Raw genomic sequence first — 52,380 nt, forward strand, 5'->3', positions numbered from 1 at the left:
TGCGGTTGTCCGTTCCGATCCGTCGACCCGGTCAGAAACATAAAACCGTTCCAATCACCCGATACCACTTTCATATTCATGCGAACAGAAGAAGTTCCGGAATACGGCTCTGCCGCTTCAAACATTGCGGCGGAACCGGAATTATTGTTCCCCATCCACGCTTTTTGGGTAAAACTGTTCTGTCCGTCGGCGAAATCTTTGTAAACATAATAAACATGATCTTGTGCAGCCAGCTGATTTTGAATATATGCTGCCGCCGAGTTGTTGCCGGATTCAAATCCGGGTGCGGAATGATTGGAATCATTGGGAAGAACAGAACCGGCCCCGTTGGAAATGTTACCGGCAGAAATATTGTCATCGGAATCAATACAGCCGGACAGCAAAAGAACGGCCGGCAATAAAAGAAGAATAAGCGGAAAGGCTTTTTTGAAAATTGTGTTCATCATGAAATCTCCTGTGATGTGTTAATTTTCGCCAAGTCAAAAAAGAGAACAGACTTCGGGTGCGTCAATGAAATCCGAAAAATTCGAAAAATCCGAAATTCATCGCAAAAGCCGTTTTTTATAAAATCAAGGATCAGTTTGCTTACAGATCAGTTGAATAACGCCTCCTCCTCTCAATTCCAAAAAGAGTTTGTCAAACGATCGGAAATAAGCTTGGAAAAAAGAGGACTTAAAAAGAAATAAGAAATAATCTTATTAAAAGAAATCTTTCATTATAAATTCTTAATAATAGAATTATATTAAAAAATAGAAAATACTCAAAAAATAGAAAATATTTGAAAAGAAAATACTTGAAGAGATAATTGAGAATATGAATTAAATTTTGAAAATAAGAAACAGGTCAAATTTTCAAAACACTTTTTTCAAAAAAGCGTCCACTTCTACGGATAAAATATCTGCAGGAACATCATCAACCGCCGTTTTGGCGTTTTTAACGTCCAATATTTGACGGAAAAACCGAGTCATTTCCGCATTTTTAGCATCGGTCACCGTCACAACCACCATGCCTTCGTCCGGCTGGCCGTAAAGAACGAGCGTTCCGGGTTTTGAAAAGGCAATCACCGGAATCGACGCCAAATCTTCTTCGCCGTCGACGCAAATCCGAATGTTTGAATCCGATAAAAGCGCTTCTTGAACCGCCAAAACCATTTCGTCTGAAATCGTTCCGGCCGGATTTTTGACGCGGATGTCGCAGTAATTGGAATGCGACGCCGGAGAAATGTGTTCCGGAACCGGCAGACGTTTTGTCAGGCGGTCGACCAAACATAATTTGGGAAAAATACCGGCGCTGATCAGATTATAAGTCGTCACGTCGCCGACGGAAACAACAGGCACATCATGACCGGCCGCGTCAGAGAGAAGCGGACGGATTTGATCGATGACTTCCGAGCCGTTTCCCGGATAAAGTGTGCCGTATGGGTTTTTCAAAAAAGGGCGTAACTCTTTCGGCAAATCGAAATACAAATTCAACTCATCGCACCTTCAATGCATATTTGTCTGCCAAGTCAACATTCATGCGCTTTGCGATTTCGGAGTTGCGCGGATCTAAAATGATCACAAGCCCCATCCATTCGTCCGCTAAGTCGCTTGAACCGCACATTTCACATGTGTCGCCGTTGACAATCAGCCGCATGCATTTTCTGCAAACTTTTTCTGCCATAATAAATCACCTGTTATTAATCATAAAATAAATTGAAAGATTTGAGAGAATCAATCAGTTGTTCTCTTTCTTTCCTTTTTTGCCTTTGCCGCCCTTGTCGTTGTCGCGATCTTCTTCAATCCATTGGATTTTGCCGAGCGCGGTCTGACGCATGGTCATACCGATCTTGCTTTCGCGCGGGTCGCGTTCGTTGATGCTGACCGCCACGATTCTGGCGCGCACGTGGTCGCCTTCGCCCAAAGCCTTTTTACCGACTTTGGCCACCAAGCGGCCGTTTTTGGCGTCATAGGACATAAATTCGTCCGTGATTTGACTGACGTGCAAAAGACCGTCCATCGGACCGATGCCGACGAAAACACCGAAGCTGACCGTTTCCAAAACTTCGCCTTCGATGACTTCCTGGTTTTCCGGCATAAACAGAATCGCTTTAAACGTCACGTCGTAATAAACCGCGCCGTCGCCGTAAAGAATGTGACCTTCACCGATTTCGTCCACACCGCAAACCGCGACAAGACAACCGATTTTTTTGTCGACCTTTCCTTCCAATTTTGTTTTTAATGCTTTCTTGACGTTTTCTTCCACATCTTCGCCAAGAAGGGTCGGATCAATACGGACGGTGTCAACGAGTGTCATTAATTTATACATAAATTTGTTCACCTTTCAAAAGCGCAAAGCCCTTAACATAAAATTCCAATAAATCAAGTTGAATGAATCGATAAAATTAATTTGAAAAATTGATGGTAAATGTGCATAAATAAATGAATTGATATAAAAGAGTTTTTGAATTTTATTTAAACTCCATGAAATTCATGATAAATGACATTATAATTTACTTTTGATCAATAAAATCCAATTTGCTGGACTGGCGCATGGAAATAACCCGGATTCCGGCCGCCATTAACCGCTTTCGTAATCCTGCGTCATTGGTCAGCACCGGAAGACGGTAGCCGGCCGCAATTTCCAAGATAATATCATCGACATGCGTTTTTCCGGAAACTGCGGGAAAATCGCACATGGCGATCGTGACGCATTGTGCGCCTGTCGCCATAGAAATCGCCACCCGCGCCGCCGCTTTGTCGGCGCCGGTTACTTTTTTGGAAATATGTTCCAGTTCCGCAACGACGACGTCCGGGACGATAAATTTTGAAAATCCGAGCCGCCTGAGTTCCGAAAAAATGTCGATTCCGAATTGAATCGGAACCATGAAACCGTTGGTGTCCAAAAGGACGCACGGTTTTTCCACGACCATTTTTTCAAAATCAGTCTTCAATAATACCGACACCGATTAAACGCCACCTGGAATCGATCCGCCGGCTGATGGCCACGTGCGCGCCTTTCTGCACGCAAACCGGGCGCTTCAACTTCACTTCGGCAACGTCTTTTCGAGCGCTGGTGACAACGCCGACGGTCGTCGCGGTGCCGATGTTGAGCATCAGCGGTTCGCTGGTTTTGATTTCATTAATTTCAGCTTCGTTGGTGACGCCGACAACCCGTTTCAGAAGGTCGAGCTTCATCAAAAATCCTTCGCGCGTCGGCGGGAGCGTGCCCGGCTTTCCGACGACTTGTCCGGTGAGCGAGTCGCCTTTCGTGAGCGACGGGTCCAGAAGGGTTCCGAGCGCCAAAAGACCGCCCGGCAAGGCTTTTTTCACTTTGGATTTGCCGGCGTGAATTTCGGTCACTTTGGTAAAAATCGGCTCCCAGCGGGTTGATCCGTCGGAAGTGATCTTAAGTCCCGGGCGGATTTCCACGTCGTCGCCTTCTTTAAAAGTGCCTTGCGTCAGCGTTCCGCCGATGACGCCGCCTTTGATATCGTTGTATGTAAAACCCGGACGGTTGATGTCAAACGAGCGGGCGATGAGCATTTGCGTTTCCTTGTCCATTTTGTGTTCCGGCACCGGAATACAGGTGTCAAGCGCTTGAATGAGCGCGTCGATGTTGATTTTTTGCTGGGCGGAAACGGGGATGATGGGCGCATTTTCCGCAACGGTTCCTTTGACGAATTCTTTGATTTCCTGATAGTGCTCAAGCACGCGGTCCCGGGAGACAAGGTCGATTTTGTTTTGAACAATAACGACATTCTTGATGCCGATGATGTTCAAGGCCATCAAGTGTTCCTTCGTTTGCGGCTGCGGACATTTTTCGTTGGCGGCAATGACAAGCATCGCGCCGTCCATGATCGCGGCGCCGGACAACATGGTCGCCATCAAAGTTTCGTGTCCCGGCGCGTCGACGAACGACACCGTTTTGATTTCTTCGGTTTTGGTGCCGCAGTGCGCACATTTTTTCTCGACCGTGTAACATTCCGGTTCGGCGCAGCTCGGACATTTTCTGAAAACAGTGTCGGCATAGCCGAGGCGGATTGAGATACCGCGTTTAATTTCTTCGCTGTGCGTGTCCGTCCACACACCGGATAAAGCCTTAACAAGTGTTGTTTTTCCATGGTCGACGTGTCCGACCATGCCGATATTTAAACTGGGTTGCGCCATGGTATTTCCCTCCGGCGAATAAAACGCCGAAATAAAAGATAAAATAATAATAAAATTGTGAAAAAATAAAGGTGATTGATATCAAAAAAGACTCAACCGATTGAAAACATGTTCGAATTCATTCCAATTCATGTTTCAAGTTCTCATTTTCCGTATGAAACGGCAATGCAATTTCATGTTTGAGTAGTAAGGGATTTTAAATTATATAATGATTCTTAAAGGTTATGGTAAATACGCCTGTTTTATTTGAAATTTGATTGAAAATTAAATATCAGATAAATTTTCAAGTCTGTTTGAATTTTTCCCGATTTTTGAGTTTTTTTCAAATAGATTTGAATTTTTCCAATTTTTTGAACTTTTTTCAAATGAACTTGAAAAAATTACAGGAATAAATTATACTTGAATTTCCAAACTGCTTTTTTAAATTTTAATTCCGGCTGTTGATTTGATTTTATTTTCAGAATAATAAACATTTTTAAAATAAATTAAAAATATTAGATGATTTATGAAAATTTTAAATATGTCTTCACATTATCTCTTTTTTAGAACATATTAAATTTTAAAGAGGAGATCAACATGAAGAAAATTAAAATATTTATCAGCAGCGTTCAATCCGAATTCAAAGACGAACGTCAAATGCTTTTCGAATATTTGACGTCCGATCCGCTTTTAGGAAAATACTTTGATCCGTTTATTTTTGAAAACGTTCCTGCCATGGATTTTTCGGCGGACCGTGTTTATTTTCAAGAAATTGAGGAAAGCGAGATTTACATCGGCCTCTTTGGAAAAGAATACGGAACCGTCAACGGTGAAATATCCCCAACCGAGCAGGAATTCAACCACGCCGGAAAAATGAGCAAAACACGATTGGTTTTTTTGACCCGTCACGCGGATTCCGAAAGAAATCCAAAAGAATTAAAATTCATCAAGAAGGCTGAAAAAAATGTTGTTTGGAAACAGTTTTCAACCGCAACGGAACTTAAGTTCTCCGTTTACGCATCGCTGGTTCGTTATTTGGAAGAGAAGGAATACATCCGAACGATGCCGTTTGATGTGTCTTTTAATTCGGCGGCAACGATTGATGATTTAGACATGGATAAAATTAAAAATTTTATTGATTTGGCCAACAAAAAACGAAGGCTTCCCGGATCAATTCAATCATCACCGGAAAATGTGTTGACGCACTTGAATTTGCTGCAAAACGGACGCATCACCAACGCGGCAATTTTGCTTTTTGGAAAGCAACCACAGCGATTTTTCCTGCCGTCCGAAGTTAAATGCGCCCATTTCCATGGAACTGAAATCAGAAAACCCATTCCATCCTATCAAGTTTACAAAGGCGACGTCTTTCAATTGGTTGACCAAGCGGTTGATTTCGTTTTATCTAAAATTAACGTTTTTGTCGGAACCCGCGACGAGAGCGTGCAAGTCCCCATTCTTTATGAATTGCCGGTGGCGGCGGTAACGGAAGCCATTGTCAACGCTATTGTTCACCGAGATTATACGGACAACGGAAGTATCCAGATCATGCTTTTTAAAGACCGGTTGGAGATTTGGAATCCCGGATATTTACCATACGGATTGACGCCGGAAAAACTGCGCGGTCCGCACCGCTCCATTCCGACAAATCCGCTGCTTGCCGAAGCGATGTACCTGTCCGGATATATTGAGAGAATGGGAACAGGAACCGGAGACATAATCCGCCTATGCCGGGAAGCAGACCTCCCGGAGCCGGAATTCATTCAAGAAACATATTTCCGAACAATCATCCGGCGCAACCAAAGTGAAGAAGAGGAACAAAATCAAGTCGGCTTTCAAACCGATTCTGCATCTTTGCAATCGGCAATCTTTCAAATAAATCCCCAATTTGCCCACCAAGTTACCCCCCCAACAATCCAACAAGTTACCCAACAAGTTACCCAACAAGTTACCCAACAAGCTACCCAACAAGCAACCCACCAAACAACCAAACAAAAAGATCAACAAAATACACATCGGATAAGAGATATTCAAACAAACAGAATTCAAAAAGAAGATTTAAAACACGTACAGAAAATTGTTCAAATTATGACTCAGAACTTGAAAAGAACAGAACTTCAAGATCTCATGAAACTAAAAGATAAAAACAATTTCATGTCAAAATATTTGAGCCCGGCAATGAAATTTGGATATATTGAAATGACATACCCCGCTAAACCGACTCACCCCAACCAGTGCTATCGGCTGACGGATAAAGGATTAAGGATGAAAAGAAAAATGAAATCGGATTTAAGGAAAAATAAGAATGAGCAGATGAAATAAATGGAAATATAGTGAGTGAAAACAAAAAGAGAACGAAAAAATTAAGAAAAATTAAATTCTAAAAAAAGAAAATTGTGACCTTAAGTCACAATCTTTTCTAATTTATCCGCTTCAAGCGCGCGTTTGACCTCATAAGCAATCCGGCGTCCGGTGCTCATCGGTTTTCTCCAAGTCGCATTGCCGTACGGGTGGCCAACCGACATGTGAACGTTGGTTCCGCCACCGACGCGGGGTGCCACGTCATAAATGTAGAAGTTCAAGTCTTTGTCGACACATGTTTGGAGACAGAACGGCCCGATGATGCCCGGATCATAGTGTTTTTTGCTGGCTTCGACGAATTTTTCCGCCATCTCAAAGACGTTTTCAAGCAAGGATTCACGCAGGGTGGCGGAGTTGTGGCCGCAAACCGTGTATTCCGGCGTGATTTGAGCGCCTTGGAGTTTCATTTGCTGAGGCGCCGGCAAGCGGGTGTGGCCGTCAAGGCTGGTTTCAAAGCGCCAGTCGATACCGAGGATTTCAATCGGGCTCATTTCTTCTTCAATCGGGGAGTAGAACATGTCGAAGTTGAAAACCGGACCGATGATGTAGCGCTCGATTCTCGCGCCTTTGAGTGCTTCTTCGGTGATGACGCCTTGTTTCAGGAGCGTGCTTGACTTTTCCACGTATTCGTCGTAACTGGCGGCTGTGAAAAAGCCGCGTTCGAGTGTTTTGACGGCGTGCGGCAACTTCACCATGACGAGCGCGTCGATATCTTCGGGATTGTCAATTTTTTCCGGGAACGGAAGACCTGCTTTTTCGAGGATCCAGTAATAGCTTTGGGATTCCGAGCGTTCTTCGCTGCGGAGCATGTTGCGGCTGCCGAGAATCGGGACTTTGAAATCGTCTTCAATCGCGTCGATGCTGCAGTAGGATGTAAAGGAACGGTTCGGGACCATGAGAACACTGTCGTCCAAAATCTTTTGCTGGTTTTGGGGCAAGAGGATTTCATTGAAATTATTGTAAATGACCGCCTCGTCCACGATGCCGCGCACCAAATTTCCTTGGGCGTCGCGCTGGGATTTGAAATATTTGGAATAAGTAAGTTCCCGTCCTTTTTTACAAAAGGCAACCGTCTTAAAATTTTCCTCGGCGGCGCCGTCGCAAACGTCTAAACCGGAGTGGGACGCAATCGTTCCGATTTTAACCTTTTCCGGATTGTTGTAATATTGGTCAACTGTTTCTTTAATTTGGCTCTTTGAAATCATAAGATGACTCCTGTTCGTCAGATGATGAAAAATAAAAATGAAAATAAAATTAAGAAAAAATGTTTGAGTTTGTAAATAAGGCTGAATTATAAAAAGGAATTGTTTGAAATGATTATTATTTAATCATCAAACAATCGGCATAATCATCCAACCGGTCATCAACTCAAATTCGATGTAAACAGAACATCCAAAAGCGTACCCGTAATATAAATTTCAATGACGGCGGCGACCAGCAAGAGCGGCAGCATGAAGAACAAATAACCCCAGCCGGCCGACAAGAAGTCTTTGGCCAGCGCGTCCCAAGTGATTTTGCCGATGATTTTTGAAAAAGTCCGAACGCCTAATCGAAAACCGACTGCTGTGGAGAGAATAATAATCGGAAGTTCAATAATACCGTGCGGAACGAGTCCGACCAGCAAGAAATCCAAACCGATCATCCGGATAGAGTATTCCGAAACCATGCCGATAATTGCACCGTTGAAAGCAATGGTGACGAGCGGAAACAAACCGAAAACAAAACCGAGCGCAACGGCTAAAACTGTCACGCGCGTATTATTCAGAAAAATATCAATCGTTTTCAGAAATGAATTTTCCGATTCAGACGCCATCGAATCGGATAAAAGTTTGATGAGTTCGTCCATTAATTCAGGACTGGCAGCTGAAAGAAGGTAGCCGGCCGCAAAACAAACCGCAAAAACGGCGGTCATCCAAAATGTGTAAATTTTGTGGTCGGATAAGAATTTGAACAATTTTGTTTTGTACCGTTTTCCAAGACCATGGGACGGATTTGGATTCGAATCCAAGTTTAAATTCAGGTCTGACGGACTTTGACCGGCAGACAGTCTGCCGGAATCAGAAAAAGACGGTTCAAAATGGAAATCACCGTCTGTGTAATCGCTGTTATTATGATGATCGTTGTTGCCGACCGTACCGTTATTATTATCAGCGCCAAAATCATTCGTTTTTTGAGTATCGTTATTTGAAATCATGACCAAACACCTAAAAATAAAGATCGTAAAGAGAAGTGGTTCTAAAGATAATTCGTTCGTTTTTGCAGAAGAGTTGACGCAGTCATTGCGTCAAAATTCGTTTTTGTAAATAAAACATTCCTATAAAAATATTTGTTTGAAATGTTTCTGATTTTGATTGCTTCGATTTGAATCAAAAATTAAAAAAATCAAACAAACAAAACGCTCAAGAGCGTTCCCGTGACATAAACTTCAACGACGGCCGCCAACAGCAGAAGCGGCAGAATAAAGTAAAAGAATCCCCAGCCGGCTTCCGACACTTCTTGGGCAAACAGTTTCCAAGTGACGTTTCGGCCGAAGAGTTTTGAAAAAACGACGGCGCCCAGACGGAAACCGACGCCTGCGGACAGAATGATCATCGGCAATTCAATGATACCGTGCGGAACGATGCCGACCAGCAAATAGGCAAAGCCGGCCGTTCGGGCAATGTATTCGGAAACGACGCCGACCATGATGCCGTTGGCCAGGATAATGAAGAGTGGGAAGAGTCCCAAAACGACGCCAAACGCAATGGCGAAGAGCGCAATTTGCGCGTTGTTGAAAAAGATTTGAATCATGAGCTGAAACGAACTGTCCGTGTCAACAGCGCCTAACGCGGTGGAAATCGTTTCCATCAGCTGGTCCGACAGTTCCGTGTTGGACGCGGAAACCATGTAACCGACCGCGAAGCAGAGAATAAAAACAACCGCCATCCACAACGTGTAAACTTTATGAACGGAAAGGAAAGAACGCAGATGTTTTTTGTATCCGGGCGTCTGCGTCGGAATCGGATCGCCCCAGGACGGATCTAAAATAACCGGTTCGGACCCCGTGTCTGTACTTGAATTTGTACCTGAATTCGTATTTTGTTCATACTCGGGATCTGTTCCGCGTTCCATGATTGACCTCCTGCGTTTTATATTTCATTTCATCGTTATTATCTTTATGATTTGGACGCGCCGCCCGCGCGCGTTACAGCGGCACGTTTTGCCGCTGCAAACAAAAACGGGCACATCGTTTTATTTTGACTTTTTTCTTTGGTTTGCCTGTCCGGTTAAATGCCGAAGAAGACGCGCAGCGAATTGCGGATCGCCGGCCCAAGTCCAAGAATAATGATCACGAACTTGATCGCATTTTTGATCGTTTCAATCTGATCTTTGTCTTCGCCCTGGGATTCGGTTTCAAGACCCTTGTCCAAAATCCAAACCACAATCATGAAGATCGCAATTTTGAGCGGGTACATGACCAAAGCCGAGCCGGTCAAATCGATTAAAAACGACGGCAGGACGTGTTTTTCATAGTAGCCGAAAACTTCAATGCCGATGACGGTTGACGTGGCGTCCATCAAATGCGCGAGCAGGATCGTCAGGTTGAATTTATCGGAATAGATTTTGCTGCCGAGTTTTTTGGCGACGAGTCCGAAAACGGTGGTGATTGCCAGACCGACGCCGACGACGGCAAACGGAACCCACCAGTGGACGACGTCATTGACGGCGAACAAAACGATGAAAACCGCTGCGACGAACAGGCAGCCGAGACCGGCGTACACGAAATAAAATGATTTGACGATTTTAAACTTCTGAAGGAGAAGCGACACGAATAAACAGAGCGCTGTGACCAAGAAGGCGAAGAAATAAATGTTGGGCGTAATCAAAACATAACTGAACGGCGGCTGAATGACGCCGGAATCGCCGACCACACGCAAAGACGCGCCGGCCACCACGAACGGCAAGGTCGCGCCCAGAGAATATTTGTCGACGGCGATGTTCATTTTCCGCAGGGAATAAATGATAAAGTAAACCGCGATTCCTAAAATAACCGCCCATGTGAGCGTGTTAAAGACGTTGTAGCCGGAATCATAAATCACCGGGTTGATGTAATTGGTGTAAATGAATTCCGTTAATGTTTCCGTAAATGACATGTTATCCCAAGCTGAAAATGATTAAAAGGATTAGCAAACAAAATCAAAGAGAATTAAACTTATAGAAACATGACGGCATTAATACTATAAAACGATACACAATACAACAAAAATGATAAAAGAGAGACAACAAAAACGATAAAAAGGAAGCAACATCAAGCAAAAATAGGCTGAAATGACAACATGTTTTATATTTAGTCGCTCATATTGTTTCTATTGTTTTGAATATTGAAAAATATGGACAAATAAATAAAAATAGGATATGAATCATTTTTACTAAAATATGGATCATTTTTACTAAAATATGGATCATTTTTACTAAAATATGAATCATCTTTACTAAAATATGAATAAACGATTTACTAAAAATTTTTATTTAACTAAAATTTTCTAAAAATTCTAATTATTTAAAAAATCAACCGGGATTAAAATGAGCAAATTCAAAGGTCAAAAGGGTCAGGCGGTTTCCGAAAGCAGCCGCTGGCGCGAGGATGAGATGCGCGAATCGAAATGGATGCAGTTTCCCCGGGAAGTTCTCATCGGCAACGACGTGCTCAAGGAAACGCCCGCCGTTCTTCAAAAATTGAAACTGACGGGCAAAACATTCATTGTCACCGGCAAAAATACGGCGGGCGTCGCCGGCAACGATGTCGCCGCTCTGTTGGAAAAGGAAAAAAACGAATGCTATATCTACAAGTCGGAAAAAGCGACATTGGAAGAAGTGGAAAAGATTGAAGCGGCGGCCAAAGAATTTAAACCGAAATGCTTTTTGGGCGTCGGCAGCGGCCGGTCGATCGATTTGGCGAAATTGGCGTCCAAGCGCTGCGACATTCCGTTTATCAGCGTCCCAACCGCGGCGTCCCACGATGGAATCGCGTCGTCGCGCGCGTCCATTCATTCGGACGAAAAATCAGAATCTTATGCGGCACAAGCGCCGATTTCCGTGATTGCCGACACCGGCATCATTTCGCAGGCGCCGTTCCGGTTGCTGGCGGCCGGCTGCGGCGACGTGATTTCCAACTGCACCGCCGTTTTGGACTGGGAACTGGCCAGCCGGCATCAAAACGAACCGTTCAGCGAATCGGCAGCCTTGATGTCTAAAATGAGCGCGGAAATGATTATGGGATCGGCGGACCTCATCCGCCCGGGACTGGATAGTTCCGCCCGGATGGTTGTGAAAGCACTGGTGCTGAGCGGTATTGCGATGAGCATTGCCGGATCATCCCGCCCGGCGTCGGGTTCGGAACATATGTTCAGCCACGCGCTGGACCGGATTGCGAAAAAACCGGCGCTTCACGGTGAACAGTGTGCGATCGGCGCGATTATGATGATGTATTTGCACGGCGGCGACTGGGAAAAGATTCGCAGCGCTTTGATTCAAATCGGCGTGCCGACGTCGGCGTCCGAAATGGGAATTGCTGATGAGGAAATCATTGACGCGCTTTTGCTGGCGCACACGATTCGGCCGGAGCGGTACACCATTTTGGGCACAGGACTCACGCCGTCAGCTGCCGAAAAGGTTGCTGCGGTTACAAAGGTTATACAGTAAAATCGTTCACGACCGATATGTCGTTTATTTCGGTTTGATTTTGTTATCCAAAGGTTAAAATCAAATAAACAGATAAATGACCTGTTGCAACAAATGATTCAAGTCGTTCGATTTATTCAACCGTTTCAATTTATCAACGATTAATTTCAATTTATCAACGATTAATTTCAATTCATCAACTATTCTTATCAATTCATTTATCAATTCAATCAAAAATCAAACTCATCAGGTGGAGAAATGGCGGCAGCTGTTAAAATTACGGTGATCGGTTCGCGTTTGGCTAAGCCGGGCGGCGAATTTTTCTTTATGCAAGAAATGGAAGAGTGCAAGAAATGTCAAATCCGGGGCACGTGCCTCAATTTAGAACCGGGACGCAAGTATGTGATTCAGTCCGTCAAAAACGCGAATCTGTTGTCTTGTGCGCTTCACGACGAAGGCGTTTTGGCGGTTGTCGTCAAGAATGCGCCGGTGGAAGCGTATGTGGATTCCAAAAAAGCGGTTTCGGGTTCTAAAATCGTTTACGAACCGGTTTTTGTGAGAAAGAACAGCGCGGAAAATGGTGATGACGAGGACGGCGGCTTAGATTACGCATTATTTTCTCCGAAAGGTTTGGAAAAGGGCGACAAATGCGTCGTTGCCGATGTGTTTGAAGGATTTGAGCTGGACGGCAAAACGTATAAACGCGTTTATCTTGTGTTAGAGTCATAATTTTTAAATATAATACAAATCATTGTTTTTGGAAAAGGTGAATCAATGGCAGAACAAAAATCACTTCCTTATTATGAATTTTACTCCAAGCCCCGCTGGGACAACTGGGTTTCCCAGATTCAGGGCGCCGGCTTTTCGCTTCAAGACGAAGAAAAAGCCGAAAAAAGCGCGGCCATTTTTGTCAACATGGCCGACGACGTCATTTTATCCTGCTTAAAAATCGCGGCGCGCTTTGACAAAGGAGCGCTCAACGAGGAAAAAGCACTCGAAATTTTGGACAGCGTCCGCGACATTGTTCTCGCGGAAGTTCCCGCCATTTCGGAAGACGCCGACATGATGATTTTTTCCGTCCAAGACTCGCTCAGCTGCTCCATGGCCGCTTTTGAAGCGTATTTCATGGGCGACTACGACCAAAAGGCCGATTTTAAAGCGCTCATCAAAGAAGCGGGCGCCGCCGAACAAGACGAAGAGCTTGAGATTGCGTTCGCCATTATGGCAACGCTCGGGGCCGCCGTCATTTCCGGACAGCCGTTTGATGAAGAATGTTTGACGATTCTCCCGGAAGACAGCATCGTCGCCGAGTGGCTCGACGGCATTGATTCGATTGCCGCCGCGCTTGTCGGAACCGACAGTTACAAGAACTTCGATGACGTCGACGACGAAGATTAATTAAATATTATTTTTTTAAATATTTTTTAAAAAACGATTCACCTTTCCTTTTTTATTTTTCTTTTGTTTCGTTTTTTCATTTTTGCGGCAGCGACGTGCGCGCGCGTTACGGCGTCCATTTTTCTTTTTGCGTTTCAGAACCATGGGTTCTTTTTTTGTTTATTTTTTGAGTTTGCGGCTGCTTTTTTCTTTTTGTTTTTAATATCGGGTTCTTCTTCTTTCATTATCTCAAGAAAACCGTCCCGCTTAAACAGACGCTTTGCGTCTGTTTAAGCGGATACCGCACACTGTCGGGATTGGAATAGCTGGCGGCCAGCGCAGATTGGAACAAGAAAAGACTGTATTGTCAGAAACAGTTGATACAGAACGGAACAAGAAAAGACTGTATTGTCAGAAACAGATGGTGCAAAACAGGAACAAGAAAAAACTGTATTGTTAGAAACAGATGGTGCAAAACAGGAACAAGAAAAGACTGTATTGTCAGAAACAGATGGTGCAAAACAGGAACAAGAAAAAACTGTATTGTTGGAAACAGTTGATGCAAAACGGAACAAGAAAAGACTGTATTGTCAGAAACGGATGGTGCAAACTGTAAATTAAAAAACAGTGTGTACAACTCAGAACAGTAAATAGCAGGTGCAATCTGTACTGCAAGTTGGAATGCATCTTACTGATCGTAATCCGCAAAATACAGACGCAAAGCGTCTGATTTTGCGGGATGGTTTGCTTGACATCAATAAAAAAAGGGAATAAAAAATAAACGAAAAACAAATAAAAATAAACGAAAAACGAATTATTTTCTGAGTTCTGCAACCAATTTCCGAATATTTTCAGAAATTTGATATTCGCCGGCGCCCCAATGAACAATAATGCCCTTGTGTCCGTTGATTTCAATAATATTTCCGGAATTTTCGGATTTGCAGCACCGCATGATAAAGGGTTTATTGGGTTTTGCCGCCAACGATCTTGTCGGACACATTTCAATAAATTCATAATCCGTGTTCGGGTAAAGTGTTTCAAAAACCGTTCGCGAGGTATCGCAGCCGACGAGCTTAAAGCCGTTTCCTTCGATTTTGTCGGAGTCCAAAAACTTTCCCGTCAAACCCGACGACCGGCATGGATAAATCGTATTTTCGCCTTGGTGAACGGACAAATCAATCAATTTTTTTGAAAAACGAATCTGAAGGTCGCCGAAAATTCCGCTTTGGTCGAGGCGATCAATGCAATCGGACAGCCACGGCGGATTCGGCGGGAAAACGTCAATGACTTGAATGTCCAGAATTTCCGACGGATCCGGCTCGTGAATAAACGTGACGTGGCGGTCAAACCCGGTAAAAAGAACAGTGGTCGCGCCGGTTTGTTTGCAGATTCCCGCCGCTTTTTCAATCAGAAGCGTCCGGTTTTTGATGTTGAGAACGGCGTCGCAAACGGCGATGTCATTTTCGGACGCCAGAAGGCGGACCGATTCGACTGTCCGCAAAAAGCCGGCGCCGGAATGAGAAATTTCATACAAGCGAAAGCCGGACGCGGTTTCTTCCAGAAGGTATTTGGACAAAAAGTAGACGTGAATTTTTTCATCAGCGCCCGGATGCATCTCGGGATGACAGAAACCGATATTTTTGTATTCTTCCGGAAAAATCATGGAGCGCCTCTGAAAACTGAATAATAAGATTGGATTTCAAATTGATTTGGAAATATAAAAAGATGTGGCTGAAAAAATTTTGAGTCCTGTGACCCATATTAATTTCTTCTTTTGAATCAAGCAAACCGTCCCGCTTAAACAGGCGCGTTTCGCGCCTGTTTAAGCGGATATCACAAACAATCGGAATTTGGATTGTTAAAACAACCGTGCAAACTGAAATATTATTGAAACCGTAATGTTCGCAAAATGGGAGTTAATTGTTAAAACAACCGTGCAAACTGAAATCTTAAAACAGTCAACTGTAGATGCAAACGGCAAATCTGAAAACAGCAGGTGTAAACAGAAAAGAAAAAAGAAAGTAAATGAAAGTTTCATTTACTTTTAAGAGTCATCTTTGAGAGTCGGGACGATTTTTTTGAGTATTTCACCGCCGAACGCGAGTCCGAGCGGAATGGTCACAATCAGAATACAGAGGATTCCCGACAAAATCATGGCGACAAATGTCATGAGGAAATTCTTTTTCGCAATTTCAACACCTTCTTTGAGCGCGTAAACCACATTTTCGTTGGGCGTCATCACATAAATGTAGAGTGAGAAGAACAAAAACGTGTAAACGATGATCATCAGGATCAAGGCGATGAGGCCGCCGAGGAACGGAATGAATCCCAAGATCGCACTGATGATGGCGAAAACAAACATAATCGCGTAAAGGACGATGAAATAAATCCAGCTTCTGACAATTGTTTTTGCGTTCAGCCCGTACATAATGTCTTTTATGTCAACTTTTTCGCCGCGAAGCCCCTTCAAAGACATATAATACAAACCGTAGGCGACCGGCGGCAGAATGATGAGACCGACAATACCAATAATCGCCAAAACAAGTCCGTAAATGGCGGACGCTGCAAAGGAAAGACTCAGCGACAGAACCGCCCAAATCAGAGCGACGCCGGTGATAAACTGGGAAGCGACAGACGCAACGATGATGAAAATGATCGCTGCGACGATATAAGCGATAATATTGTCGACAAAAGCCTGCCATGCTTTTTTGAGGCTTTCTTCAATTATTTTGAAATCGAACTCCATAACAACAACTCCGTTTAAAAGAACCAAAACAATAACAAAAGAAATGAATTTCAATGATGCTTTTGAAAATATTGTTGTCAAAAACTGTCATTAAAATACGTTATAATATACAAAAATAATTCTATTAAAATCTTTTTATGATTAAGATTTTAGAAAAGCGGAAACAGAGAGACAAATAAGAAAAAACAAAAAAAAGCGAAAAACAAAAAAGAAAAAAGAAATGTCTGAAAAATCAGACATTTGATTTTCAGTTTTTTAATTTAAGATTCGTCTTTTGTGGACGGGGCAATTTCCTTCAATACGTACGCACCGAAAACGACAGCGATCGGAATTGTAACCAACCAAACAATAATGAACAAAACGCCTACTAAAATCAAAATATAGGCAATAATGGCGACGACCAAAGTCATCAAGATGTTGCTCTTGATGATGTTGAAACTTTCTTTAAGGGCATAAACAATGTTTTCACTTGCTCTCATGACATAGACGTACAAAGTGAATATCATGAACATGTATACAAAAATACCCAAGATAAAAGCAACAATAGCGCCAAGGTACGGAATGATGCTCAAGATGCTGTTGATAATACCAACGATGAAGAGAATGATGAGCACGATGATGAAATAAATCCAGCTTCTGATAAAGACGCTGAGGGATTTAAAGCCGTAGAAAACATCTGTAATTGCAACTTTTTCGCCACGGGTGGCTTTAATGCACATATAACAGAAGCCATATGCAAGCGGTGCAGATGTTACAATCAAAAGGGATCCAAAAACAGCAATTAAGACCCCGAGAATTAATGCGACAGCATTTGATGCGAAGGCACCCCATGCTTTCTTAAGACCTGTGGTAATTAAACCTGAATCAAAACTCATAAAGATAACTCCTTAAAACTAATACTCAAACGAATGTTACGAAATGTTACAAAACAAAGCAGTCTCAGAATTGTTAACCCAAAAGAGAGTCAAAAGTCCGTTGAAAATGCTTTGAATTTATTTATAATAAGTAAACCTATTAATATGTTTTTATGATTTTTATGTGATGAGTATATCATCATAGGCAAGAATACATCAACTTAAAAATTAAAAAACGAAAGCAGCTCATCGCTTTTTTGAAAACGGCAAAAATATAAAATTTGTTTCTGAAAATGGGATCAAAACTGACGCCGCAACGCACGCGCACGCCGGCGCAAGAACAAAGAAAATGAATAAGACAAAAAATAAAAAAGAACAAAAACGAAACCGGATAAATTGAAAAACAAAAAAAATGAAAGTCTGATTTTCATCAGACTGACAAATAAATGATTGATTTTTAATTAAATTTCTTCAGCCGTATCATGAATGGTCGGTCTTGTGTCTTTGACCATGTACGCCAAAAAGACCGCCGTAAACGGCAATGTCAGGATCAGCAGAATTAACGTCACAATCGCGACAAGTTCTTCCGGATAGGCAATGCTGCCGCCCAAAAAGTCCAAGTAGCCGCAGACAACCGCGACCGGGATAAGGAAACTGATCCAGTTCAGCACGGTCGCGAAGATGAGAGCGACAATGGTTCCGCCGGAATAGGACTTCATAATGCCGGAAGCTTCTGAGAATGAATATTTAACGCCTTTGGGCGCATCCATCACGTAAATCGCAAGCGGGTACATGAAGATCACCAAGACCAGAAGCGCCAGAGCGATGATGATGTTGAAGGACAGCCAGTCCAAGTGGGCCGGGCTTAAGCTGAACACATACAAAATGCCTTGAGCGATGATGAAGACGATGACGCCGAGCGTGAGCGCAATCGCGCCAAAGCCCAAACTCCGGATGAAGTGGTCGCCGGATTTGAAAGCAAAGAAGATGTCGGAAGCCGCCACGTCGGGACTGCGCGTTCCTTTAACGCCTTGGTAAGCTAAGCCGTATAAAAGCGGCATGAGCAAAATGACGCCAATCAATGCGACCGCCGTAATGACGACAAACATGGTGAATGACAAAATATCCGCATAAAGGGCATAGGTGTACAGGCCCATGACGATCAGCGGAAACAATAACAAAACGAAAGCGCCGACGAAGAAGGAAACAAAGTTCATCTTGTATGAACCGAAAGCCTTCTTGACGCTTTCTTTAAAAATTTCCATACTCATTTTAATTTCTCCTATTCAATTTTGCGGGATGGGGACAAGTATTACAGACAATTCGTTCGAGTCAATAAATTCGTTTGATATGAGTTTTGTAAATGTTTCAATGGACAAAGCAAAATGCAAAGTATAATTGAAACAATAATATATATTTGCATAATATATTTAAAAATTACTATAAAATATCAAATATAAATTGACCAGATCAAAAATTCTGCAAAATGCGTATTTGGTTTTTATTTTAGACCGGCAAAGATAAACAAGCCGGTGGATTTGAGAAATGAAGGAAAAACGATGCTGTAACGCGCGCGTATGCCGCAATTCACCAGACAGAAAGCTCAACCGATTCGACACATTCTGATTCCAAATGTTATCCCGCAAGTTCAGAATTCTGAACGCCGAAGGCGTGAAGAATTTGAACGTGCGGAAATCCAAAAATGAGATGAAATAAACTGCTGATCGTTCATTTATTTAGAATTCAGTTTGTACCTGCAGTTCATTGTTTTTAAATTCCGATTTGCACCTACAGATTACTATTTTTAAATTCCGATTTGCACCTACTGTCCCCAACAATACAGGTTTTTCCTAATCCGAACTGTTCTACTGTTGACAACTAAAACTGTACTTGTCAGCGGTATCCGCAAAATACAGATGCTTCGCATCTGATTTTACGGGATGGTTTGCACGGGAAGTTGGAACAAGCAAAATCATATTTTTAGCGACCGAAGGGAGCCGTTCGCGTAGCGAATTTTAGAAGCAGACTCCAACCGCCCTGAAAAATTCCTAGCGAAGCGACGGAATTTTTGCGTCAGAATTTACGGGTTGGTTTGCTTGAAAAATGCAAAAAAATAGGCTCCAATTTTCAAAAATTCAAAAAAATGTGTGCCGTAACGCGCGCGCCGGCCGCCCGCCAAAAAAAAACAAAAATCAGAATTCATCAATCCGAATTTGTAAAATTCCCTTTTTCCCAAACGCCTTTCAGTTTACCGCCCAATGCCAGTTTTCCCAATTTGTTGGAAATATCCGGATGAACGTCACTCGGAATAATATTTTCATACGGCGTCGACGGCAGAGGTGTTAAATAATGCGCCCGCACTTCACCGTTCTTTTTGCAAATCCAGTCAATTAAATCCAGCGTCTCTTGCTGGTCCTTTTCCGTTTCACTCGGAAATCCGACAATAAAATCCACAATCGGCGTGATCTTTTTGCCGACGCAGATTTCAACGGCGGAATACACGTCCTCCGATGTGTGTCCGCGGCCGATTTCTTTGAGAACGGCGTCGCTGCCGGATTGCGCTCCGATGCTGATCGAATCGTTGGCGCAGTAATTCACAATCATATCCATCAGTTCTTCCGTCACGAATTCCGGACGGACTTCGGAGGGAAATGTCCCGAAAAAAATCCGCTTGTTGTCGATTTTTGAAAGCGCAACCAGCAGTTCCTTGACTTTTTCCGGCTTGGCCGTCACGCCGTTTCCGCCGTAAGCAAACGCGTTGGATGAAATAAACCGCAAATCATCATAATAGGTTGCGAATTTTAAAATCTCAGGAATGCTTCTGTGCCGCATTTTGTGGCCGAAAAGCTGCGGCGTTTGACAGAATTTGCAGCGGTGCGGACAGCCGCGCGAAATCTCAAGCGGGCGCCACATGTTGTCCGGCGAAAAACAGGGAAACGAATCCAAATGAATCGGCGGACGGGGTGATGTTTGAATCATATTTTTAGTATTTGGATTTGAAAAAGCAATTCCCGATATCTGAGAAAGTCCTTCCAAAAACGATTGGGACCAGCCGTTTTCAAAAAAGCCGGAGCTTTGAACGTAAGAAACCAATTCCGGAAGCGTGACTTCACCTTCGCCGACGACGACCGCGTCAAAATAGTTCAATGTTTCTTGAGGCGCGCCGGACGGATGCGGGCCGCCGGCAATGAAAAAATGAGACGGCGCAGAACCGGATGAAACCGACGACATTTTTTTGACCGCCGCCATTTCTGAAAAGATCTCTTCTTTTTGCCGCGTGAAAAAACTGTAAACCATAATTCCGGGCGCAGGCTCGTTTAAAAGATCGGCTTGCGGCAAAACCGGCGCCAAGGCTGAAAAACTGTAACTGTTTTTCTTTAAAAAACGAAAATGAACCGGAACCGCCTTTTTCGGCGTTCCGGAATCTTTGGTTATCAAAAATCACGCCTCATTTTGAAATTTCAATAAAGCCGTCCGCACTGTTCACGACAACAACGTCGCCGTCTGTCAATAAGTCGTACGGGTTCTTCTCCAACTGGTCAATGAGCGGAATTTCGGAAATAATGGCGCCGACCGCCACAATCGGTTCGCAGTCCAAATTGATAATCGCCGCTGGCGCAACGTTGTTCTTTTTCAATTGGTAAATCACGTAAGAGCCAACCGTTGAGCCTTTTCCGGCCGGAAAAACCAAAACGGCGTCTTTAATGCATTTCCCGTAGAGTTCATGAGCCGGATCGATGACGTTTCCGGTTTTCGGATCCACGTTTCCTAAAAATGAAATCGGGTCTTTCGTCAAAAGAACCGGACCGGAAGCAACGCCGCGGGAAATCGGGCGTCCGTGAACAATCATTTTTTCATTGGTCATACGGATTCCCCCAGCGCTTCTTTGACGCAGCGATCAACCGTTCCGAAAACGGATTTCATGCCGCACATGCCGGGAACGTAAGCATAAGCCTTTCCGGAGTTTACCATCATACAAGAATATTTGTCGCCCGCCGGCGATACGACCATACAGGTGTCGCACACCACTTTGGCGCCGCTTTTCTCAATTTGAGCCACCAAATCCGGATTTTTATTCGCCACTTCTCGGGACGTGAAAACCCAAAACTCTTTGGCAACCGTTTTCCCGGCGACCAGTTTGGCAATTTGTGAGAGTTCGTCAACAGAACAGTGCGGGCAGCCGACTGTCACGATGTCGGGACGAACGGATGAGTCTGCCGACGCGTAAACCGAATCAATCTGAGATTTGTCAATAGAAACCCGTTCAGCCGGGCGTTCAAAGGAAATATTTTTGTCCAACGTTTCCGGCGTCACGCCGTCAATGTGGTAAAGTGCAACGGCGCCCGATGCCGCCATCGCCGCGCCGAGCATTTTCATTTCATCCTTCGCCGGCGCTTTTGTCAGGTGGAAAATCGGAATCTTGTTCCCGACCAGTTTTCCGGCGACGAATCCAAGCGCGCCGAAATCGGAACCGGTCAAATCAAAGTCGACGGTGATGTCCATATTCGGAATCCGGTTTTCCGGCCGGTGTAAACCAAAGTCGGCCGTCTTCCCGACCAAGGCTGCCGACAACGCTGACGGACCGCCTTCCCGGTTGGTGCGGGCGCCGAGAACCGAATTGGAATAAGAGATTGCGGAAGACTCGCCCCAAGCCAAATGATCTTTGTATTGAACGTCAAATCCTTCCAAATAATACGGCGTGCAAGTGCACTTGGATTCGATGCCGAGATTCTTAAACGCCTGAATGATTTCCAATTGTTTTTTGGCAAAATGAGCGTCAATGTTGATGCGTTCCCAATTTTGGAGATCCATACCGGCCGGATTGAGGACGGTCGGCACTTTGACAATTCCCTTCAAATCGGAAATCCATTCCAAACCGGCGTCGCCGATTGTTTTGTAAGAGACGCCCGACACTTGAGCGCTTTTGATCGGAATGAGTTTGTCGGCGCCGTAAATGTCGCCGAGCGCCACTAAAATTTCAATCGCTTTTTGGAGCGTTGCCCCGTCGTCGCCGCGCAGAGTCCGCTCTTCTTCTTTTGTTAAATACATAATTCAAAATCCACCATTATTGAAGTGCTGTTTGCTGTTTTGCTTTTCGCAGCTTTGCTGTTTTTAATGAAAACGTGAATTACTTTTTAAGAACGGGAAACTTTGCCCGTTCGAAATCTTCCTTGTTCGCCAAAACTTTGGTCGCGTCCACGCCAACTTTTGTGGTCGTGCCGTCCGGCGCGCCCCGCGGGTCCAGCGAGCTGCCGCGCACATTCGGAACAATCAAGATGTCCATGTCGCCCTTGACGCGCGTCGCGATCGCAAATTCGATGTCGTCCGGATTGAAAATATCAATGTCTTCATCCACGACGACGACATGTTTCAAACTGGTGTGCGCCGCAAAAGCCGCCATGATCGCGTTTTTGGCGTCGCCTTCCGTTTGCTTTTTGATTTGAACGACCGCGTGCAGATAGCAGCAGCCGCCTTCCGGCAAAACGACGTTTTTGACCGTCGTCACTTCGCTGACCGCTTTGTAAATTTTCGGTTCGTACGGCACGCCCATCATCAAAAGATGTTCGGCGCCGCCCGGCAAAATACCGTGATAAATCGGATTTTTCCGGTGGTAAATCCGGGTAATGTGAATGACCGGCTCCGGCCGGATGTGGTCGTAAGTGCCCGTGATGTCCACGAACGGTCCTTCCGGCACGCGCCCCGTCGGATCGATATAGCCTTCTAAAACATATTCGGCATGCGGCACATGAACGCCGTTTTCACATTTGAAAAGTTCAACCGGCGCGCCCCGGAGAGCCGCTGCATATTCAAATTCTTTGGACGCCGCGACGCGGGTGGTGCTTGCGTACGTAATGACCGGATCGGCGCCGAGAACAATCGCCACCGGTAATTTTTCGCCTTTTTCGGACGCTTTCTTGTGCAGAACAAACGTATGCCGCGGCGGAACCAACCGGGCAGCCAACCGGGTTTTGTCGATCAGCATGAGACGGTGGATAGACGCGTTCATTTCGCCGCCGTATTCGGAAACAACGACGCCGGCCGTGATATAGCCGAGTCCGCCATCCTTTTCAAAGTGTTTCATGATGGGCAATTTCGTCAAATCGACGTCTTTGCCTTCCAAAACGACTTCTTTGGTCGGCGAATCGTTAACGATTTTAACGGTGCCGTTGGGCGTAATGTCGGATAATTTTTGAATAATTTCGTCGCGTGGAACGCCGAGCATGGCGCCGAGTTCTTCGCGGGTGCCGAGAAGGTTCATAATGGCTGCAGATCCGGAAACGTCATGGAAAAAAACAGGACCTTTGGTTTGATGGGCAATCACAGGCGCTTCGAAGTCTTTGGAAACGGGATCGGGCACTTCCGTTAACCGACCGTTTGCTTTTAAGTTGTCAATAAAATCGCGGAAACTCATAGTATCTGAGGTTAAAAAAGCAAAGGATGAATAAATAAGTTATTAAAATTCTAAAATATTTATTCAAATCCGGACTCTTTCAACCATTTCTCCTTCAACCATTTTGTTTAAACTTTCGGATTCAATTTCATTGTTTAATTTCAAGTTATTCGCGTTCACCATTGAAAACAAAAGATCTTGGTTTTTCTCCAAAAGATCAATTTTTTCTTTCATAATCGCATAATCGATTGCAAACCAAGATATGTTATTGAGTCGGACACCATGCTGAAACATTTCATCGGCATCGTTCCCAAACACATAATCAAAATAAAGCATCTCAGACAAGACGTCTCGCTTATAAAGAATCTTCATAAATTCGTCTTTTTCTTCTTTCGTTGCCGTTTGGGGATTCATGTAAATCGCCCAGTGTTGCCCCATTTCAAAAATTTCCAAGCTCATTTTGATCAACTCGTTCTTTAAAATAAAGAATGAATTCATAATTATAAATTTTTTCATAATTTATTGAAATTTATTTATATTTTTTATTTTGATGAAAATATTCCAAATAATTTTGATGAAATGAATTCGATTCCTTTTGATTTAAGAAAAAATCAATTCGTTTGTTTAAATCTTTTAACCCATTCTTTCGCTTTTTATTTTCACGGGAAAGGTTTGAAATTTTGAATTTCAAAGATTGAAATTCCAGTTCCATCAGATGGTTTGCTTGTTGAATTTTTAACTCAGATTCATGGGACTGAGTTTGAATCAGCAATTCGATTTTATGAAAACGTTTGCTAATCCATCGAATTAATCCGAAATAAGATCCGACAAAAGCTGTTAAAGCTCCGGCCAGAAATCCGGCGTATTTGAGTAAAAGATCCATACATTCCATTTTAAACCACCAAACTTTGAACAAAGGAACGAAACCGGAATTTAATAAAACGTTATCGATTTTGATAAAATGAAAAAAGAGATATAAGAGAAATGAAACGAAAAAATAAAATTGAAAAATATAAAAAATAAGAAGAAAGAAAAAGAAGAGAGAAAACAAAAGAAAAATGAAAAATAAAAAGAAGAGAAAAAAAGAAAATCAATCAAATAAAATAACAGGATTTGATTCCAAAAACTCATCCGTGAATCAAAGCCGGCAAACATCTTGTGCAAACCCACAAACTTTCGCCGCCATGGCGCATCGGCAGCAAATACGCATTGTATTCACTTTTGCCGCATTTGTAACAAACAATGGAGCTGTCTTTGATTTTCGGCTGTGTTTTTGCCTTTTCTTCATCAAACGGAACGGTTTCCCGCGTTTCCACTGTAAGCGCGCCGGTCGGGCAAACGCCGATACAAAAACCCATGCCGTCGCACAAATCTTCCGACACGACTTTGGCTTTTCCGTTAATGATTTGAATCGCGCCTTCCGCACAGGGCGACACGCATTTTCCGCATCCGTTACATTTCTCTTCATCGATTTTGATAATGCTTCTGACAACTTTTTTGGACGGCGGTTTGCCGACGACATTTAATTCCATATGATTTTCCACCTGATTTATTCATTCAATTAGTTTGAACTAGAATCATAGATGAACGATTAGGTATATAAAAGATACTTATCGAAAACACACGAAAATTATGAAAACTTTGACAAATCTATCATTTTATCCGTTTTTTCCGGTATGCTAAGCAAACAATGCCTATCAAAAGAATAACAATGAGAAACGTCAGACCGTAGAGAGGCACATTATTCTTTTTGTCTCCAGCTTCAATGCTGTTTTTGACCTCATCCACGGTTGTATTAAGCCGTCCGAAATCTCCGACATAACGGTCGCCGTCTTTTATTAGATAACCTTGATTACTGGTAATACTGTAGGAATTTGGATAGCGCTCACTTTCACTTAAAAAAAGCAAAACTTGATCCCCCGGCGATAAAATCGGATTGACTCTGCCGTCCATGATACAGCTTTCATTGAGAGACCCGATTGTTATCACATGGATTTCCGACAACCCGGAACCTTTCAAATATTCATCAACTTCAATGACCGTATCCGCATTGGCGAAATTTTTGCCGAAATAGTCGTCATCTAAAAAATCACCGTCATCCCAAACAATCGTACTTTCGCCGACTGTTCCAATCAGGATTAGGTCAGCTGCTTCAGAGATTTCATCGACATTACTGTACATGTGGTATGAAACATTATATCCCAAAGCACATCCGTAATTTGCACCCGAAAAATCGTTTGAACTGCCATATGAAATTGGAGCCATCAAAACAATACAAAAAACAGAAATTAAAAAAACTGAAATTAAAAAAGATTGTTTCATAATTTTACCTATTATTCGAGATTACTTTCTTTGAAAGGTGTAAATAAAAAATCACAAAATAAATACAGTTTCGAAGAATATATAAATTGTTTTAAAAAAATAGATTCAGATGAGATTCCAAAAATCGTGAAAAGATTATTGAAAAACAATATCAGTCAGATTAAAGGAATCATTTTATAGATACAAATCCATTATCAGCAACGAAATACGGAAGAAAAAGTGAAAAATAAAAACAAAAAGTCAAAAATAAAAAAATCAAATTTAAAAAATGAAAAGAGGAGGAACGGAGATGACGATCGAAAAATCATTTAATGTCACGGATTTAAAATACTTTGCCGATTACCAAAACAGAATCGGATGTCAAATCCCCTCTTTGATTGAAAAATATCCGTTTTCCGACAACGAACTTGATTTTAATTATTTGACGGAAGCGTCCGCCGTATATTCATCAAACATTGAAGGAAATACGGTCGACCTCAATTCATTTATGAATTATAAACTATCCCGGCAAAAATCCAAAGAAAAAGAAATCGAAGAGATTGAAAACTTGATTTCAGCTTATAAATTTGCTCAGGAAAACACGCTTAGCAAATCCAATTTTTTGAAATGCCACGAATTACTTTCAAGAACATTGGTTTCCAAAAACCGGCGCGGAAAATATAGAAATGAGAGTGTGGGCGTATTCGGCGAATCCGGCTTGATTTATTTAGCTGTCGAACCGGAATTTGTCAAAGAAACGATGGCAGCTTTTTTTGATGAGATCGAATCTCTTGAAAAACAGAAAAAAATGTCCGCCGCAGAAGTCTTTTATCATGCATCTCTGATTCATTTGAAATGCGCACATATTCATCCGTTTTCGGATGGAAACGGAAGATCTGCCCGCCTCCTCGAAAAATGGTTTATCGCAAGCATGATGGGAAAACGCTTTTGGGCAATTGAATCCGAAAGATGCTGCAAAGAAAATCGTTCGACATATTATGAAAATATTGATTTAGGCGTCAACTATTATGAACTTGATTATGACAAATGCTTACCGTTTTTAGAAATGCTGCCGAAATGTCTGAAAAAATAAAACAGAAATGTGAAAATAATAATAAAAGTAATAAAAATATAAATTAAAAACACAATTATATTTTTAATTATATTCAGTCCGCTCCTATTTTTACACCACTCAATTTATAAATGAGCACATAAATGTTGAATCGTTTTTATTGAAAAGATTGACAATTCAATCCATCTTGATCGATTCGGTTCAATTCGAATTTTTTGGATTCAATATCAATTCTCCAAATTTCATTCATTTTACCACACAATAACACCACACAATAACAAATGTGGTTCACAAAAACGAAACAGGTTTTTCATATGGAAATCAATTACGAAACAATCGGACGTTTGGCAATCATTGCGCTCTCGTTGATTGTTATTTTTAATATTCTCGCCGTCTTCATCGGCATTTACAATATTCGGAGAAAGAAAATCCTTTTCCCGAAATTCGTTTTATTCATTTTATACTTATTTTATGCGCCGCTGAAATACGTTTTCTCAGCGTTCTCCATGAATGAGCAGCTGGTCGACGAGATTTTGGTCGAAATCCAAAACGCAGTCGCGCTGGACAAATTCAAAAAGAAAAGCGAGCGGAAAATTTTGCTGTTGCCGCAATGCTTGCGAAGCAGCAACTGCCGCGCCCGCTGCGATCCGCTTTACGGATTTATTTGCACCGGCTGCGGACGGTGCGACATCGGACAATTGTGTCAGGAAGCGGAAGCGCGCGACTTTAAAGCATTTGTGATTCCGGGCGGCAGTTTTGTTCGAAAAATATTCAAAGAATACAAACCGACGTCCTGCATCGGCGTGGCGTGTCCGGTCGAGCTGAGCGAATCGCTTCAAAAAACATCCATCATCCCGGCGCAAGGCGTTTATTTGACAAATGACGGCTGCTTTGAAACAAAAGTGAACGTTGAAGACGTGATTCGAAAAATGGAGCAAACCATTTCGACGGCAAAGCGAACCATGCTGCCGACGTTACCTGTCTTGCCGGCATTCCCGGGAACAGCACCGGCCGTGTCAGCCGCCGCAGCAAATTTGGGGGAAGAATAATGTATTCATTCATCGGAAAAGCGCTGACAATCGCCCTGGCGCTCTCAATCATTTTGATTTTTTTCGCGTTTTACGTCAGCCGCGGCAATTTGAAGAATCATTCTCTTTCCGCCGGCGTCGCCACGAGAACAATGGACTTTTTCTATAAGCCGATGCTTGCGGTTTACATGTTTTTGTTTAAATGTCCGGACAAACTGCACGAACGCATGTCCATTCTGAAAAATGAAGCGGGACGCAGAAAATTCCAAAAAACGGAAAACAGAATCATTATCGCGCCCCACTGCATGCGCCACATGGAGTGCCCGGCCCGAACCACCCGTTTGGGAATTCAATGCGTTTCCTGCGGAAAATGCGATTATGCGGAAATTAAACAAATTGCAGAGAAGACCGGCTACACATTATACATCGTCACCGGCTCGTCTTTTGTCCGCCACATTTTGAGCAGCGACGAGGCCAAAGAAACGGACGGCGTTCTCGCGATCGGTTGCCACTATGAATTAAACAAAGGCGCTCGCGAACTTCGGAAAACAAAAATAACGACATACGGCGTTCCGCTTCTGTCAAACGGCTGCTACAATACGAAAATTGATATGATCTTGTTTGAAAAGGAGCTTCAGCGCCTTCAGGCGAATACCGGCGCCAATGTTTATCCGGATATAACGGAAGAGCCCGTAAATTTATCTCATTAAACGGCGTTTTAACATCACCGATTTCGGAGAAGTAAAATGAGCGCCCCCAAAAAAACCGAATGTCATAAAGATTGTCAACACGAGCCGAATGAATGTCATGAACGGGAATACAATGATTCCGACGAATCTCATCCGTATTATTTGGATGCGGACGACGGTTTGAATGACAACGGTCACGATTGCGGCTGCGGGCATCATCACAATCATGAGCATGGTCACGATCATGAAAACGCTCATGAACATGATCACAGTTGTGAACACCATAATCATGGGCACACCCACAATTATGAACAAGACCACGAACACGGTCACGATCAGGATCATGATTGCGAATCTCATCCGGGAGACGCCGAATCCAAAGCCGTTGTTTCGGAAATGATTTCTTTTTTGACCGAATTTGAAGAATTGTCCAAAGGCGCTGCTTATGGAGATTTCATGAAAAATAAATCTCTTCATGAACACTTGACGTCGCTTCTCGCAAAAGTCCAAGCCAAAGCGCTCGCCCTGGATCCTGATTTTATAAGCCGGAATCCGAAAGTAGATTGGAACAGTCTGCAAACCATCGAAACGCAAGTTGTCCACCCAACCTACGGACTCAATCCGGAAACACTTTGGGACCTGATCCGTCTGGACGTTCCGTTTTTGAACCGGCGGTTAGATGTCGTCGTCAACGGATGTTGTCACAATCATTAAAAATTAAATGTATTAAAAAAGGATGGAAATAAATTAAAAAATAAAATAAATTAAAAAATAAAATTCTTTTTTAAATTTTAATATATTTAGCATTAAATTAATATAAATTTGGAACGATTCATTTGAAAAGAATATAATTCAACTCAACGGCGATTTGCCGTTTCGGGGAAATTTTCAAATGATCGGCATCCTCATCGTACTCATTTTCATCTACGCTTTTTTAAGCGGCAATCTGCATTTGTCTTTGTCCCTCGGTCCCGGAACCGGCGGCGAAGTGATCAGCATGCTGACTTTAATTTTGACGGTCGCGGTGCTTTTTGCCGTCGGATATTCTTTCTTTGAAGATTATAAACGGCGAAATTACATTTACCAAATTTGGCTGTTCGACTACGCTTTTTGTCTGCTCGCCGTCGGATTGGTGTTTTTTTCATTCATATTGAACAACATCATCATCAGCGTGACCGTTTTTACGTTTTCGTTTCAAATCGCTAACGGATACTTCGTCTTAATCGTTGCTTTATTTTTGGGCGCCTTTTACTTGATTTATTCATTCACACGTCTCAGTTCGGTCAAAATTCTGCGGATGACGCCGTTTATCCGAAACCTGATTAAACAGCTCAACCGGGCCGATTATGAAACGTTTGTGATGGATTTGGACACTTATTTCGACTCGATTTCAAGAACATATGACAGATTGGAACTTCGGGAACAGCTGCTTGCCCGGAAAAATATTCCGCTTTGGAAAGCTGACCGGAACTTGAAATCTCAAACCATCATCTTGTTCAACGACATTTTTGAAAATCCGGATCTTTTGACCTACATCGTCCGAAGAAACAGAATACTCACCATGAAACTTCTCCGCGTCCGGATTCCGAGAGATTATCCCAAAAATAAGTTGTTCAAAAAAATCACGGAAATCGCTCTGGACAACGACGTCAACTTGTTCGCTCTCCCGCCCGCCGGCGCGCACGTTCAGAGCAATCTGCAAAATTTCATTTATGAAGACGTGACCGAAAGTTCCGAAATCATCCGGCGCGATCACGAACAAAATCCTGGTACGGACTTCAAAGCGGCAATGGCTGCGCAACGAAGAAACGGCTTTTCAAAAGATATGCTGGCGGCGTATACAGCCGGCACGATGGCGGTTTTGGCCGGCAATGAAAATTTGTCGGACAAAACAGAAGAATACGAAATACGATGCGGATATTTCCTGTGCGGTTACCACTTGGCCCTCACGACCAAATTCATTCATGAGAAGCAGGATTTGGACTTTACAAGTGAATATTTCAATATTGAAAAGAATTATCAAGAGGCTCTGATTCATTATACGGACCGGCTGACGGAAAAATTGAAAAATAAGAAGAATCCGGAAAACAAAGATATATCGGCGTTATTGGACAAATTCTTTGAAACACATTTGGCCATTTTGTCCGCTTACATCCGAAACGGCGATTTCTCAAAAGAATCGTTCCCAAGAAACATTCTTGACTTGTCAATGACCCACTTGAACCGGATGATGAAAGCGTTGACGGCGGCGTCCATTTTGCCGCAGCCGGAAGGAACGGAACAAACCCAACCGGCGGATAGATCGAATCATCTTGACAAGTCGGATAACCGGATGATTGCGGAACTTGAAAATTATTTCCGATTCTATTTTGAGATGCTGACCATTCTGCAAAAAGAAGAATTAAAAGATGAATTCGCCGGCAAAAGCTTTGAAACCTTGAAAAAGACGATGGATTTTTCAAAGAAATATGATGCCGATCAAGCGGCAGAAGAGATCGTCCGTTTGAGAAAAATTATTGACAACGATTTGAAAAAGAGAGGAAAAACACCTGAATGATGTTGTTTTTCTGATTCAGAATTTCGTTGAATAACTCACTTATGATTCGTTTGTAATTGATTTAAATAAAAGCGAAATAAAAATAAAAGCGGGTCCGGCGAGTAAGCTCCCTTCTGTTCCTGTTCTCATCAAAACCAATCTTGTTTTGAATCCATTCGTTTCCGAAAGCGAACGGCGGCATTCAGCTATGCGTATTTGAACCTCGGGCGCGCTTTTGAATCAGCCGCGTTTTCCCGATGACTTGCACCTGCGGGGATTGACCGTTGCATCCGCGCGTCATGAGACCTCAATTTTTCATATCATCGCATTCATGACCCGGTATCGTTTCTGTGCCATTGCCCTGACTCTCGTCAGGCGTTCTTCACAAACGCCCGCAAATTCAAAAGACGGTGGGGAGACTTTCCTCAGGAGAATTCCCGAAGCCGCCCTGCCGCTCCCGCGAAAAGGAAAATAGGTCTGAGAGTATTTAATTGTTGGCAAATTGAATTGTAGTTTTGATATTCTGTTTTGATATTCTGTTTTGATATTCTGTTTTGATATTCTGTTTTGCATTCAGTTTTGAAATTGATATTCAATACGATCCAAGGGATATTCTCACGGAATCACATGTCGTTCATGGAAAAACCTTTCAGCGTCACGTCAAATTTCATCAAATCAGGAACGTGCTGAACTTTTTCATCCAAAAGATTCAGATCAATTTTATTCGGATTTCGTTTGATTTCCGCAACGATTGCCGTCCGGTCAAGCCGGTTGAGCGCAATCAAATCAATTTCAATTTTGCCTTTGTTGTCCCAGTAGCTCCCGATGTCGGTGATCCGTTCCGTTTCGGCGATTTTTTCCCGGAAATATTTTTCGAGCAGCAGACCGCTGTAAGAGTCATAATGATGTTGAATATATTCCAAAAGCAGATCATGCCGGTCCAATTCAATCAACTGCTGATTGGAAAAAATAAACCGGAACCAAAAGCGCAAATAATTGTCATGAATCCGCCACCGGGCTTTGCGGCTTTCCGGTTTTGAAAACATCGGCTTGTGTTTGGTGATCAAAGAATATTCTTTTTCCAAATTGACCAGGTAAGCGCCCGTATTTTTACCGAGTATGGAATCGATTTCGTTCTGCATGCTTTTTCCGGACGCGATGAGCTGAAGGATGGAAAAATAAGTCCCATATTCCTTGCCGAATTCGGAAATCAGCAGATCTTTTCCTTCAACCAAAAAGACAGAATCCGATGACGTTGCTGCTTGGAGCATTTTTTCCTGCGTGACTGCGCCGGCGTCCATCAGCAAAAAGATATATTTGGCAACGCCGCCCGTCAGAATGTACAAACAAAGCAAATCCTCCGGCGTATAAGATGGATTGTAATCGTTCAGAATTTCCTTCATGACGCCGACGGAAAACGGCTTTAAGATGATTTTGGACGTCAGGCGGCCGAACAGAGGTTCCTTGTTGTTTTCAAAGATTTTCATCATCAGAGAATAAATGGAACCGCATGCGATGAAATTTATTTTGGATCGGTCTTTGTATTTGTCCCACAGATCCTGAAGATCGCTGAAAATGGACGGGTTAATATTCTCAAATTCCTGAAATTCGTCAATGATGAGCGTGTAATGTTCCTGAGATGCATAAATCATCAGCTGCTCAAAAAGGTCGCGAAACGAAACAACCGACCCGAAAATCTTGAATCCCAGCAACTGCTGCTCAGCGTCCTTTTGAAACTGGGCGCAAAGCAACGGCTCCGTTTTTCGCGACACAAACAAATAAAGATACTTTTGTCCTTTGACAGATTCCAGCAGAAGAGATGTTTTTCCGATGCGACGGCGTCCAACGATCACCGTGAAACAAGCCTTTTTTTCAGATTGGCGGCGCGTTTGAGCCAACGCTGCCAGTTCTTTTTGCCGGTCATAAAATTTGACGGAATCCAATGTCATTCATCTCCGCGATTCATTCTCTCATGATTTAAATTTCAAATATTTAATAGTCATTTAATTAATGTGTATTAAGTTAATAGTCATTACAATAATTAAACATTTCGAAACACGGGCATTAAAAATGAAAATGTTGAGACGACATGTGGGAGAAATGATTTAAAATATTATTTTAACTCGCGTTATCTTAATGACCATTACAATAATAAAAATTGAGGGAACCGACAACGAAAATTAAAACACATAAATTTACAGCGGACCGGCGCGCGCGTTATGGCGATCATTATTCATGACTCGACAAAAATACGCCTCTCGTTTTTGAAGAAAAATAAAAAAAGAATTGAATGAAATCATTTCATTCAATTTTTAAATTCAATTTTTAAAATCAGTAAGCCTGTTGCTTGTAACCGAGTTTCATCGCTTTTTCAATGGAAGAAGCCGCTTCATCGATTTCCGCTTTGGTCAAAATAACCGTTGAGCTTGCCAATTTCATCTTTAAGTCGGTGGCTTTTGTCGTCTTTCCGATTTCAACCGCCGGAACGCCTTTCAACATGTCCATGACTTTTGCGGGTTCTTTGGTGGTCAAAATGACGCGAGCCGGAGATTCGGCAAACAAAACTTCATCCGCCGCGCCGGTTATCTTGGACAAGTCGACGTCAGCGCCGATGGCAGAGATCATTTTTGCCAAAGCGATCCCGAGACCGCCTTTGGAAATGTCGTGTGCGGAGGTGACGTTTCCGGAAGCGCAAACTTCTGCGGTTTTGGCGACAATTTTGTCGTAGTCAGCCGGAACGGATGGAACGGTTCCCGCCGTTTCCATGCCGGAAACACGGTAATATTCGCTGCCGCCCATTTCCGCTTTGGTTGTTCCGATCAAGATGATGGTTTCGCCGTCATTTTTGAAGAAGGAGGACGGAACCGGTTTTTCAAAGGAAACAATGCCGAGAATACCAATCGCCGGCGTCGGAAGAATGGCGGTGTCGAACTCGTCGCTCTCGTTGTACAGGGAAACGTTGCCGCCAACAACCGGAATGTTTAATTTTTTGGCGGCGTCGGACAAACCGAGAACGGATTGTTTTAAAACCCAGTATTGTTCCGGCTTTTTGGGATTGCCGAAGTTGAGGTTGTCCACCAAACAAAGACCGGAAGCGCCTTTCACGGCGACGTTCATGGCGTTTTCAATAACAGTAATTGTGGCGCCGACGTACGGGTCCAAAAGACCGATGGCCGGTTCGCAGCCGCAGGTCATCGCAAATCCTTTTTTGTCGGTCACTTTCATGATGCCGGCGTCGCCGCCGCTTTCACCGACGACGGACGGAAGGGTTGTTTCCGTGTATTTTTCCCAAACACATTTGCGGGAAGCAAGGTTGTAAGAAGAAAGCATTTTAAAGACAGATTGTTTCACCTCGTCCGCCGTTGCCGGAGATTTCGGTTTTTGAGCGACCAAGTCGGCTGACCTTGGTGCGGGCGCTTTGGAGGGCAGTTCGACTTTCGGAACGCCTTGGATTAAGAACCGAATCGGAAGAGAGGCTTCAACTTTGCCTTTGTATTCCACGACATATTCCTGTTCTTTGGTCAGGTAACCAACGTCTGCGGCCGGAACATCGTGCTTTTTCATAATGTCCAGAACAGTTTGGAGGTTTTCGGGTTTGATTTCCGCCAGCATTCTTTCCTGGGTTTCGGCCAGCATCACTTCATAAGCGGTCATGTTGTCGTATTTGACCGGAACATTGTCTAAAATAATGCGGGCGCCGAAGTTGCCTTTGTCGGCCAGTTCGGACGTCGCGCCGGCCATACCGGCGGCGCCGAGGTCGCGGCAAGATTCCACGAGCCCTTTTTCGATAATTTCAATGGTGGCTTCAATCACGCGTCTTTCAAGTTCGGCGTCGCCGGCCGGAATGGCTGATTTTTCCGGAACTTCTTCATCTTCGCCCATGGCGTTGGACGCAAAGGAAGCGCCGCCGAGACCGTCTTTGCCGGTTTTGGAACCGAAAAGGAGAACGCGGTTGCCGGCCGCTTTGGAGACGGAAGTCATCACATGTTCTTTTTTACCGAGACCGACGCAAACGACGTTAACGAGCGGGTTTCCGCTGTAGCGGTCGTCAAAATAAGATTCACCGCGAACGGCTGCGACTTTGATGGTTTCGGAGTAATCGGCCGAGCCTTGTAAAATGTTGTCAAAAAGCCAGCGGTTTTTTTCGTTGTCCAACGGACCGACGTAAAACGGCGCGAGAACGGCGACGGCGCGCGTTCCCATAGAGATAACGTCGCGGACAATACCGCCGACGCCGGTGGCGGCGCCGCTGTACGGTTCGACGTAAGACGGGTGGTTGTGGCTTTCCATGGCCACCGAGAGAACGTATTCGTCATCGAATTTAATGACGGCCGCATCGTCGCCCGGACCGATGAGGACGTTTTCGCCATCGGTTTTAAAATTTCGGAGCAAGACGCCGCTGGAGCGGTAGGAGCAGTGTTCGCTCCAAAGATTCAAAAAGCAGCCCTGTTCTAAAGTGTTGGGCTCACGACCTAATTTCTCAACGATCAATTTGTGATCTTCTGCGGGTAACATGGACATGGATATCAGCCTTTTTTTTATGATTTGAATCAATTTTTTTGTTTTTGTCAAAAACAATAAAACACAAAATTAAGAAATAAATGATAATTTAAAAGGCTTGTCATAGCCAAAAAATGAATAGCGAATTGTCATATATTATATTGACAGAAATGGAATAAAAATCAAATATTCGGCGAAAAACAAAACAAAAACTATCATGATTTGTCAATTTGGATGATGTTGGAGATAGATATAAAAGACTTCAAAGGATTGATAAAAGCAGAAATTTATGGATATTCAAAAAGTTTTGGAGCAATACCGGTCGGGAGAGATTGATTTAACGACCGCCGAAGAAAAAATTCGCTCCATGGGATTTTTAGCCGTGTCGGACATTGCCAAAATCGATACGTTCCGGTGCCGCCGGACCGGTGTTCCGGAAGCGGTGCTGGCCGAAGGAAAAAAGACCGCCAATCTGATTCAAATTGTGCGGGCGCAAGTTGACGCCAACGGCCGCGTTTTGGTGACGCGCGTGTCCAAGAAAAAATTAAAGGCGCTGAAAGATGAATTTGATTTTGTCGCAACGGGAAAAAACAGCACGACCTGCGTTGTTCATGACGGCAAAACCGAACGCAAAGCGGACGGCGGACTCGTCGCCTTTATTTCGGCGGGAACGGCCGATATTTCGGTTCTTGAAGAAGCGAAAATGACAGCGGAAGAAATGGGCTGCCGCACGATTGAAATTTACGACGTGGGCGTCGCCGGCTATCACCGCTTGATTTTAGAAATGAATAAATTGACGGATTTTAAACCGGATGCCGTCGTCGTGGCGGCGGGCCGGGAAGGAACGCTTCCGACGGTTGTTGCCGGCATGATTGACGCGCCCGTGATCGCACTTCCGGTGTCGACCGGCTACGGCGCCGGCGCCAACGGGAAAGCAGCTTTGTTGGCGATGCTGCAATCGTGTTCCGTCATCAGCGTTGTGAATATTGACGCCGGATTTGTGGCGGGCGCTTATGCGGCGCGCATTGCCAACCGAATGGAAAAACTGAGAAATAAAAAATCCGCCTGTACGGAAAATGATATTGATATGGATGAAACAGACGGAAAAATCGTGACTCATAACTGTAAAAAGGGGCGCAAAAACAAATGAAAGCATTGATCTTCGACCCGTTCTCCGGCGCGTCCGGCGATATGATGTTGGGCGCATTGATTGACTTAGGCGCCGACGCAGCCTTCATTCAAAAATGTATTGAAGCGGTAACGGATGTTTCATTTTCGACCGGTCTTGTTTCTAAAAACGGCATTTACGCCGCCAAAGCCAACATTGAGGATGTTCACGAAAACAATGCGCGGACTTATTTTGAAATCGTCGGTTTGATCCAAAACTCGGATTTGATTCCGGAAATCAAAGCGAACGCACTTTCTGTTTTTGAAATCATTGCCAAGGCGGAGTCCCGGATTCACCACAAAACATTGGACCACCTTCATTTTCATGAAACGGGCCAAAACGACGCGATTGCGGATGTCGTCGGCTCTTGCGCCGGTTTTTATGATTTGGCGCAAAACCCAAAAACCGCTTACGAAACGATTCTTTGCAAACCCATCAACGTCGGCGGCGGTTTTGTCCGGTGCGCGCACGGCGAACTTCCGGTTCCGGCGCCGGCTACGCTTGAAATTCTTCGAGCCGGCGGGCTGCCTTTTTTTGCGCGCGGCGACATTGAATTGCTGACGCCGACCGGCGCGGCGCTTTTGTCACATTTTGCAAAACCGGCGGCAGCCGTTTATGGAACGGAAATTTTAACCGGATACGGCGCCGGCTGTGCCGACACCAACCTGCCGAACGTTTTGAGGGCGTCGCTTGTTGAAACAGATGATGAAAACGGTATTGACGAGCAGACCGGTTTAAGCAGCCTGCCGGTTTTATCCAAAGAGCACATCGAAATCCTGGAAACAAATGTCGACGACGTCACCGGTGAAATCATCGGCCATTTGATGGACGAGCTCATGGAAATGGGCGCCCGGGATGTTTCCGTGTCGCCGATTTTTATGAAAAAGGGGCGCCCGGCTCATTTGATTCGCGTCATCGCCAAACCGGCCGATTCGGAAAAGCTGGCGCGTAAAATCATTACGGAGACCGGATCTTTGGGCGTCCGCGTCATTCCGTCCAAGCACAGGCTGTCTGTTTTCAGAGAGATTAAATCGATTGAAATGGATTTTTCCGGTAAAAGCTACACGATTCCGGTCAAAATCGCCCGGCTGCCGGAAGGCGGCATCGTTCATATTTCCGCCGAATATGAAAACTGCAAACAGATTGCCAAAGAAACTGGCCTTCCGCTCCAAAAAGTTATTCAAAAAACAGAATCGGACGCACAAGAAAAATTTGCCGGCGAATAAAGATTCTCTTCAATGGCGAATCTTTTCGGTTTTTACTTTTTTATATTCAAACGAAAGCGGCCGGACGAAAGAGAAAAGAAAGACGATCTGACGTTGTCCACGTTTGACGATATCGAAATATGCAAACAACGATAAAAATTATTGAGCCTGTTTATTCTTTTCTGCGTTATTTTTATGGTTTTCCGAATGAATCGGCATGTTGACAGAACAGATAGGTATATATACCCCTTAAAAGATTAGAAGCAATTGGGTAAAGGTAAATTAAATTGTTTTACACTTCTTTTCGTCTGACGACTTTTAAACCTCCGTAAAACAATCCTCTCTTTTATGAGACCCGCACGGAAAATGTTGCCCCCCAACAACATTTTCCACAGATTAAACTCAAACCGCTTATTTTTATTGATAATGATTATCGTTTAAAAGAGCTGTTTTGAACATTCCGTTTTGAAAAAGACGAGAAAATTTGGCGTTAAAACATAAAAATAGATAAGATACGCCTTCTTTTTTTAAAATCCATTTTAATTGATATGATCATGCCTTTTTACCGGCAGATCATATTCTTAAAACATAATCGGAAAAATGATGAGAAGAAAATCGGTTGATGTTACCGGAACTGAACCGGCGAAAACCCTTCTTCTTCCGACCAAACGCGTTCGGCTTCAAATCCGGTGAGCTCGTACATGAAAACTTCCGTCACCATGAACGCTTTATTTTCCAAACGGACGCAGCCGACGCGCGCGTCCGACCCTTTGCCGAGACCGGCGTGAATATGAAGAACAGGCGCGCCTTTTTCCCAAAACAAATTGCCGACGCCGACAATTTCATGCGCGTCGTCGTAGCTGATCCAAAGTTTATTCGGCGGGCGAACGTTTTCTTTCGGTCCGACGACCAGGTTTCCGGTTTCGACCGCGCCCAAAAGAACAAAATTGGCGATTTTAATTTTTTCACGAACGGCAACGGTTTTGATTGATTCCAAAATGTCTTCGCCGTGATCAATCCGAATGGTGAAAACGCGGCCGACTTGCCCGACACGGTAATCCATAATTTGAACCTCCAACAAAGTGATAAATGAGAAAATGAGAAAATGAGAGAATAACGAAATAAAATCCGTTCTCCGATTTATAATTTTATGTCCGCCTCGGCATTTTTTTGGCAATGTCCGCCATCCGCGGCAAACAGTGCGCGAAAAACTGTTGGTAAGCCTCACAATAGCAATTCAGTGCGGGAACGCCGCCCGTCACAGGTTCCCGGTCACGCCGGCAGCCGCCACGGCAAATAAATCCGTAGGCGCATGCTTTGCATTTTTCATGAACAAGACCGGACGGTTCCATAAACCGGACGGACGCGTCCGAATTCAACATTTCATAAAAGTTGCCCGTTCGAACGTCGCCGATTTTGTATTCGTCCAGCGCGTAGAAATCACACGGGTAGACGGATCCGTCGGCTTCGACCACCGGATAACTTTGACAGTGACCGGTCATCGCGCAGTTGTCGGGCGCCTCGCCCATCAGCATGCGAACGTAATTGTCAAACTGGCGGATGGAATAGTAGTCGCCGGTAATGAAATCATCGTACCACAAATCAAAAATCCGGTTGAGGAACTGACCGTACGAATCGGCGTCTAAAGAATGCGGGTTGCTGCCGTGCGGTTCGTTCAGATTGTCCATGCAGGCGATGAACTGAATGAAGTGAAAATCATATTTTTTATAGAACTCATAAACGCTGTCCGGGTCGGCGGCGAACGGTTTGGTGACGACGCTGAGAATATTGAAATCGGCGCCGTTGCGGGTCAGAATTTCAGCCGCGGAAATACATTTGCCAAACGTCGCGTTGCCGGCAGCGTCCAACCGGAGCTTGTCGTGCGTTTTTTGGTTTCCGTCAATGGATAAGCCGACCAGGAAACGATTTTGGGCAAAGAATTGAGCCCACTCGTCCGTCATTAGCGTGCCGTTGGTTTGAATGGAATTGTCAATTTGAATGTGGTGGACGTTGTATTTTTTCTGAAATTCGATCAGTTTTTCATAAAAAGGAAGACCCATGAGCATCGGCTCGCCGCCCTGAAACCCGAAAGAACACCAGCCGGTGACTTCGGAGAGGACTTTTTTAACCAAAAGCTCCAAGGTTTCTTCCGTCATCCGTCCGCGGTTTTTCATTTCGCGGGATTCGGAGACGTCGTTGTAAAAACAATATTCGCAACGCATGTTGCAGTTGCCGGACGCCGGTTTGATGAGTAAAGATAAAGCTTGCACGATTAAAACTCCTGCATGCTTAATGTATTCATTCATTTAAATATTAACGGATGGAAAAAATAGATTTTTTTGAGCGAGCGGCGCCGCGCGCGTTATGGCGACACATTTTCTTTTTGAGTCAATTGACCCGTAGCAATTTCTATTTTTGAGTTCGGAAATTGATGACTGCAACTTCTAATTTTGAGCCAAGCAAACCATCCCGCTTAAACAGGCGCGTTTCGCGCCTGTTTAAGCGGATATCGCAGGATGAGAAGGTGCAAACGGAAGATGCAAAAAGGTACCAAGAAAAACCTGTATTGTTAGAAACGGAAGATGCAAAACGGTACCAAGAAAAAACTGTATTGTTAGAAACAGAAGATGCAAAACGGTACCAAGAAACAACTGTATTGTCAGAAACGGAAGATGCAAGCTAAAACTAAAAAATAGAAAATTGACCTTTCGTTTTTGCCGACTTCTTCAAAAAAGTGTCGCTATAACGCGCGCGGCGCCGGTGCCAACAAAAACAAACACAAACAAAAAGAAAAAGAAAAAGAAAAAGAAAAAAAGAAGGAAATGAAAAATTCATTTCATGAATTTTTCAACATTTTCAATTTAAGCGTCTTCGTGCCGGAGCCGGGCAACCCATTTTTGGAGTTCCACAAAGACCAGCATGAGAATACAGAGAATCAGCACTTCGATCCACTGTTTCATATCCAAATCGACGAGTCCGAAAATGTCCCGCAAAAACGGCACCAAGACAACGATCAGCTGAAGCGCGGCGGAGCCGAAGAACGCCAGCCACAAGTACGGATGTTCTTTGGGTTTAATCGCAAAAATGCTGTGGTGCTCTGATTGGAAACCGATGGCGGCAAACAACTGAACCAAGGACAAGGTCAAAAAGGCCATGGTAACGCCGGTGGCGGCCGAAACCGTATTTCCGAGATGGTAGGCAGCCAAAGCAAGAATGGCTTCCACCAAGCCGACCATGAAAATACGTCCCCAAGTCCGCTTGTTGAAAAACGGAACGGTTTGGTCCCGCGGCTTTCTGTCCATGATGTCCTTTTCAGCCGGTTCGACGCCGAGCGCGAGTGCCGGGAACGTGTCGGTCACCAAGTTGATCCACAAAATGTGGATCGGCGACAAAAGAATGAATCCCATGGCGGTGGCGGTTAGAATGGCGATCACTTCTCCCATGTTGGAAGAAAGCAGGAAGCGGACGGTTTTGTGAATGTTATCAAAGATGCTGCGTCCTTCTTCAACGGCCAAAACGATGGTGGCGAAATTGTCGTCCATCAAAACCATATCGGATGCGCTTTTGGACACATCGGTTCCGGTAATACCCATACCGACGCCGATGTCGGCTTTTTTGAGCGCCGGCGCGTCATTGACGCCGTCGCCGGTCATGGCGACGATTTTGCCGCGCTTTTGCCAAGCCGTCACGATCCGGACTTTGTGTTCCGGCGAAACACGAGCATAAACGCCGATTTTCGTCACGTTGTCGTCCAACTCTTTTTCGCTCATGGCTTCCAGATCGGCGCCCGTAATGGCGATCCGGCCGTCGTCCAAAAGACCAAGGTCGTTGGCAATCGCAACAGCCGTCGTTTTGTGGTCGCCCGTAATCATGACCGGAATGATACCGGCCCGGCGGCAGGTTTTCACCGTTTCCGCAACTTCCGGACGCGGCGGATCAATCATGCCGACGAGTCCGCAGAAAATCAAATGACTTTCCGTTCCGTCCACGTCTTCCGCGTCAATCGACGCTTCATCTTTGTACCCAAAAGCCAAAATACGAAGCGCATTCGCCGCCATTTCTTCATTGACGGACAGAATTTGGGACTTTAAATCATCTGTCATCGGAACAACTTGTCCCTCATGGAAAGCAAAATCAGACCGTCCGACAATGGATTCCGGCGCGCCTTTGACATAAATGCGGATTTTCCCGGATGCTTTTTGAGTGATTTCTTCTTTGAAAACAGGCTCGGATGAAATGGAAATGGTTTCAGCATGAACAGATTCAGCATGAACGGCATCGGGACCATTATCGGCATCGGAACCGGATCCGATCGATTGTTCGGTCACCTGAACCGTAATTTTATCAAAATCAACAGCGACGGTTGACCGTTTCCGTTCGGAATCGAACGGGATTTCACCGGCGCGCTTGCGGCCTTTGATTTGATCGATGGTCCACAGATTGTTAACGACCAGATAATCCAAAAGCGCGGTTTCCGTCGGGTCGCCGATAAACTTTAATTTTTCGTCCAAACGGGAATCGTTGCAGTGCCCGAGCGCGTCAAGGAGCGGCGCGATTTCAGGCGAATGAGCGTCGTCGATATAATCAAAGTTCCAGACTTTTTGGACGGTCATTTTGTTTTGAGTGAGCGTTCCCGTTTTATCGGAACAAATCACTTGGGTGGAACCAAGCGTTTCAACCGCCGGCAGCCGGCGCACCAAAGCGCCGCGTTTGGCCATCCGGGACATGCCGAGCGCCAAAACGATAGTGACAACTGCCACCAATCCTTCCGGAATGGCCGCGACCGCAAGCGATACGGCTGTTAAAAAGACGTCGACAATTTCCTGTCCGCCCAAATAGCCGATAACAAAAACCAATGCGGCAATAATAATAACCAAAACGGAAATCGCTTTTGAAATTGTATTGAGCTGCTTTTGGAGCGGCGTAATTTCTTTCGTGGTCGAAGTCAGCTGTTTGGCAATATGCCCGATTTCGGTTTGCATGCCGGTGGCGACAACGACGCCGCTGCCGCGCCCGTATGTGACGGACGTGCCCATGAACGCCATGTTGGTCCGGTCGCCGATACAAACATTGCCCAAAGCACCCGGTTTTTTGGAAACGGGCTGTGATTCGCCCGTGAGCGCCGCCTCTTCAATTTTCAATGAAAAGGAGGTGAGCAAACGCAGATCGGCCGGAACCGAATCGCCGGCTTCCAGAAGAACAATGTCGCCGGCGACCAAATCAGCCGCAGGAATTGTCGAAACCGTGCCGCGCCGCAGCACGCGGGCATTGGGCGCCGCCATTTTTTTAAGTGCTTCAATCGAGGATTCCGCTTTTGCTTCCTGAACGGTTCCGAGAACAGCATTGAGGATGACGACGACGGAGATGATAATGCTGTCAATCGGAAATTCGTGTTCGGAATAACTGATAAAAGCCGTAATCAATGCGGCCGCAATGAGAACCCAAATCATTAAGTTGGCAAACTGGGAAATGAAAATCGATATGAGAGACCGTTTTTTGCCTTCCTCTAATTTGTTGGGTCCGAATTCTTCAAGACGCTTCGCGGCTTCCTCATTCGAAAGCCCCTGTTCATCCGTTTTAAGTTGTTCGAAAATACTGATTTCTTCCAGAGAACACCAAGTGGTCTCCGGCTTTTTTTCTGTGATTTGTTGTTCCGCTTTTTGATTCATTTCGGACACACCGGAATTATTTGTATATTAATAAAGTAGATGTATCTTGAATAAAACCATTATCGGATATAAATATGGTTAATAAAAAAGAAGAAACTGTTATCTTTGAAGATATTTTTGATAAAAAAGAAAGTAAGTTCTACGATTGAAAAATAAAAAAAAGACGCTGTTTTTAGAAATAAGATCAGAACGAGAACAAATTTCTGATTTGTTTTCAAAAGTTGCTGCCGTAACGCGCGCGCCGGCAACGCAAAAATCAAAAACAAAAAAAGACCAAAGAATCGGCAATAAAACCGATTCTTTGAATATTTGAGTAAATGTGTTTACTTTTCTTTGGCAATGGTCGCCTGCGCCGCCACCAATCTTGCAATCGGCACACGGTATGGGGAACAGCTGACATAATTCAGACCGAGCTCATTCGCGAAAATGATGGAGTTGGGCTCGCCGCCGTGTTCGCCGCAAATGCCCATTTTCATATTGGGGCGTGTCTTGCGTCCTTTTTCAATACCGATTTTCATCAGTTCGCCGACGCCTTCGCGGTCAAGAACCGCAAACGGATCGTCCGCCAAGATGTGGTCTTCGATGTAGAGCGGAATGAATTTGGCGACGTCGTCTCGGGAGAAACCGAATGTGGTTTGCGTGAGGTCGTTGGTTCCGAAGGAGAAGAACTCCGCTTCCTTGGCAATTTGATCGGCCGTCATGACGGCGCGCGGGAGCTCAATCATGGTTCCGACGCTGTAGTCGATTTGGACGCTGCATTCCTTCATGACTTGAGCGGCGACTTCCTGAACGTCTTTTTTGGTGATTTCAAGTTCGCGGACGTGGCCGACGAGCGGAATCATGAGTTCGGGCTTCACGATGACGCCTTCTTTTTGTAATTCACAGGCGGCTTCGATAATGGCGCGGGTTTGCATGTTGTAAATTTCAGGATAGGTGATGCCGAGGCGGCAGCCGCGGTGGCCGAGCATCGGGTTGAGCTCGTGCAGATTGATCACGCGGTTGATCACGTTCATCAGCCGGTCGATTTCCTTTTGGGGCGCGCCCTGTTCTTGAAGTTCGCGGATTTTGTCCTGAATTTCATGAACTTTGGGGAGGAATTCGTGAAGCGGCGGGTCCAAATACCGGATGGTGACCGGTTTTCCGGACATGACTTTAAAGATTTGCTTGAAATCTTCTTTTTGCATCGGCAGAATCTTTTTCAGATGGATTTCCCGCTCTTCTTTGGATTCGGACATAATCATCGCGCGAACGGCCATGATTCTGGCTTCTTCGAAGAACATGTGTTCGGTCCGGCAAAGTCCGATGCCTTCTGCGCCGAGATCCAGCGCTTTTTGAGCGTCTTCCGGATTGTCGGCATTGGCGCGAACGCCCAGCGTTCTGATTTCGTCGGCCCATTCCAAAAGAACCTCGATTTCTTCGCTGATTTCGGGCTCGATGAGCGGGACTTGTCCCAAAATAACGCAGCCGGTGCTGCCATCAATTGTAATAAAGTCTAATTCTTTAATTTCGATGTCGCCGATTCTGAAATTTTTCGCTTCGGCGGAGATCAGTAAATCACCACAGCCGACGACGCAGGGTTTTCCCATGCCGCGTCCGACGACAGCCGCGTGCGACGTCATGCCGCCGCGAACGGTGAGAACGCCTTCGGAAACGTGCATACCGCCGATGTCTTCGGGGGATGTTTCCGTCCGAACCAAGATGACACGTTCGCCTTTTTCAACCCAGTATTCGGCGTCTTCGGGTGTGAAGACGACTTTACCGACGGCGGCGCCGGGTGACGCCGGAAGTCCTTTGGCGACGACTTTTTGCGGCGCTTTGGGGTCGATCATCGGGTGAAGCAGCTGGTCGATTTGAGCCGGGGTAATCCGGGTGACGGCGGTCTTTTTGTCGATGAGGCCTTCATCCACCATGTCGACGGCGATTTTTGTCGCGGCCGGTGCGGTTCTTTTTCCGCTTCGGGTTTGAAGCATGAAGAGTTGGCCTTCTTGAATGGTAAATTCAATGTCTTGCATGTCCCGGAAGTGTTTTTCCAGTTTGGTGCAGATGTCGACCAATTGTTTGTAAGCAGCCGGAATGCATTTTTCAAGCGTGCTGATTTCAGACGGCGTCCGGATGCCGGCAACGACGTCTTCGCCTTGCGCATTGATGAGGTATTCGCCGAAGAAGCGGTTTTCGCCGGTGGACGGATTTCTGGTGAATGCGACGCCTGTTCCGGACGTTTCGCCCATATTGCCGTAAACCATGGATTGAACGTTGACGGCGGTGCCCCAGTTGTTCGGAATGTTGTTAATCCGGCGGTAGATGACGGCGCGTTCGGTGTTCCAGGAATCAAAAACGGCGTCGATCGACATAAAGAGTTGTTTTTCAGGCTCTTGCGGGAAGGCAAAGCCTTTTTCTTTTAAAACGATTTTTTTGGAGTCTTCAACAATCGCTTTTAAATCGTCGACGGAAAGTTCGGTATCGGAAGAAACATTAGATTTCTTTTTTTGCGCGTCCAAGATGTGCTCGAATTTGTTGAACTCAATGCCCAAAACAACGTCGCCGAACATGGAAATAAAGCGGCGGTAGCAGTCGTAAGCAAAACGGGCGTTTCCGGTTTTTTCGGCGAGGCCGAGAACGGATTCGTCATTGAGTCCCAGATTTAAAACAGTGTCCATCATGCCGGGCATGGAAATACGCGCGCCGGAGCGGACGGAAACGAGAAGCGGGTCTTTTTTGTCGCCGAGTTTCTTTCCGGTGGCTTTTTCTAAACTTAAAACAGCGTCTTTGATTTCTTTTAAAATCGAATCCGGATACTTATTTTTCTCAAGATAGATCGTACAGACTTCGGTTGTGATGGTGAATCCGGGGGGAACCGGAATGCCGAGATTTGCCATTTCCGCAAGGTTCGCGCCCTTGCCGCCGAGCAAATCTTTCATGCTGCTTTTTCCTTCCGTTTGGCCGGCGCCAAATGAATAAACGTATTGAGACAAAAAATTATCCTCCGATTAAACCGATTTTGTGTTTTTGTGAAAACTTAATAAAATGATAAAAATGCCTTGAATAAAAAAGAATTGGTTATTTTAATATTTGTCGATAGAACTGCCATGTGACCTATATAAAAAATACCAAACCAAGTAAAAATCAATAAGAGCGGCTGAAACGTCAGAATCCCGAGCAAACCCAGCCGAGTTAACAGAATGGAAAAACGGTATTTCTCATATATTAAAATGGCGAAATTGGCAAGGTAGTTGGTATAAAATAGATACCTTTTTGAGACCATTCCGAACATGTCAGAGACAAGTCGAATATATTATTCGAATTGCATTCTAACAATAGGACGGGACGGAATGAAATTCATAATAAAAAGCTTTCTCAAACAGCCGGTTTTTTGAATGAAAAAGGAAAAGGTTTCCGAAAAATTTTAAGACCGATTAGATTCGACCCGGTCTTTCAAAAAGAATGACGACATTAATCGTTTTTAAAAAATATTTTGGCGGCAAAATTGAAAATGCATATTAATCTTTTCGATAGATTTATATACCAAATATTAGGATATATGTCTATTTGTCTTCATCTTGAGCGAGCGATACTTGAAAGTATACGCAAAAAAAGGCTTTAAAAGAGCGAAACCAAGTATGAAACAAGAATAGAATACAGATAATCCCATGACATTTTAATATATATAGATTTTGAGGATTTCATGAAACGACTTGGAACAGTCACTCACCTGCATGGTCAATCTTGTTTTGTTGTCAAGTACGACGTTGCGGATTCAACAACCCCTTTGTTTGGGATGATGAACGCGCAAGTCATTGACAAAAGCGTCAAGCCGATCGGAAAAGTTGTGACGGTATTTGGATCCGAAAAGCAGCCTTACTTCTTGGTTCGTATTTATCGGGAAATGAAAGCGGCGCAAATCAAAAGTCTGGTCAAAGAGAAAGTCTATATTAAGTAAAATAATGACTGCGAAATTCGTCGAGGAAAAGCGGATTTCGATATGATGCAACAGATTATTGAGAATTTATGAGAACATTTTGATTCTTATGATATTGAATTAAATTTATTACTAAATTTATTACTGAATTTATTATCAAATTATTACTGAATTTATTATCAAATTATTACTGAATTTTATAACATTTTGAATAGAGTGATATCGTATACAGATGGTGATGAAATGGTAGAAATTGAAAGAGTCCGATACTCGGACACGATTAACAGAGATAAAATTAAAGAGATGATCCGGTCCAAAAAAGAAAAAGAAGTGACCAAGGACACGGAAATCTACTGCTGTCCGGAATGCAGCAGCCAAAATTTAGTTCACGATTATGAGCGCGCCGAGTTGGTCTGCGGCGACTGCGGTTTGGTCGTTGACGCCGACTTCGTGGACGAAGGTCCGGAATGGCGTGCCTTTGACCACGACCAGCGCATGAAACGCTCGCGTGTCGGCGCCCCGATGACGTACACAATTCACGACAAAGGTCTTTCCACCATGATTGACTGGCGCAACCGTGACTCTTACGGCAAATCGATTTCATCCAAAAACCGTGCGCAACTTTACCGTTTGAGAAAGTGGCAGAGACGCATCCGTGTCAGCAACGCCACGGAACGCAACTTGGCATTTGCTTTGTCAGAATTGGACAGAATGGCGTCCGCCCTTGGTCTTCCGAGAACCGTCCGTGAAACCGCGTCCGTCGTTTACAGAAAAGCCGTTGACAAGAACTTGATTCGCGGACGAAGCATTGAAGGCGTCGCCGCGGCCGCTCTTTACGCCGCCTGCCGCCAGTGCAGCGTCCCAAGAACACTCGACGAAGTCGAAGAAGTGTCAAGAGTGAGCCGAAAAGAAATCGGACGAACTTACCGTTTCATTTCCAGAGAACTCTCCTTGAAACTCATGCCGACGTCGCCGATTGACTACGTCCCGAGATTCTGTTCCGGATTGAATTTGAAAGGCGAAGTGCAAGCGAAAAGCGTTGAGATTCTCCGGCAAGCGTCCGAAAAGGAACTCACCAGCGGCAGAGGTCCGACCGGTGTTGCCGCAGCGGCAATTTACATTGCGTCCATCCTTTGCGGGGAAAGAAGAACCCAAAGAGAAGTAGCAGATGTGGCCGGTGTGACGGAAGTGACGATTCGGAACCGCTACAAAGAACTCGCGGAAGAACTCGACATTGAAATTATTTTGTAAGAAAACGGTTCTTTGAATCGTTTTTCTTCTTTCTTTTTGTTAATTCTTTCATTTCTTTTTTACTTTTTTTCATTAATTTCTTTTTTTGTTTTTTCGGCGGGCGGCATACGCGCGCGTTATGGGGACACTTTTTCTTCAATTTTTCAAAAATGAGGGGCAATTTTTTGAAGATGTCATGCAAACCATCCCGATTAAACAGACGCGTTTCGCGTCTGTTTAATCGGAATCCGATGAGATGGATTGGGAAATAGAAACAGCAGATGCAAATCGGACCAAGAAACAACTGTATTTTCAGAAACGCAGATGCGATCTGAAATCTAAAAACAGTCACCCGTAGGTGCAATTTGAAATCTGAAAACAGTCAACAGTAGGTGCAAACTGAAATTGAAAAATAGTGAACTGCAGGTGCAATCTGTACCTAAAAATCAATGCATCTTACTGATCGGAATCCGCAAAATACAGACGCAAAGCGTCTGATTTTGCGGGATGGTTTGCTTGATTTTGAAAAAATGTAATTTTTGCTTTTTGATAAAAAATAAAAAAAGGCGAATGCAAAAATTACATTCGCCTCCGTTTTTGATTTATTGGTTTATTGCTTTTTTGTTAGTTGATCTTGTCCTTAAATTTCGTGTAAGACCAAAGCTGGTAGATAATCACAATCGGAACAAAGACCAATGCGCCGTACAACATCAACGAGAGCGTCAACTGACTGGACGCGGCGTCAAAGATGCTGATGCCGTAATCCGGGTTAATTGCCGACTTGAGAATGCACGGGTAAAGCGTGACGACGCCTGTCGCCGCACCGAAGAAAATCGTCCCGAGGTTTGTCAGGAAGGCGAAAAACGGCCGATCTTTTTTCAAATACCCGAGTGCAATTGTCGCGAGCGCAAAGACGACGGCAATCAGCGGAATCAAATACAAAACCGGATAGGCGTTGTAGTTGATTGCGAAATTGTCGGTGTTAAAGAGGCCGAGAATGTAAATCAACGCCACACCGGCTGTTGCGATCGAGAACATTTTGCCCCATTTTTGCGCGTTGGTCGACAATTCTCCCGCCACTTTGAACGCCAGCCAGTAAGCGCCGGACGTCAGGAAGAGCAGGACGAACAATGCGGCGCCCAACAACGCATAGATGTTAAAGAGGCCGAGAAGCGTTCCTGTGTAAACGTAGTTCGCGTCAATCATCAGTCCGCGGAAGAAGTTGGTGAACGCAACGCCGAGAACGGCGGTGATGATCAAACTGCCGAGGAACCAACCGTATTTGAAAATCTTTTGAAGCGTTTTGTTGTCGTCTTCATAAATCAATTCAATACAGATGCCGCGCAGGATGAGGCCGACCAAGAGAAGCATCATCGGGAGATACAAGAAGGTGAACATCTTGGAAAAGATGAGCGGGAAGGCTGCAAACGTGCCGCCGGCGGCGAGAATCAGCCAAACCTGGTTGCCGCCCCAAAACGGACCGATCGAGCGGACCATTTGCGACAGTTGGTTGGCGGTTTTCGGCAGGAACGGAGACAAAAGTCCGACGCCGAGCGCAAAGGAATCGACGACGAGGTAGATTGCCCAAATCACGCACCAAAGAACAAACCAAATGTTGATGAGCAGTGTGTAATCAAGCATGGTCTGCCACCCCCTCGGGGCCTGCGATGATGGATTTGCGGAGCAGGTAGACGTCCAAGACGAACAAGATCAGGTAGAAGAGAACCAAAAGTCCCATCGAGAAGATGATCTGAACGGCCGGAATCGGCGAAACGGCGTCCGACGTCCGGAAGAGGTCGTACACAATCCAGGGCTGGCGGCCGACTTCGGCAACGGTCCAGCCAAGCATAATGGCAATGTACGGCAGCGGAATGCTGTAAAGCATGAGCCTCATGTAGCGCTTTGCGTTTTTGGATTGCATGGTTTTGTCTTTGATGACAAAATAAAGACCTGCAAACGCTTCCAAAATAAAGACCATACCCAGCATCACCATAAGTCTGAAGCTGTAGAATGTAATATCCACCGGCGGACGATCATCTTCCGGAATATCGTTGAGACCGGTCACATTTCCATGTATATCGCCCGTCAGCAGGAAACTGCCGAGATAGGGAATGCCGATCAGCTGGACAATGTTTTTGCCCTGCGATTCCGAGGGAATTTGAATCAAATACATCGGTTTATCGGTTCCGCTTGTCCAAACAGCTTCCATGGAAGCGGCTTTGACCGGCTGAACGTCGCTGATGTAGTGGCCGTAGAGGAGGCCGAGGCCCGGCAAAAGAAGGGCGGAAATCACCAAAGCGTAGACGCCGATTTTCATAGATGTTTGGAAGATGTCAACGTTGGACTTCTTATTTTTAAGCAAGTGGTAACCGCTGATAGCGACGACGAAAATGGCGGACAGCAAATAAGCGGAAAGAAGCGTGTGAATCAACATGTACCAAAGATACGGATTGGTTAACACATCGATGAAACTGGTCATAAAAATCTGGCTGCCGTCGGCGGCCATTTCATAACCGGTTGGGTGCTGCATAAAAGCGTTGGCGGTAATAATCCAAATAGCGGAAATGGTTGTTCCGAGAGCCACCATGACCATTGAAAACGCTTTAAGCGCCGGTTTTTTGTGGCTGGTGAAAAGCCAGATGCCGAAAAACGTCGCTTCCAGGAAGAAAGCGATTAAGGCTTCAAGCGCCAGCGGGGACGCGAAAACGTCGCCCATGAATTCAGAATACGGACCCCAATTGGTTCCGAACTGGAAGGTCATCGCAAATCCGGTCACAATACCGAACGCGAAGTTGATTTTGAATAAATTGCCAAAAAAAGCGGCGGATTTTTTCCACTTTTCGTTGAGAGTTCTCCAAAAGGCCACTTCGTAGCCGGCCACCAGGAGTCCGAGTCCAATCGTCAACGGGACGAAAATAAAGTGGAAAAAGACGGTGGCTGCAAACTGAAGACGGCTGAGCATAATAATATCCATCATAGATGTCACCTGTGCTGTTTAACGAAAAATATCACGTCTGTAAATTTAAGCTGTTACCGATTTTTTAAGACCGATTTAATCATACCGATTGACCGGCACTGATTTCCCGGAGATTCCGACCCCATTCACGAAAAAGATCCGGAATTTATTATTGAGAGAAAAATCTCTTCAATAATATAAATCGAAACAATATAGATCTCCAAAACATTAAATTCTTTTCATATATCTGAAATTTAATTAAAAGAAATCTATCCTTATTGGGAATGATTATTAAAATATAAAAAGGTAATCGACAAATAAGAAAAATAAAAAAAGGAAACAAGACGACGAATTATATTTTGTATTTTGAATTAAAATTTGAAAATAATATATAAAATATCAATTTCATTCAATTTCATCAATTTCATCAATTTCATTCAATTTCATTCAATTTCATCAATTTCATTCAATTTCATTCAATTTCATTCAATTTCATTCAATTTCATTCAATTTCATTCAATTTCATTCAATTTCATTCAATTTCATTCAATTTCATTCAATTTCATTCAATTTCATTCAATTTCATTCAATTT

At 44.4% G+C, this 52,380-nt stretch carries 45 protein-coding genes and 1 other RNA gene (1 of these 46 cut by a window edge); 15 read left to right on the forward strand and 31 right to left on the reverse strand.

What is annotated here, in order from left to right; genetic code table 11:
• The 6 genes from MsAg5_RS00260 to MsAg5_RS00285 all read right to left on the reverse strand — a co-directional run.
• On the reverse strand, positions 1-446 hold the 5' portion of the coding sequence (locus MsAg5_RS00260) for a hypothetical protein (protein WP_338098604.1). The gene continues 1,498 nt to the left of window position 1, outside the view; 446 of the gene's 1,944 nt are visible here — the first part of the coding sequence; it begins with the start codon at positions 444-446; its stop codon lies beyond the left edge, outside the window.
• A gap of 405 nt (positions 447-851) precedes the next feature.
• Positions 852-1,466, reverse strand: a complete 615-nt coding sequence (locus tag MsAg5_RS00265) for a GTP-dependent dephospho-CoA kinase family protein (RefSeq protein WP_338098605.1) — start codon at positions 1,464-1,466, stop codon at positions 852-854.
• A 7-nt stretch (positions 1,467-1,473) separates the two neighbouring features.
• On the reverse strand, positions 1,474-1,662 hold the full coding sequence (spt4, locus tag MsAg5_RS00270) for a transcription elongation factor subunit Spt4 (protein WP_338098606.1): 189 nt from the start codon (positions 1,660-1,662) through the stop codon (positions 1,474-1,476).
• 54 nt (positions 1,663-1,716) lie between these two features.
• Positions 1,717-2,307 (reverse strand): DNA-directed RNA polymerase, encoded by a 591-nt coding sequence (locus MsAg5_RS00275; protein ID WP_338098607.1) that lies wholly within the window; start codon positions 2,305-2,307, stop codon positions 1,717-1,719.
• A gap of 184 nt (positions 2,308-2,491) precedes the next feature.
• Positions 2,492-2,911, reverse strand: coding sequence for a type II toxin-antitoxin system VapC family toxin (locus MsAg5_RS00280; protein ID WP_338098608.1), 420 nt, complete (start codon positions 2,909-2,911; stop codon positions 2,492-2,494).
• A gap of 10 nt (positions 2,912-2,921) precedes the next feature.
• Entirely contained in the window at positions 2,922-4,148 is a 1,227-nt protein-coding gene (locus MsAg5_RS00285; RefSeq protein ID WP_338098609.1) for a translation initiation factor IF-2 subunit gamma, read from the reverse strand.
• Between the two features lie 576 nt (positions 4,149-4,724).
• Between MsAg5_RS00285 and MsAg5_RS00290 the strand changes: the two genes are divergently transcribed.
• A complete protein-coding gene (locus MsAg5_RS00290) occupies positions 4,725-6,449 on the forward strand; it encodes an ATP-binding protein (RefSeq protein WP_338098610.1) in 1,725 nt (574 codons plus the stop codon).
• An 80-nt stretch (positions 6,450-6,529) separates the two neighbouring features.
• Here the strand turns inward: MsAg5_RS00290 and MsAg5_RS00295 are convergent, their stop codons facing one another.
• The 4 genes from MsAg5_RS00295 to MsAg5_RS00310 all read right to left on the reverse strand — a co-directional run bounded on the left by MsAg5_RS00295 (position 6,530) and on the right by MsAg5_RS00310 (position 10,621).
• A complete protein-coding gene (locus MsAg5_RS00295) occupies positions 6,530-7,693 on the reverse strand; it encodes a formate--phosphoribosylaminoimidazolecarboxamide ligase family protein (RefSeq protein ID WP_338098611.1) in 1,164 nt (387 codons plus the stop codon).
• A 158-nt stretch (positions 7,694-7,851) separates the two neighbouring features.
• Entirely contained in the window at positions 7,852-8,682 is an 831-nt protein-coding gene (locus MsAg5_RS00300) for a stage II sporulation protein M (RefSeq protein ID WP_338098612.1), read from the reverse strand.
• A 188-nt stretch (positions 8,683-8,870) separates the two neighbouring features.
• The gene (locus MsAg5_RS00305; protein WP_338098613.1) at positions 8,871-9,599 is read right to left on the reverse strand and encodes a stage II sporulation protein M; all 729 of its coding nucleotides are present in this window, start codon (positions 9,597-9,599) and stop codon (positions 8,871-8,873) included.
• A 155-nt stretch (positions 9,600-9,754) separates the two neighbouring features.
• Positions 9,755-10,621 carry a DUF63 family protein gene (locus MsAg5_RS00310; protein ID WP_338098614.1) on the reverse strand — a complete coding sequence of 289 codons (867 nt, stop codon included), beginning with the start codon at positions 10,619-10,621 and terminating at the stop codon, positions 9,755-9,757.
• Positions 10,622-11,117: 496 nt separating this feature from the next.
• Between MsAg5_RS00310 and MsAg5_RS00315 the strand changes: the two genes are divergently transcribed.
• The 4 genes from MsAg5_RS00315 to MsAg5_RS00330 all read left to right on the forward strand — a co-directional run bounded on the left by MsAg5_RS00315 (position 11,118) and on the right by MsAg5_RS00330 (position 14,147).
• A complete protein-coding gene (locus MsAg5_RS00315) occupies positions 11,118-12,170 on the forward strand; it encodes an NAD(P)-dependent glycerol-1-phosphate dehydrogenase (protein WP_338098649.1) in 1,053 nt (350 codons plus the stop codon).
• Between the two features lie 237 nt (positions 12,171-12,407).
• On the forward strand, positions 12,408-12,878 hold the full coding sequence (locus tag MsAg5_RS00320; RefSeq protein ID WP_338098615.1) for a UPF0179 family protein: 471 nt from the start codon (positions 12,408-12,410) through the stop codon (positions 12,876-12,878).
• Between the two features lie 45 nt (positions 12,879-12,923).
• Positions 12,924-13,547 carry a DUF2150 family protein gene (locus tag MsAg5_RS00325; protein WP_338098616.1) on the forward strand — a complete coding sequence of 208 codons (624 nt, stop codon included), beginning with the start codon at positions 12,924-12,926 and terminating at the stop codon, positions 13,545-13,547.
• 387 nt (positions 13,548-13,934) lie between these two features.
• Entirely contained in the window at positions 13,935-14,147 is a 213-nt protein-coding gene (locus MsAg5_RS00330) for a hypothetical protein (protein WP_338098617.1), read from the forward strand.
• A 193-nt stretch (positions 14,148-14,340) separates the two neighbouring features.
• On the opposite strand, the gene MsAg5_RS00335 is transcribed toward MsAg5_RS00330, so the two are convergent.
• The 12 genes from MsAg5_RS00335 to MsAg5_RS00390 form a co-directional block, all read right to left on the reverse strand.
• The gene (locus MsAg5_RS00335) at positions 14,341-15,189 is read right to left on the reverse strand and encodes a DUF7714 family protein (protein WP_338098618.1); all 849 of its coding nucleotides are present in this window, start codon (positions 15,187-15,189) and stop codon (positions 14,341-14,343) included.
• Positions 15,190-15,570: 381 nt separating this feature from the next.
• Complete coding sequence (locus MsAg5_RS00340; protein ID WP_338098619.1) at positions 15,571-16,272, reverse strand: hypothetical protein; 702 nt, start codon at positions 16,270-16,272, stop codon at positions 15,571-15,573.
• A 260-nt stretch (positions 16,273-16,532) separates the two neighbouring features.
• Positions 16,533-16,991, reverse strand: coding sequence for a hypothetical protein (locus tag MsAg5_RS00345; RefSeq protein ID WP_338098620.1), 459 nt, complete (start codon positions 16,989-16,991; stop codon positions 16,533-16,535).
• Between the two features lie 596 nt (positions 16,992-17,587).
• Positions 17,588-18,397: a hypothetical protein gene (locus tag MsAg5_RS00350; RefSeq protein ID WP_338098621.1), complete on the reverse strand. Its 810-nt coding sequence runs from the start codon at positions 18,395-18,397 to the stop codon at positions 17,588-17,590.
• 931 nt (positions 18,398-19,328) lie between these two features.
• A complete protein-coding gene (locus MsAg5_RS00355; protein WP_338098622.1) occupies positions 19,329-20,564 on the reverse strand; it encodes a TIGR04013 family B12-binding domain/radical SAM domain-containing protein in 1,236 nt (411 codons plus the stop codon).
• Positions 20,565-20,574: 10 nt separating this feature from the next.
• Entirely contained in the window at positions 20,575-20,991 is a 417-nt protein-coding gene (locus tag MsAg5_RS00360) for a DUF126 domain-containing protein (protein WP_476738668.1), read from the reverse strand.
• The gene (locus MsAg5_RS00365; RefSeq protein WP_338098623.1) at positions 20,988-22,175 is read right to left on the reverse strand and encodes a phosphomevalonate dehydratase large subunit; all 1,188 of its coding nucleotides are present in this window, start codon (positions 22,173-22,175) and stop codon (positions 20,988-20,990) included. The genes MsAg5_RS00360 and MsAg5_RS00365 overlap by 4 nt, the downstream gene beginning before the upstream one ends.
• A gap of 79 nt (positions 22,176-22,254) precedes the next feature.
• Positions 22,255-23,538, reverse strand: a complete 1,284-nt coding sequence (locus MsAg5_RS00370) for an anhydromevalonate phosphate decarboxylase (protein ID WP_338098624.1) — start codon at positions 23,536-23,538, stop codon at positions 22,255-22,257.
• A gap of 63 nt (positions 23,539-23,601) precedes the next feature.
• Positions 23,602-23,976: a hypothetical protein gene (locus MsAg5_RS00375; RefSeq protein WP_338098625.1), complete on the reverse strand. Its 375-nt coding sequence runs from the start codon at positions 23,974-23,976 to the stop codon at positions 23,602-23,604.
• A gap of 70 nt (positions 23,977-24,046) precedes the next feature.
• Complete coding sequence (locus tag MsAg5_RS00380) at positions 24,047-24,409, reverse strand: hypothetical protein (protein WP_338098626.1); 363 nt, start codon at positions 24,407-24,409, stop codon at positions 24,047-24,049.
• A 235-nt stretch (positions 24,410-24,644) separates the two neighbouring features.
• Entirely contained in the window at positions 24,645-25,049 is a 405-nt protein-coding gene (locus tag MsAg5_RS00385; protein ID WP_338098627.1) for an ATP-binding protein, read from the reverse strand.
• A gap of 121 nt (positions 25,050-25,170) precedes the next feature.
• Positions 25,171-25,782: a hypothetical protein gene (locus MsAg5_RS00390; RefSeq protein ID WP_338098628.1), complete on the reverse strand. Its 612-nt coding sequence runs from the start codon at positions 25,780-25,782 to the stop codon at positions 25,171-25,173.
• A gap of 346 nt (positions 25,783-26,128) precedes the next feature.
• Between MsAg5_RS00390 and MsAg5_RS00395 the strand changes: the two genes are divergently transcribed.
• The 5 genes from MsAg5_RS00395 (at position 26,129) to MsAg5_RS00415 (ending at position 31,164) form a co-directional block, all read left to right on the forward strand.
• Entirely contained in the window at positions 26,129-26,911 is a 783-nt protein-coding gene (locus tag MsAg5_RS00395) for a Fic family protein (protein ID WP_338098629.1), read from the forward strand.
• 293 nt (positions 26,912-27,204) lie between these two features.
• Positions 27,205-27,939 carry a DUF116 domain-containing protein gene (locus MsAg5_RS00400; protein ID WP_338098630.1) on the forward strand — a complete coding sequence of 245 codons (735 nt, stop codon included), beginning with the start codon at positions 27,205-27,207 and terminating at the stop codon, positions 27,937-27,939.
• Complete coding sequence (locus MsAg5_RS00405; protein WP_338098631.1) at positions 27,939-28,628, forward strand: DUF116 domain-containing protein; 690 nt, start codon at positions 27,939-27,941, stop codon at positions 28,626-28,628. Before MsAg5_RS00400 ends, MsAg5_RS00405 begins: the two co-directional genes overlap by 1 nt.
• 36 nt (positions 28,629-28,664) lie before the next feature.
• Positions 28,665-29,321: a hypothetical protein gene (locus MsAg5_RS00410; protein WP_338098632.1), complete on the forward strand. Its 657-nt coding sequence runs from the start codon at positions 28,665-28,667 to the stop codon at positions 29,319-29,321.
• 178 nt (positions 29,322-29,499) lie between these two features.
• Positions 29,500-31,164, forward strand: a complete 1,665-nt coding sequence (locus MsAg5_RS00415; RefSeq protein ID WP_338098633.1) for a hypothetical protein — start codon at positions 29,500-29,502, stop codon at positions 31,162-31,164.
• Positions 31,165-31,254: 90 nt separating this feature from the next.
• Here the strand turns inward: MsAg5_RS00415 and rnpB are convergent.
• The 3 genes from rnpB to purL form a co-directional block, all read right to left on the reverse strand.
• Positions 31,255-31,602: RNase P RNA component (gene rnpB, locus MsAg5_RS00420), an RNA gene on the reverse strand.
• Between the two features lie 164 nt (positions 31,603-31,766).
• Positions 31,767-33,086, reverse strand: coding sequence for an ATP-binding protein (locus MsAg5_RS00425; RefSeq protein ID WP_338098634.1), 1,320 nt, complete (start codon positions 33,084-33,086; stop codon positions 31,767-31,769).
• Positions 33,087-33,474: 388 nt separating this feature from the next.
• A complete protein-coding gene (gene purL / locus MsAg5_RS00430) occupies positions 33,475-35,664 on the reverse strand; it encodes a phosphoribosylformylglycinamidine synthase subunit PurL (RefSeq protein WP_338098635.1) in 2,190 nt (729 codons plus the stop codon).
• Between the two features lie 268 nt (positions 35,665-35,932).
• Here purL and larB point away from each other — a divergent pair, with 268 nt between their 5' ends.
• The gene (gene larB, locus MsAg5_RS00435; RefSeq protein ID WP_338098636.1) at positions 35,933-36,793 is read left to right on the forward strand and encodes a nickel pincer cofactor biosynthesis protein LarB; all 861 of its coding nucleotides are present in this window, start codon (positions 35,933-35,935) and stop codon (positions 36,791-36,793) included.
• Positions 36,790-38,037 (forward strand): nickel pincer cofactor biosynthesis protein LarC, encoded by a 1,248-nt coding sequence (gene larC / locus MsAg5_RS00440; protein ID WP_338098637.1) that lies wholly within the window; start codon positions 36,790-36,792, stop codon positions 38,035-38,037. The genes larB and larC overlap by 4 nt, the downstream gene beginning before the upstream one ends.
• A gap of 604 nt (positions 38,038-38,641) precedes the next feature.
• Here larC and MsAg5_RS00445 read toward each other — a convergent pair.
• Positions 38,642-39,079: a PPC domain-containing DNA-binding protein gene (locus MsAg5_RS00445; RefSeq protein WP_338098638.1), complete on the reverse strand. Its 438-nt coding sequence runs from the start codon at positions 39,077-39,079 to the stop codon at positions 38,642-38,644.
• Positions 39,080-39,164: 85 nt separating this feature from the next.
• Entirely contained in the window at positions 39,165-40,286 is a 1,122-nt protein-coding gene (locus MsAg5_RS00450) for an anaerobic sulfatase maturase (protein WP_338098639.1), read from the reverse strand.
• Positions 40,287-40,540: 254 nt separating this feature from the next.
• Between MsAg5_RS00450 and MsAg5_RS00455 the strand changes: the two genes are divergently transcribed.
• Positions 40,541-40,699, forward strand: coding sequence for a hypothetical protein (locus tag MsAg5_RS00455; RefSeq protein ID WP_338098640.1), 159 nt, complete (start codon positions 40,541-40,543; stop codon positions 40,697-40,699).
• Positions 40,700-40,877: 178 nt separating this feature from the next.
• On the opposite strand, the gene MsAg5_RS00460 is transcribed toward MsAg5_RS00455, so the two are convergent.
• Both MsAg5_RS00460 and ppdK read right to left on the reverse strand, forming a co-directional pair.
• On the reverse strand, positions 40,878-43,685 hold the full coding sequence (locus MsAg5_RS00460; protein WP_338098641.1) for a cation-translocating P-type ATPase: 2,808 nt from the start codon (positions 43,683-43,685) through the stop codon (positions 40,878-40,880).
• A 323-nt stretch (positions 43,686-44,008) separates the two neighbouring features.
• The gene (gene ppdK / locus MsAg5_RS00465) at positions 44,009-46,657 is read right to left on the reverse strand and encodes a pyruvate, phosphate dikinase (RefSeq protein WP_338098642.1); all 2,649 of its coding nucleotides are present in this window, start codon (positions 46,655-46,657) and stop codon (positions 44,009-44,011) included.
• Between the two features lie 710 nt (positions 46,658-47,367).
• On the opposite strand from ppdK, the gene MsAg5_RS00470 reads away from it, so the two are divergent.
• Positions 47,368-47,622: an H/ACA ribonucleoprotein complex subunit GAR1 gene (locus MsAg5_RS00470; protein ID WP_338098643.1), complete on the forward strand. Its 255-nt coding sequence runs from the start codon at positions 47,368-47,370 to the stop codon at positions 47,620-47,622.
• A gap of 222 nt (positions 47,623-47,844) precedes the next feature.
• Entirely contained in the window at positions 47,845-48,852 is a 1,008-nt protein-coding gene (locus MsAg5_RS00475; protein ID WP_338098644.1) for a transcription initiation factor IIB, read from the forward strand.
• Between the two features lie 603 nt (positions 48,853-49,455).
• Here the strand turns inward: MsAg5_RS00475 and cydB are convergent.
• Together cydB and MsAg5_RS00485 are read right to left on the reverse strand one after the other, a co-directional pair.
• Positions 49,456-50,472 carry a cytochrome d ubiquinol oxidase subunit II gene (cydB, locus tag MsAg5_RS00480; protein ID WP_338098645.1) on the reverse strand — a complete coding sequence of 339 codons (1,017 nt, stop codon included), beginning with the start codon at positions 50,470-50,472 and terminating at the stop codon, positions 49,456-49,458.
• Positions 50,465-51,808 (reverse strand): cytochrome ubiquinol oxidase subunit I, encoded by a 1,344-nt coding sequence (locus MsAg5_RS00485; protein ID WP_338098646.1) that lies wholly within the window; start codon positions 51,806-51,808, stop codon positions 50,465-50,467. The genes cydB and MsAg5_RS00485 overlap by 8 nt, the downstream gene beginning before the upstream one ends.
• Between the last annotated feature and the right edge of the window lie 572 nt (positions 51,809-52,380).

It is taken from the genome of Methanolapillus africanus (genome assembly GCF_032714475.1).
Taxonomy (GTDB): domain Archaea; phylum Halobacteriota; class Methanosarcinia; order Methanosarcinales; family Methanosarcinaceae; genus Methanolapillus; species Methanolapillus africanus.

What these genes read in the sequence shown, in the direction of transcription:
- spt4 (WP_338098606.1), bottom strand. Translation starts at nt 1,662, where the DNA reads ATGGCAGAAAAAGTTTGCAGAAAATGCATGCGGCTGATTGTCAACGGC.
- MsAg5_RS00275 (WP_338098607.1), bottom strand. Translation starts at nt 2,307, where the DNA reads ATGTATAAATTAATGACACTCGTTGACACCGTCCGTATTGATCCGACC.
- MsAg5_RS00280 (WP_338098608.1), bottom strand. Translation starts at nt 2,911, where the DNA reads ATGGTCGTGGAAAAACCGTGCGTCCTTTTGGACACCAACGGTTTCATG.
- MsAg5_RS00285 (WP_338098609.1), bottom strand. Translation starts at nt 4,148, where the DNA reads ATGGCGCAACCCAGTTTAAATATCGGCATGGTCGGACACGTCGACCAT.
- MsAg5_RS00290 (WP_338098610.1), top strand. Translation starts at nt 4,725, where the DNA reads ATGAAGAAAATTAAAATATTTATCAGCAGCGTTCAATCCGAATTCAAA.
- MsAg5_RS00295 (WP_338098611.1), bottom strand. Translation starts at nt 7,693, where the DNA reads ATGATTTCAAAGAGCCAAATTAAAGAAACAGTTGACCAATATTACAAC.
- MsAg5_RS00300 (WP_338098612.1), bottom strand. Translation starts at nt 8,682, where the DNA reads ATGATTTCAAATAACGATACTCAAAAAACGAATGATTTTGGCGCTGAT.
- MsAg5_RS00305 (WP_338098613.1), bottom strand. Translation starts at nt 9,599, where the DNA reads ATGGAACGCGGAACAGATCCCGAGTATGAACAAAATACGAATTCAGGT.
- MsAg5_RS00310 (WP_338098614.1), bottom strand. Translation starts at nt 10,621, where the DNA reads ATGTCATTTACGGAAACATTAACGGAATTCATTTACACCAATTACATC.
- MsAg5_RS00315 (WP_338098649.1), top strand. Translation starts at nt 11,118, where the DNA reads ATGCGCGAATCGAAATGGATGCAGTTTCCCCGGGAAGTTCTCATCGGC.
- MsAg5_RS00320 (WP_338098615.1), top strand. Translation starts at nt 12,408, where the DNA reads ATGGCGGCAGCTGTTAAAATTACGGTGATCGGTTCGCGTTTGGCTAAG.
- MsAg5_RS00325 (WP_338098616.1), top strand. Translation starts at nt 12,924, where the DNA reads ATGGCAGAACAAAAATCACTTCCTTATTATGAATTTTACTCCAAGCCC.
- MsAg5_RS00335 (WP_338098618.1), bottom strand. Translation starts at nt 15,189, where the DNA reads ATGATTTTTCCGGAAGAATACAAAAATATCGGTTTCTGTCATCCCGAG.
- MsAg5_RS00340 (WP_338098619.1), bottom strand. Translation starts at nt 16,272, where the DNA reads ATGGAGTTCGATTTCAAAATAATTGAAGAAAGCCTCAAAAAAGCATGG.
- MsAg5_RS00345 (WP_338098620.1), bottom strand. Translation starts at nt 16,991, where the DNA reads ATGTGCATTAAAGCCACCCGTGGCGAAAAAGTTGCAATTACAGATGTT.
- MsAg5_RS00350 (WP_338098621.1), bottom strand. Translation starts at nt 18,397, where the DNA reads ATGAGTATGGAAATTTTTAAAGAAAGCGTCAAGAAGGCTTTCGGTTCA.
- MsAg5_RS00360 (WP_476738668.1), bottom strand. Translation starts at nt 20,991, where the DNA reads ATGACCAATGAAAAAATGATTGTTCACGGACGCCCGATTTCCCGCGGC.
- MsAg5_RS00365 (WP_338098623.1), bottom strand. Translation starts at nt 22,175, where the DNA reads ATGTATTTAACAAAAGAAGAAGAGCGGACTCTGCGCGGCGACGACGGG.
- MsAg5_RS00370 (WP_338098624.1), bottom strand. Translation starts at nt 23,538, where the DNA reads ATGAGTTTCCGCGATTTTATTGACAACTTAAAAGCAAACGGTCGGTTA.
- MsAg5_RS00375 (WP_338098625.1), bottom strand. Translation starts at nt 23,976, where the DNA reads ATGAGCTTGGAAATTTTTGAAATGGGGCAACACTGGGCGATTTACATG.
- MsAg5_RS00380 (WP_338098626.1), bottom strand. Translation starts at nt 24,409, where the DNA reads ATGGAATGTATGGATCTTTTACTCAAATACGCCGGATTTCTGGCCGGA.
- MsAg5_RS00385 (WP_338098627.1), bottom strand. Translation starts at nt 25,049, where the DNA reads ATGGAATTAAATGTCGTCGGCAAACCGCCGTCCAAAAAAGTTGTCAGA.
- MsAg5_RS00390 (WP_338098628.1), bottom strand. Translation starts at nt 25,782, where the DNA reads ATGGCTCCAATTTCATATGGCAGTTCAAACGATTTTTCGGGTGCAAAT.
- MsAg5_RS00395 (WP_338098629.1), top strand. Translation starts at nt 26,129, where the DNA reads ATGACGATCGAAAAATCATTTAATGTCACGGATTTAAAATACTTTGCC.
- MsAg5_RS00400 (WP_338098630.1), top strand. Translation starts at nt 27,205, where the DNA reads ATGGAAATCAATTACGAAACAATCGGACGTTTGGCAATCATTGCGCTC.
- MsAg5_RS00405 (WP_338098631.1), top strand. Translation starts at nt 27,939, where the DNA reads ATGTATTCATTCATCGGAAAAGCGCTGACAATCGCCCTGGCGCTCTCA.
- MsAg5_RS00410 (WP_338098632.1), top strand. Translation starts at nt 28,665, where the DNA reads ATGAGCGCCCCCAAAAAAACCGAATGTCATAAAGATTGTCAACACGAG.
- MsAg5_RS00415 (WP_338098633.1), top strand. Translation starts at nt 29,500, where the DNA reads ATGATCGGCATCCTCATCGTACTCATTTTCATCTACGCTTTTTTAAGC.
- purL (WP_338098635.1), bottom strand. Translation starts at nt 35,664, where the DNA reads ATGTCCATGTTACCCGCAGAAGATCACAAATTGATCGTTGAGAAATTA.
- larB (WP_338098636.1), top strand. Translation starts at nt 35,933, where the DNA reads ATGGATATTCAAAAAGTTTTGGAGCAATACCGGTCGGGAGAGATTGAT.
- larC (WP_338098637.1), top strand. Translation starts at nt 36,790, where the DNA reads ATGAAAGCATTGATCTTCGACCCGTTCTCCGGCGCGTCCGGCGATATG.
- MsAg5_RS00445 (WP_338098638.1), bottom strand. Translation starts at nt 39,079, where the DNA reads ATGGATTACCGTGTCGGGCAAGTCGGCCGCGTTTTCACCATTCGGATT.
- MsAg5_RS00460 (WP_338098641.1), bottom strand. Translation starts at nt 43,685, where the DNA reads ATGAATCAAAAAGCGGAACAACAAATCACAGAAAAAAAGCCGGAGACC.
- MsAg5_RS00470 (WP_338098643.1), top strand. Translation starts at nt 47,368, where the DNA reads ATGAAACGACTTGGAACAGTCACTCACCTGCATGGTCAATCTTGTTTT.
- MsAg5_RS00475 (WP_338098644.1), top strand. Translation starts at nt 47,845, where the DNA reads ATGGTAGAAATTGAAAGAGTCCGATACTCGGACACGATTAACAGAGAT.
- cydB (WP_338098645.1), bottom strand. Translation starts at nt 50,472, where the DNA reads ATGCTTGATTACACACTGCTCATCAACATTTGGTTTGTTCTTTGGTGC.
- MsAg5_RS00485 (WP_338098646.1), bottom strand. Translation starts at nt 51,808, where the DNA reads ATGATGGATATTATTATGCTCAGCCGTCTTCAGTTTGCAGCCACCGTC.